The sequence below is a fragment of the Thalassolituus alkanivorans genome (genome assembly GCF_020447205.1).
In the GTDB taxonomy this organism is placed as follows: domain Bacteria; phylum Pseudomonadota; class Gammaproteobacteria; order Pseudomonadales; family Oceanobacteraceae; genus Venatoribacter; species Venatoribacter alkanivorans.
On the sequence record NZ_JAJAEL010000035.1, the window covers coordinates 1 to 57,671 of the forward strand.

The window sequence follows — 57,671 nt, forward strand, 5'->3', positions numbered from 1 at the left end:
GCAACAGAGCCTGCAACATCCACTGTTACTGCGCCATCCGCAGTTGGCGTAATTAACGCGGTATAAACCGATGCACTGGTCGCGCTGAACGCACTGACGGAGGCATTACCGGCAACAATATCGCCAACGGTAAAGCCGGTAACATCTTCACTAAAGGTGAAAGTTGCAGTAAAAGCCGCATTGATAGTGCCACTGGCCCCGGATATAGCAACGGAAGGAATTGTCTGATCATTATCAACAATGGTTATCGTCTGTTGCTGCGTGCCGGATTCAGTGCCATTACTGACCGTCGAAATATCGACAATAATTGTTTCGTTGACCTCTTCTGTTGCATCTTCGCTGATACTCAGCGCTGAGGTTTTCGTCGTATTTCCTGTGGTAATCACAAGACTGCTGATCTGGGTATAGTCAACACCACTGGTTGCTGTTCCTGAGTAACTCAGATTAACCGTAATATCCTGATTAAAAGCATGACTGGCGGTTGCAGTTAAATTAACACTGCCGGCAGATTCTGCGGGACTCGTACTGCTGGCTGATAAGGTGATGGATGGGTAGGCTGTTACTGTCAGCGTGGTTGTATAAGAACCCGCACTGTAGGCCGTACCATCATTAACATCAAAAGTGAAGCTGGAAGATGAACCTGTAGTGTTCAGATATTTAAGATAACCGGCATCAATACTGGCTTTACTGACCAGCGATCCATTACTCAGAGCGGATTCACCACCATTAATCGTATTGCTGCCATCACTGTCAAGCCAGAGACTTCCCTGTGCAGGAACAGTGACAATACGAATATGATTTAAAGGATCACCATCAGTGTCGGAATATGAAAAATCCGACGTTGAAAAAGCATAAGCTGTTCCCTGATAAACAGGGCTTGCAGTAAAGCTTGCAGCTGTTGGGGCATTATTGGTAGAAAATAACGAGCCGGTAAAAGTATCCGGAAGATTGCTGGGATAACTTGGGTTATCTGTAAATGACCAGTTCGAAGTATTATAAATCTGGGATAAACAATCTGACAGTGTTGAGTTACAAGATGTGGGGCCGGTGTAATAGCCCTCAGTTGTACTATCCAATGCCGTACTACCCAAAATCAAAGAGGTACCGGTGAAGTCATAACCAGAAGCACTTCCCCAGAAACCTAAAAATACACCTGGTGTTGCCCGATCACCAGTCATGGCAGTTAAATGATCGGTACTGGATAGAACAAATCCACCATAATCATCATCGTTCTCAATCACAGAACCAATATTTACCGATATAGGATAACCAGGTGCAATCAGTAGGTTGTCACTGGCATTCTGTATTTTAATGACAGTTCCACGGGGTATAGAGGAGCCTGTATTATTTGTCCAAACAACCTGCCCCTCACCAGCTGGAGTGGCGAAAGCAGTCCCCGCCCACTCATCATCAGTAAAATAAACCGACGCACCGGCAGGACAGTCATCCAGCAGTAAGAATGTCATTCCGGAATCCGGGACCGTTCCTGCGGCATTATATGCAAGAATCGCAATATCGCCCGGAGAGTTAATCACACCATCCTGGGTTGCGGCTGAAGCAACTAACGGCAAAAAAAACAGTAAAAATAAAAATTGCTTCATACCAATCTCCATTCGTTATTCAGATTTCCTTAAGTGCAAAAAAATACCGGACCGGTTTACCAGTCCGGTATTTATTAACTACGCGAAGGAAATATTCCTTGTGTACAGATAATGTAGCTGATTGCCAGCGATGGCTGCATATTATTGAACGACTGGTTGCCGCCCATTAAGCCTGTATCTACCTGCAGTCCTGCAACAGGCATCGGACTACCAGAGTACATAGCGTTGGCTGTCGGTGCACTGGCATAAACATCACCGCCACTATTGGTAAGAACACCCGCTCCCGGACTGGCCTCATCTGCTTCACCTGTCTCAGTATTAACAGGCACCGCAACATGACCGGCACTTTGCACAATCACCGCATGATTATGAGAAGGAAGATTCAGACTGGTAAGGGTTACTGTTTCAGTACCAAAGTGCTGCCCAGTCGCACGCGGCGTCAAACCAGGACCGACACCAGTACCCAGCGCACAACGACCACGTAAGTCGGGCAAAGCAAAAGTCGTCCGGCCATCGCCACCGTACATAGTGCCGATAATAGAGAACAGTGCAGTATTGCTTGAAATAGCAATCAACTGACCACCACAAAATGACCAGGCTCGCGGAGCCCAGTTAGCACCGAACTGGGTAACGGTTGCAATTGTTCCTTCCATTTTTATTCTCCTTGATTAGCTTCGGGATGGGTAAATACCAAACATGCAAATGATGGCGGGCAGTGCCAGAGAAGGTTGCATATTATTGAACTCCTTCCCTGCTCCGGTATTGGTCGCCACGGCTTCAAGACCATTAACCGCCAGCGGTTGACCGGAATACTGCGCTCCCATACTGGCCGAGCTTGCGTAACTATCCTCACCAGGATTCGTCAGAACACCACTGCCAGGACTGGCCGTATCAGCTTCTCCTGTAGATACATTAACCGGTATTGAAATATGCCCGGCGTGATCAATACGCACCGGATGATTGTGTGCCGGCATATGGGCAATGGTGAGAGTTACATCCTCACTCCCGACCCACTCTCCGATTCTGCGATCACTTAACCCCGGACCATGCCCGGTACCTATGGACGTCCGGCCCGACAGGTTTGGCAAAGCAAAACTTGTGCGCCCATCACCACCGAAATTCGTACCAAGCAATGAAAACAGAGCATCATACTGACTGATCGCCAGTAATTGCCCATGGCAATATGCCCAGTTTCTGGGGGCAAAATTACCGGCAAAGTTCGTTATATTGGCTATTGTTCCTTCCATACTGCTTCTCCCGTTTTGTTATTGGAAAACTATCAAAGCGTTGTCCGACCTGAAGCTGATAACGTTCAGCAAAACGCAGCCCGCTGAAAATACCAGCAGAAAGATAAATAATATCCAGACGCAGAACGCCGTCGCGGCAGGCAACCAGAAGTCCTTCCGGTTCACCAATATGCACAATGGTTCCGGGAGTCAGTCCGTAAGATGGATAACTGACCGGTGTTGCCTCCGGCAGATACAGCACATCCTGATTAAAACTGAAAGCCGCTCCACCCAGGTGAGGGTTACAGGCACGGGCAAGATTAAAAATATCCAGACACCCTGATTGCTGCCAGTTGATACCCGCCGAATTAATGTCAGGGCGTGTGGCAGGCTTATCGGTTTTTTGCACAACACGCTGCGGCTGCGGTTTAAGATCCATACCGCCTGATGACCACCATTGCGCTATAAATAATGGCATCTGCTGCGACAGATAAAGATTAAGCCCCTGATGGGTATCGTATGGGTGGATAGCAAATTCCTGCTGAAAAAGAATGTCACCACTATCAGCCTGCTCTGCAATCTGATGCAAAGTCAGACAACTGCTTTCAGCACCTGTTGAAATTTGCCAGAACAAAGGGTCTGCACCACGCCACTGTGGCAGATCGCTGGCGTGAATATTAAGGAGTTTACCCTGCAGAGCCTGCGCCATCGCCGGTGGAAATAAAAAGGATAAATAGCAGGAAACGATGGCATCAGCCTGAACATCACGCTGGTGTTCAATCAGGGCTTGCGGATTGTCCGGATGCATATACTGGACAGGAATCCCCAGCATCGTGCACTGTGCTGCCAGCTGCCGGCTGTCTTCCCCCGTTACATCGTAAAGCCATACAGCCGCCAGTTGCTGACGGGCATAGAGATCCTGAAGCAATGGCAGGGCAAGGCTGGTCTGAGTGGCAATAATCAGCTTCATACCGGCTCCACATACACCGGCAGAAAACCGGGTAATCCCTGCTTACGGTAATAAAAAAGAATACTGTCGCCAGGTTTTATCAGCAGGTCACCGGGCTGAGGATTGCGCGGTTCAAAACCAATACAGACACTTAAATCCGGCAGCGGATGAGTGATACCGGATGCATACTCAGGCAGTGATAAATGCTGATAAACCTGAATTTCAGTGGTCAGCAACAGAATATGTTCAACAGAGGTATCCAGATCTTCAGGGATCTTAACCTGAAGGCAGCGGATCAGCTCACTGCCATCATCCAGACGGAGCAGATCCAGCTGTCGCAGAGTGTCACGACTCAGCTCCAGCACAGGGCCGATATCAATCCGGCGTGTATTTTTTTCGCCCTCTGCTCTTGGCTCTGCCGGAAATTCATCTCCGGCCTGAGTAAGAACAGCACGGACACTGACTTTTTCCGGTAACAACAATGCGTCTTCGGCCAGCAGAGGGGCAAAATGCTGACATATATTCAGATGCCCTTCCCGGCTCAGACCATGCTGCATGGCCTCCACCAGCAAAATATCCACACTGCCATGTTCGGCGCGGTAGTCACAGGCATCCTGACATAATACCTGCACAACAGAATCAAGCTGAGTGGCTCCCACCAAAGCCTGCAAACTCTGAGCAGCAGCCGGATGAATATCAATCAGGGTAACTTCCAGCTTCTCCGGTAACCGTTGTTGTTCACGCAGAAAATGCAGTACTGGCAGAAGAAGTGGTGCAAAGGGGCCACAGGCAGGATAAACAAGATGACATTCGCGCTCTGCATACTGCGGCAGAATGTTACTGAGCGCCTGCCAGAAAGTACTGACACGGACACTGTCCAGTACTGTACGAATGGCATAATCCGGCGACATCACTAAGCCATTTTTATTAATAAATTGACGCTGACGTAAAGGAGCGGGAATATCCAGCGAGCAATAAAATCCCGTAAGCTCCTGAAAACATTGCTGAAATACCGGCAGAGCCGGAGAATCATTAATTACCTGACAGACACTTTCAGAAAATACATTTGTTATACGTTCAGGCCATTCTTCTGCAGAAATTTTTGCTGGCGTTTTTAATGACGTGCGTAATTGCTGATTAAGAGAAGCTAATAGCGAAGGGTGATATGAATATTGTTGCTCAGATGAATTGTCTTCCGGCATAAAAGTTATCTGAGCATTGGGGTGCAGCACTGCTGTATCCATAACCTGATTCTCGTTCAACATCCTTGACATAAAGCGCAGCATGATCTATCGCCCCACAAAAATCAACGGCACCAGAAATATCAGACGATATTAATATAAGTAATATTTTCTTGGATTGAAGTAACCTATTAAAAACTATACTTTTGGATATACACGATAAAATTTATTTGTGTTAACGCCCCACGTTCAAAATGGGGCGTTTAGTAAATCATCCTTTAATATTTACCTGTAATAAAAAGCATTTGTGAATTTAACTCCGGCTATATCTGTCATTACTCATCCTTTAGACGGTTGATACCCAGTGCTTTTAATGTGTATTTTTCATAAATCGGCTCACTCGAACCGGTTTTCATCTTGCGGATAAAGTATTTTTCGAAAGCAATTTTCGCCAGATGCACCCACTTACCTTTTTTGAACCAGGTGACATTGCGTGGCGGAATCTGCGGAATGGCAACAAAGGCCGCGCCAGTGTCTCCCATATCCGCCAGACAGATTGCATTCCAGGTCCCGCGGGCATTAGCTTCACCTTTACCATCCAGGTCAGCCGCCAGATTATGCGCAATCGCAGTCATCATGGATTCGATCATATAGCCGGTTTTCGGCGTACCGGTCGGAACCGGCGTTTCCTCTACAGGAGGAATGGCAACACACACACCCGCCGAGAAAATATTTTTAAAGGTAGGGTTACGCTGAAACTCATCGATAATGACAAAGCCTTTCGGATTCACCAGCCCCTCCACCGCAGCCACCGGGTCAACCCCGGCAAAGGACGGCAACATCATGGAGTGCTTAAACGGCAGCTCATGCTGTTTTTTCAGCGAACCATCGTCATTCATTTCATCGACATACATCATGCCGTCGGCCACGCGGGTGACCTTGGCGTTGGTAATCCATTTGATATGACGGTTACGCAACTCGCTTTCCAGCATCGATTTGGAATCCCCCACACCGCCTAACCCCAGATGACCAATGTAAGGCTCACTGGTCACATAGGTCATAGGAATACGGTCACGGACTTTTTTGTTGCGCAGTTCTTTATCAAGAATAAAGGCGTACTCATAAGCCGGCCCAAAACAGGAAGCGCCCGGCATGGCACCGACAATCGCCGGGCCCGGTTCGGCAATCATGGCTTTAACATTGTCATAACAGGTTTCAGCATGATCCAGCGAACACACCGACTGGGTAAAACCGCCATGTGGGCCAGCGCCCTCAACCGCGGCAAAATTCAGTTTCGGGCCAGTGCAGATCACCAGATAGTCATAGGCTTCAACATCACCATTGGCTAACGTCAGCTGGTTGGTTTTGGGATCGATGGTAACCACCGCCGAAGCGATGAATTCAATGCCTTTTTTCTCCAGATGAGGGCGGATAGGAAAACTGATTTCCGGGCGTTCGCGCCAGCCAACCGCAATCCAGGGGTTCGAAGGAACAAACTGAAAGTCTTCACGTTCGTTGATAACCGTAACCCGGTGTTCTTTATTCAGGATTTCGCGGATTTCATACGCGCCTGCCATACCACCGGTACCGGCGCCCAATACGATAACTCTGGCCATAGTCTGCCTCACGCTTGTTATTGTCGAAGTGACAGATAAGGAGCAAAACAGAGGCCAAATATTACTACATAAGCATAAAGTAGAATTAATAGTGCAAAGCGATTGAATTCACAGAGAATTTCAACCGCTGCTGCAGGTAGCGACCAGCACAGAAAGCAACACAAAAAACACAGGGTGACAGATTTGTCGGAAGGAAGCGTCAGTTCTGGCAGTCGGAACAGGAAGGATTTCGGCTGATGCCCCAGCGCCGCCACTCGCCCTGTAGAGCATCGAAGGTCAGCAAACGGCCACTCAGGCTTTCGCCTATGCCCGCCAACACTTTCACTGCTTCCAGTGCCTGCATGGCGCCAATAACCCCCACCAGCGGTGACAACACGCCACTTTCGGCACAGCTGAGCTGCTGATTATCCAGGCTGGGGTACAAACAGCGGTAACAGGGGGCATCCGCCTGACGCGGGTCAAACAGCGTGATCTGACCATTCAGCCCAACCGCCGCGCCCGAAACCCAGGGTACAGAGTGCGCGATACAGGCGCGATTCAACGCATAGCGCACCTTGCTGTTATCACTGCAGTCGATGACCAGATCCACGTTTACCCGGTCTTCCTGCGCGTCACCCGCGGCGGACAGTTGCGCCATCAGCCAGTTAGCATCAGCGCGCAGAGCGTGAGTTACCACCTGCACATCCGGGTTTAACCGCTGCACTTCGGCGGCTGCGGATTCCACTTTCAGCAGGCCAATATCAGCACTGCCATGGGCGGTCTGACGCTGCAGATTCGACAGTTCTACACGGTCATCATCGACCAGACTGAGGCGGCCAACACCGCTGGCCGCCAGATACTGCAGCACCGGGCAGCCAAGACCACCGAGACCGATAATCATCACATGGGCATCGAGCAGCGCCTGCTGCCCGTCAATATCCAGCTGCGGTAACAGAAGATGGCGCGAGTAACGCAGTAATTGCTGATCGTTCATCATTTACCCCAACATCTGCTGCGGCCAGCAGCCACCACTGATGCGTGGCTGACCACCGAGATCGCGGCGATTGCTTACCTCAACAAAACCACGGGCGCGCAATAACTCACACACCGCATCGGCCTGCTGATAACCGTGCTCCAGCAATAACCAGCCATTGGCGCGCAGAAAGTCCGGTGCACGGTCAATAATCAGCGCCAGATCACTCAGGCCATGGTTGTCGGCCACCAGTGCTGAGCGTGGTTCAAAGCGCACATCGCCCTGCGCCAGATGTTCATCCTGCTCATCGATATAGGGAGGATTGCTGACGATCAGATCGAAATCGCCACTGACCGCGCTGTACCAGTCCGACTGCATAAAACTAACGCGTGCAAGCTGATTGCGGACGGCGTTGCTCTGCGCCAGCGCCACCGCATCGGCATTAAAATCAACGCCGGACACCTGCCAGGAAGGTTGCTCCGACGCCAGCGCCAAAGCAATCGCGCCGGTGCCTGTGCCTAAATCGAGCACCCGGCTGTTGGCCGGCAAAGGTAATTCCAGCGCCCATTCCACCAGCGTTTCGGTGTCAGCGCGGGGAATTAAGGTTGAAGGGTTCACATTCAGATTAAGCGACCAGAAATCGCGCTCACCCAGCAGATAGGCCACCGGCTCTCCGGCCAGACGCCGCGCCAGCAAAGCCTCCGCCGCCTGCTGCTGTTCTGCGTTTAATAACCGGTCAGACCAGGTGTAAAGCCAGGTACGGCTCTGCTGCAGCACGTGGGCCAGCAGCAATTCGGCATCCAGCCGGGCGCTGTCGGAGCCGGCTTCCAGCTGCGTCCGCGCCTCGGCTAACCAGGCTTCAATGCTCAGCACGGATGCCGGATCAGAGATCATCAGCCGCCTGCCATCTCAGCCAGCAGATTGGCCTGATGCTCGCGGATTAACGGCTCAATCACCGGCGTCAGGTCGCCCTGCACAATTTCGTCGAGCTTATACAGCGTCAGGTTGATACGGTGATCGGTAACCCGGCCCTGCGGATAGTTATAGGTGCGGATACGCTCTGAGCGGTCGCCGGAGCCGACCAGACTTTTACGCGTCGCCGCCTGTTCAGCCTGCGCGGCCTGACGCTGAGCGTCGCGCAACCGGGTCGCCAGCACCGCCAGCGCCTTGGCGCGGTTTTTATGCTGCGAACGCTCATCCTGACATTCCACCACCAGCCCGGTTGGCAGGTGCGTAACGCGGATGGCCGAGTCGGTTTTGTTAATGTGCTGACCACCGGCACCGGAGGCGCGGAAGGTGTCGATACGCAGATCGTTCTTGTTGATGTCGATCTCTTCTTCGCTCTCAACTTCCGGCATCACCGCCACGGTACAGGCCGAGGTATGAATACGGCCCTGACTTTCGGTCTCAGGTACCCGCTGCACCCGGTGCGCGCCGGATTCAAACTTCAGCTGTGAATACACATCGGTACCGGAAATGCGGGTTATCACTTCTTTAAAGCCACCGTGCTCACCTTCGCTGGCACTCATCAGCTCAGTGCGCCAGCCGCGGGTTTCGGCATAACGGGTGTACATACGGTACAGATCGCCGGCAAAGATCGCGGCTTCGTCACCGCCGGTACCGGCACGGATTTCAACAATCACGTTGCGGCCATCGTCCGGATCTTTCGGCAACAGCAGAATTTCCAGCTCATGCGCCAGCTGCTGCAGACGCTCGCCGGCGGCCTGCTCTTCTTCCTCACCCATGGCGCGCATATCCGGATCAGGATCGGCGGCCAGGGCTTTGGCTTCTGCCAGATCGGCGCCGGCCTGCTCGTAATCGCTGTAGGTCTGGGCAATCACTTCAAGATCGGCATATTCCTTCGACAGCTTGCGGAAGCGATCCTGATCGTTGGCCGCATCCGGCTCAGACAGCAGATGTCCGACCTCTTCATAACGGTCGCGCAGGTGTTCGAGTTTATTCAGAATCGAGCTTTTCATGGTTTATTCGGTATCAGCAGAGGAGGATGGCGCCGCAGGGCTGTTCAGGCTGAACAGTTCGCGGGTCCAGTCGAGCACTTCCAGACGGCCTTCAGCACCGGCTTTGCGCAGCGCAGTGGTCGGTGCATGCAGCACCTTATTGCTGAAGGTATGGGCAAACTGGCGCAACACTTTTTCTGCATCGGCACCGTTTTCAAGTTGTTTCAGCGCTTTGCTGAGCTGTTCTTCACGCAGCGCATCAATACTGCTGCGCAGATCGGTCAGGGTCTGCACCGCATCCAGCGCTTTCAGCTCGCGCATAAAATGGTCGACGCCGGAGAGAATCAGCTCTTCGGCCTGACGCGCGGCGTCTTCGCGGGAGCGCACGTTTTCTTCGATGATGCTGCGCAGATCGTCTACCGAATACAGATAGACATCCGACAGCTCGCCGACTTCTTCTTCGATATCGCGCGGTACGGCGATATCGACCATAAACATCGGCTTATGACGGCGTTTTTTCAGCGCTTTTTCCACCATGCCCTTACCCAGAATCGGCAACGGACTGGCGGTGGATGAAATCACGATATCAGCACGCGGCAGAACATTGGGAATATCTTCCAGCAGCACCGCTTCGGCATGAAATTCCTGCGCCAGGTTCTGCGCCCGCGCCAGAGTGCGGTTGGCAACAATAATATCGCGCACGCCGGCCTGATACAGATGACGGGCCACCAGTTCGATGGTTTCGCCGGCACCAATCAGCAGCGCGCGGCTGTTGGCCATATCGGCAAAGATATGCTGTGCCATACGCACCGCAGCAAAGGCGACCGACACCGGGTTTTCACCGATGGCGGTATCGGTACGTACGCGTTTGGCAATGGAAAAGGTCTGGCGGAACAGGCGCCCTAACTCGGAGCCGACGGTGCCGGCTTCCTGCGCCACCGCAAAGGCCGATTTCATCTGGCCGAGAATCTGCGGCTCGCCCAGCACCAGCGAATCCAGACCGCTGGCAACACGCATGGTGTGCTGCACCGCCTGCTCGCTGGTCAGGCAATAGAGGGCCGAATCAAGATCGCGGCGGTCAATATGATGATGACGGACCAGCCAGTCGACGATCACCTCTTCGCGCAATTCATCAGCCGAGCAGTAAATTTCGGTACGGTTACAGGTCGACAGGATCACCACTTCAGACACAGGGTCCAGAGCCTGCACTTCGCCCAACACCGCCGGCATAGACGCCGGATCGAAGGCAACACGCTCACGCACAGCAACCGGTGCTGTTTTATGGTTAATCCCCAGTGCCCAAATACCCATGTCGACTGACGCTGCTCCCGCTTTCAAACTGCTCCGCTGACAATCATCAGCGGCGGAGTGCCTGACCTGCCCAAAAAACGCCAAGCGTACTGCAACTAAGCAGTCGCTTTGCACGTCACAGCAGGTGGCGGCTATGCAAAAGCGGGGATTATAAACATCTGGCCGCGGCTTTGCCGCTGAAATCTTTGACTTAAATCGCTATCTGACCCTAAATAGCATGCGCTATCTCATACTGGCATCCGAATCATCAGGTCTTCTCTTTATATGTTTTTTTACATCCGTGAGTCCCGCCGTACCTCTTCTGAGCGCCCGCCGCTGCCTGTTTTCTTACGTACAGGTCTTTGGCTGGCGCCGCTGTTTTCGGCGCTGATCGTCCTTCCGGGCTGCGCCAGTTTCGGCACCTCACCGGCAGCGGATCAGCAACAAAGCGTTCCGGCTGATAACACCCAGCCACAAAGTATTCACTATAAAACCACCCCGCCTACCGGTACCTCAGCCGAACCGGTCTACCGCCCGATTCCTGCAGCCACACTGTATTCCCTGCTGGTTGCAGAAATGGCCGGCCAGCGCCAGCGCTTTGATATTTCGCTCTACAACTATATGGATCAGGCCCGTACCACCCGTGATCCGGCCATTGCCGAACGTGCTGCCCGTATCGCCCAGTATGTTGGCAGCGACACCCACGCCATTGAAGCCGTTGCCATCTGGCTAGAAGAAGAGCCCGAAAACCCCGCTGCTCACCAGGCGGCAGCCCAGCTATTGATGGAACAGGGCCAGTTCAGCCAGGCACTGGAACATCTGGAGATATTGCAGGATCTTGCCGGCATCAGTCAGTTTGACTATCTGGCTGCGAATGCCGGACAGCTACCGGAGGAACAGCAACAGGCTCTGCTGGCGAAGTTTCAGCTTCTTTCCAACAAATACCCGGAAAATGCCTCTGTCTGGTACGCACGCGGCATAATGGAACAACACCTGCGCCTCTATCCGGAAGCATTGCTGCATATAGATGAAGCGCTGAAACGTAATCCGGCGTATCTGAGTGCCGCCCTGCAGAAAGCACGCATACTGGTGCTGCTGCAACGCTCTGACGACGCTATCGACTGGCTCGAAGATATTCACGATGACTACCCGGAGCATAAAGGTATCCAGGTTCTGCATGCCCGCATCCTGCTCGAGCAGCGTAAAATGGACAGTGCTCGCGATGCCTTTGCCAAGCTGCACAAAAATTTCCCCGAAGATTCTGCCATTCTGCTGTCACTGGCCCTGCTGGAAGAAGAACTGGGCCAGCGTGAACAGGCGCGGGAGCATCTGTATCAACTGCTGGCCAACCAGTCGCATACAGACGAAGCCCACTTTTATCTGGGTAAAATTGCCCAGGAAGAAGAAGACTACGACACCGCCATTGAGCAGTACGCTCAGGTCAGCAGTGGCCGTGAATTTCTTGCAGCGCACCTGAAAGCTTCTTATCTGCTGAATGATACCCAGGGGATTGATGCCGCCCGCAGTTATCTGAATGACCTGCGCGGAGATTTTCCACAACACTCAAGCGAACTGGTACGGATCGAGGTCGACCTGTTATCCGCTGCCGGTCAGCCGGAAGACGCCATGGAACTCATCAGCCAGGCACTGAGCGTTGCACCGGAAGACATCAATCTTCTTTATACCCGCGCTATGCTGGCTGAACGTCTGGGGGATCTGAATAAACTGGAGCAGGATCTGCGCACGGTTATCCGCCTCAGACCAGACCATGCCGAAGCCTTGAATGCACTGGGCTACACCCTCGCCGACCGTACCGACCGCTGGGCTGAAGCTTTGCCGTTAATTGAGCGTGCACTGGAACTGACACCGGAAAATCCGGCGGTTATCGACAGCCTGGGCTGGATCTACTTCCGCATGGGCAATATCGAACGCGCCCGTCCACTGCTGAAAAAAGCTTTCGACATGATGAAAGACCATGAAATTGCCGCCCACTACGGTGAACTGTTATGGCTCAGCGGTGATCAGAATGAAGCGCGCGACATATGGCTGCAGGGGCTGGAACAAACCCCTGACAGCGAGATTATTCTGCGTACCCTGCAACGCCTGGATATTGATCCGGAAAGCCTGAGCCAGAATTGATCAGACCTGCCATGACCATCAGAACCACGCTTACAACACTGCTCCTGCTGACGCTGCTCAGCGGCTGCAGCAGCCTGCTGCCGAAGCCAGAGGGCGGCAAACAGAACCTGCAAAGCAGCCTCAATCACCTGCAGCAGTGGCAGGTGCGCGGTAAATTATCGGTGACCTCACCCGATGACAGCGTTACCGGCTACCTGACCTGGGAACAGGATAAACAAAGCTATGACCTGTTTATTTCCGGCCCCTTCGGTTCCGGCGCTTCCCGTCTGCAGGGTAATGCCCGCCAGGCTGAGCTGACCTTACCCGGTTGGGACAAACCACAGCGCGCGCGCACTCCCGAGCAACTGATGCTGGCTCATATGGGCTGGAATTTTCCGGTGACCGACATCCGCTACTGGGTAAAAGGCCAGGCCAGCCCCAATGCGGCGGCAACCGGCAAGTACGATGAGCATGGCCTGCTTACGCATCTGCAACAGCATGGCTGGGATATCCGTTTCTCCCGCTACCAGCAGCATGGCGATTACTGGCTGCCCGGCCTGATTAAAATATCCGGCCACGATTTCCGTTTTGTATTTTCGATCAAAGAGTGGACTGTTAATGGCTGATCTGCCTGAAAACACTGGCTGGCTGAGCGTGCCAGCGCCGGCCAAACTGAACCTGATGCTGCACATCACCGGGCGCAGGGATGACGGCTACCATAACCTGCAGACCCTGTTTCAGTTCGTTGACCATGGTGATGAGCTGCACTTTAAATTACGCAACGATGGCGACCTGACACTGAGCCCGGCCATTGAAGGTGTCGACTTCGAAGACAATCTGATCATCCGCGCCGCGCGCCTGCTGCAAGAAAAATCTGAAAAAACATCCGGAAAAACACTGGGTGCCGATATCCGGCTGGATAAAAAACTGCCCATGGGTGGCGGTCTTGGCGGTGGAAGTTCTGATGCAGCAACGACCCTGCTGGCACTGAATCAGCTATGGAATCTGCAACTGTCTTTCGACGAACTGGCGTCACTCGGACTCACTCTCGGAGCCGACGTTCCAGTGTTTGTGCGGGGTGAAGCGGCCTTTGCCGAAGGCGTGGGGGAGATACTGACCCCGGTACCGGAGCTGGACGAACCCTGGTATCTGGTGGTGTGCCCGCAAGTCCATGTTAATACAGGAAAAATTTTTTCACATAAGGGTTTGACAAGGGATACGGACCCCATTAATATTCGCACCGCGCTGAGGCAAGGGGGCAGAAATGACTGCCAGGCAATAGTCTCAATGTTGTATCCAGAAGTTGGTAACACATTGAATTTGCTAAATAAATTTTCCTTTGCTAAGATGACGGGCACTGGAGCTTGTATATTCTCAAGCTTCGGCTCTGAAACAGAAGCCATCAGTGTTTCTGCGCAGTTACCGGCCGAATATAAAGTCTTTGTGGCTAAGGGTGTTAACCAATCACCTGCACATAAGGTATTATTCGGACCGTCTTAAAGTTGCTGGGGTGTCGCCAAGTGGTAAGGCAACGGGTTTTGATCCCGTCATTCGTAGGTTCGAGTCCTACCACCTCAGCCAATTCTCTTTCCTTCCATCATTGAACAATTACATCAAAGGGGACAACTGTGTCTAAGTTGATGGTTTTTACCGGTAACGCTAACCCGGAGCTCGCTAAGCTCGTTGTTGAGCGTCTCGATATTCCCCTTGGCGAAGCCACTGTTGGCAAGTTCAGTGATGGTGAAATAACCATCGAAATCAATGAGAACGTGCGTGGTAAGGATGTGTTTATCATCCAGCCTACCTGTGCACCGACTAACGATAACCTGATGGAAATCCTGCTGATGGCTGATGGCCTGCGCCGCGCATCAGCCAGCCGTATCACTGCGGTTGTTCCCTACTTCGGTTATGCCCGTCAGGATCGTCGTCCGCGTTCTGCCCGTGTACCTATCAGTGCCCGTGCAGTTGCCGACATGATGTCGACTGCCGGCATCGACCGCGTTCTGACCGTTGACCTGCACGCTGACCAGATCCAGGGCTTCTTCGATGTTCCTGTTGATAACGTCTACGGCTCTCCGGTACTGATTGATGACCTTGAGCGTCAGGCTTACGAAGACCTGATCGTTGTGTCTCCGGACATCGGCGGTGTTGTTCGTGCCCGCGCAATCGCTAAGCAGCTGAACGTTGACCTGGCGATCATCGACAAACGTCGTCCAAAAGCCAACGTTTCTGAAGTTATGCATATTATCGGTGATGTTTCCGGCCGTACCTGTGTACTGGTTGACGACATGGTCGATACCGCCGGCACCCTGTGCCACGCAGCCAAAGCTCTGAAAGAGTTCGGTGCGAAAAAAGTTGTCGCCTACTGTACACATCCTGTACTATCCGGCCCCGCTGTTGAGCGTCTGGCCAGTGCTGAACTGGATGAGCTGGTTGTTACCGACACCATCCCGCTGTCTGAAGCTGCTAAATCCATTGGCCGCATCCGCCAACTGACCATTGCTGGTCTGCTGGCTGAAGCTGTACGCCGGGTAAATAACGAAGAATCCATCAGTGCGATGTTTCGTTAAGCCATAACAGCATACAAAACGATTTTTCGGGCCGTTTGAGCTGGTCGCAAGCTCAAACGGCTTTTTATGTCAAAACCATGAGGAAATACCCATGTCAGAATTTAATCTGTCAGCTGAACTTCGCGAAGATGCGGGGAAAGGTGCGAGCCGCCGCCTGCGTCGCGAAAACGCCGTACCAGCCATCGTTTACGGTGGTAAAGCCGGTGGTAACGATCGCAAGCCACAAGCCATCGTTCTGAAAGCTAACGAGCTGAACAAAGTACTGGAAAACGAAGCGTTCTACAGCAGCGTGATCACCCTGACTATCGGTGAAAAAGCCGAGCAGGTTGTTCTGAAAGATCTGCAGCGTCACCCATCCAAAGCTCTGATCTGGCACGCTGACTTTCTGCGTGTAAGCAAAACCACCAAGATCAAAGCTCACGTACCTCTGCACTTCATCAATGAAGAAAGCTGTGTAGGCGTGAAAACCGGTGGTGGCAAAATCGCTCACCAGCTGACCAGCCTGGACATCATCTGTAACGCTGGCGACCTGCCTGAGTTCATCGAAGTAGATCTGGCCAACGTTGAAGCTGGCTCCGTGATCCACCTGTCTGATCTGAAACTGCCAAAAGGCGTTGAGTCTCTGGCTCTGTCTCACGGCCCAGAGCACGACACTTCTGTTGTTACTGTTATCGCTCCTAAAGGCGGCGACAGCGAAGAAGAAGCAGCTGCCGAGTAATTCCGGTTGCTGTAGCAAAAAAGCGGGGCTGGTCCCCGCTTTTTTATTGGTGATTCTTTATCATCGGATATCGACATCATGTCTGACCCTATTCAATTGATCGTAGGCCTGGGCAACCCCGGCGCCGAATACGAGCATACCCGTCACAATGCGGGCGCCTGGCTGGTTGAACGCCTGGCGCAGAACGAACGCATCAGTCTCAGCCCGGACAAAAAATTCTCCGGTCGCGCCGGTAAAGGCCGCCTCGGCGGGCAGGATTGCTGGTTACTGATTCCCACGACTTTTATGAACCTCAGCGGACAGGCCGTACAGGCGCTGGCCAACTTTTATAAGCTGAAACCGGAACAGATTCTGGTGGTTCATGACGAGCTGGACTTACCTCCCGGCACAGCCAAATTCAAATTTGGCGGCGGTCACGGTGGCCAGAATGGCCTGCGCGATATCATCAGCAAGCTTGGCAACAACCAGAATTTTCACCGCCTGCGTATCGGTATCGGCCATCCTGGTGACAAATCCCAGGTCACCGGCCATGTACTGGGCCGCGCCAGCAAGAGCGACCAGCAGGCCATTGATGCGGTGATCGATGAAGCCTTACGCGTTCTGCCCGATGCACTGGGCGGCGACCTGGCCAAAGCCATGAATCGACTTCATTCATTTAAAGGGTAAAATACCCGCCAAATTTTAACGCTGTTACGGCAGCAGTACGGATCACAGGATACTTTTATGGGCTTTAAATGCGGTATCGTTGGCTTACCCAACGTCGGCAAATCCACACTGTTCAATGCACTGACCAAATCCGGTATTGCCGCCGAGAACTTTCCGTTCTGTACCATTGAACCCAACTCCGGTGTGGTTGCCATGCCTGACAAGCGCCTGGATGAGCTGGCAACCATCGTAAAACCTGAGCGTGTTGTGCCAACCTCAATGGAGTTTGTGGACATTGCTGGTCTGGTTGCCGGCGCGTCCAAAGGTGAAGGCCTGGGCAACCAGTTCCTCGCCAATATCCGCGAAACCGACGCCATCGCTCACGTTGTGCGCTGCTTCGAAGACGACAACGTGATCCACGTTGCCAACCGCGTCAGCCCGGCCGACGACATCGACATCATCAATACCGAACTGGTACTGGCCGATCTGGAATCCTGTGAGAAGCAGCTGCAGCGCATTACCCGCGTTGCCAAAGGTGGTGACAAAGACGCCATTGCACAGAAAGCACTGCTGGAACGTCTGATTCCGCATTTCGAACAGGGCAAAACCGCCCGCATGCTGGAACTGAACGACGACGAGCGCAAGCTGGCGCGCACCTTCCACCTGCTGACCATCAAGCCAACCATGTACATCGCCAACGTGGCGGAAGACGGCTTTGAAAACAACCCGCACCTCGATGTGGTGCGTGGTATTGCCGAGTCGGAAGGCGCCTCCGTTGTGGTGGTCTGCAACAAGATCGAAGCCGAAATTTCCGAGCTGGACGATGAAGACAAACTCGAATTCCTGCAGGAAATGGGCATGGAAGAACCGGGGCTGGATCGTGTAATCCGTTCCGGTTACGAGTTGCTGGGTCTGCAGACTTACTTCACCGCCGGCGTGAAAGAAGTACGCGCCTGGACCATCAAAATCGGTGATACCGCACCACGCGCAGCCGCCGCGATTCACACCGACTTTGAACGTGGTTTTATCCGTGCCGAAGTGATTGGTTATAACGACTTTATCCAGTACAAAGGCGAAGCCGGTGCCAAAGAAGCCGGTAAATGGCGTCTGGAAGGTAAAGAGTACATCGTTAAAGACGGCGATGTAGTGCACTTCCGCTTTAATGTGTGAAGCCTGACAGGAAAAACTCCGCTACACATACCGCAAAGAATAAAAGCGCCTCAGGGCGCTTTTTTATTATCTGCAGCAATATAGGCCAACCTGAATCAACCATCTGGGCAATCCGGTGGATGACTGTCGCACTTTACCCAAATCCATCACTATACTCTTTCAACTGAAACTTAAGTCGACCCGGAGCCCTGCATGAAATTGCATCCCCTCGCATCGTCTATCTCTCTGTTGTTAGCAGCATCACTCGCCGCCTGTAGCGGCTCAAGTACCAGTTCCAGTGACGAACCCAGCGATAACGGTTCAGGTGGCGATGGCCAGGCCGGCGAAGCAGTGACTGTTGAACGTGTCAGCCTGACAGGCCTCGCCGTCAAAGGAACCGTCATAGGTGCCAAGGCGGAACTCTTCCGTCTGATCAATGGAAATATTGAAGAGACAGCATTCGCAACCGGCACAACCGATTTGGAAGGTCGCTACAATCTGACAGCAACCTCAGAAGAGGCTTATAACGGCCCTGCTCTGGTAAAAATAAGCTGGCAGGAAGGCGCTGAAATGATCTGCGATGCCAGCTCCGGTTGTGGTGATTACCCTGTTATTCCTGACGACCGCAATACGAATAATCCCGACTCTGCAGCCATCGACTTCGGTGAAACCTTCGATCTGGCTACCGACTTTGAAATGTCTGCTCTTCTGCCCTCGATCAGCACTTCATCACTGGAAGACAACAGCTATACCGCCAATATCACGTCACTGACACACATTGCAGCCCAATACAGTGCCGCTCAGAGTGGTGTTAACGCGGATCTGATACGCCGCCTGAATAACCGGGTACGGCAGCTGTTCGGACTGAGCGCAGATAAAGTCGGCGCCGTGGATCTTCTGCTGACCTCCCCTCTGGATCCGACCTCCGCACAGAACAGCGATGATCCATCCGGCATCGCCTATGGTCTGATAACCGCCGCCCTCGCCGAGCTGGCCGGGCAGCGTGGTGAAAGCATCCAGCAGGTGCTCAGCACTTTTGCCCAGAATTTTACCGCCAATGGTGGTCAGCTCTACTGGAACGGCACCGATACCGGTGAACTGAATATTGCCGCTATTCTCGCCGCTGCCAATGCCGTTGCTGCGGCTAACGGTAATGTTCCGGGGAGCATCACCACCGGCCTCAGCAACGAGAAAGACAGTGCCGATAACAACAGCGGTGTCAGTAATATTAATCCGCCGGAAATTGATGCCGGCGCAGACCTGAGCGCCACACCGAATCAGGCCGGCGTAACACTGACCGGCAACCTGATCAGCGGTACGAATCTGACCTACCAATGGACTCAGGTATCCGGCACTCCCGTCAGCCTGAATACTCCCACGGCCTTAACCACCAGCTTCACAGCCCCACAAGCCAGCGGCGATCTGGTTTTTGCTCTGCGCGCCAAGGATGCTGCAGGCTACGATGACATAGACAGGGTTACAGTAAAAATCCGGGCCGCCGCCGGGGCCGCCGCCGCTCTGGCTGGTAATTACCGGATTTATATTCCTAACCAGATGTTCAGCAGCAGCGCTTTCAGTAATCAGCAGACGGAGTTTGATTTTGATCTGAATCTGGTTTCCGGACTGAGTGTAACGGCATCGGCCAGCGATCCATCCGCCTTCAGCTTAAACATCAAAGGTTCGGCCGAAAGCTGGCGGCTGGAAAACCGTTATCCCTACGGCAGTTTCTTTAACGGCCCAGGCAGTGCAGCCCAGTCTGTTACGGACGGACAACTGGTACCACAAGTCGATAGTGAAAACTTTACCCTGAACGGCAAGGTCGATGCTCAGGGCGTGATTACTATCAACGATCCAACCTCGGTTGAACAGGATACGGATGGTCAGGGTAATGAAGTTGTCCGTTACGATTACTCCAACATCCTGACCTTTATGCCCGTCGATACCGGCAGCTACCTGGCGCTGAATATGAACCACAGCGAAGGCTTTGCTGCCAAGGCTGACGGCAGTGCTGATACCAGCCAGCTAAGGTACCGTGACTTTGATGTCGAAAACCTGCTGCTTGTTAAGAACAACGGCAACTTCAGCCAGGACAGTTTCCAGAACGATTATGGGGTGATTGTCCTGTCTCAGGCGACGGATGAAACCTTTGCACATGCGCTGGTCTCAGAGCTGCAGCGCTGGAACATCACGAAAGACAGTGGTACGCCGTCCGTCATCACCGCCACCATGGAGTCTGACCCCGGCCTCAGTGGTTCCGGCCGGGTTGGCAGTCGTTACAGTCATGACATAGAACTGTCTGGCGGCGTCTACTCTGAGAGTCTTGGCAGCTTTTCCGTTCTCTCAGGCGAAGAATCTCCCAGCAATGATCCGCAGACTCCTGCCAGTGAACGCCAGGCAATTTTTGCTATCGACGGCAGCAAGAGCGGACAATTCCGTATTCCAAGCAGCCTTGCAGCAGCCCTGTTGCCTGACGGTGGTAATGCCATTATGGAAGGGATAGCGACTCCCAATGGAGCGTTATTTATGTCGACATTAATGGGGACAACATCCAAAGGAAGCTATAACAGCACACCGGTAAAAACCCTGGTCAATGAGCGCTATATTGGTCTGGCCATCGACAACTCGACCCTCATAGCGGCTGACTTTACCGGTAAAACCTATGAACTGCGCGGCGTTGAATACGCTGTTGATGCCAATGACCGTGGTTCTTCCGCCAATCTGATCCGCGGTACCCTGAGCTTTGGCAGCACTCCGGCAGCGCCGGTGGTTACGGTCAATAACCAAGAGGTCAGACTACGTAATACCAACTTCACCGTTGTCCGCAGCAGCGAAGACTATAGCTCCAGTGATGACCCGCTGGCGGCTGAGTTCGGCTCGGCCTCCGCCATAAAACTGTACGACAACGAAACAACACTGGACGGTTATGTCAGTGCCAATGGCAAGCTGGTACTACTACGCCTGCTTAACACCACAGAAAGCGATCGTGGTGCACACGGTTTCCTGATCGGGCGCCTGATTGAATAATCGCAACACTCTGCAGTAAAGCCATATAAGGGCCTTCCACGGAAGGCCCTTGTTATGTCCACCGACAGATAACCTGAACAATCCGTTCCACCCCGCCTCTCACTGTAGCAAGGCATTAGGGCTAAAATACTCATTCTGCAGACCATGTCTGACATTATCTTCGCCGAGCAGCGCCCGGCAGCCTCTATCGGTAACACTATGCCCGCACTTACACTGCCACTTCCTCTGCTGTTGGCCTTGCTGACAGCACTTTCGCCTTTGGCCATTGATATGTATCTTCCGGCGATGGAGGCAATGGCCGGCGATCTGCAAACCAGCATCCACCTGGTGGAGTTATCCGTCAGCAGTTACCTGCTGGGCTTTGCACTTGGTCAGCTCGGTGGCGGACCTCTGTCTGACCGCTACGGCCGCCGTCCCCTGATCATCACCGGCCTGGTTCTGTTTGCCCTCAGCAGCGCTGCACTGATGCTGACAACTTCGCTTGAGGCACTGCTGGCACTGCGCTTCCTGCAGGCCATCGGCGGTGGGCTGGCAACGGTTAATTCCAGCGCCATCGTCCGTGACCGTTTTCAGGGAGCGGATGTCGCCAAAACCTTATCACTGGTGTCCATGATTATGATGCTGGCACCGCTGGTCGCGCCGATGCTCGGCGCCCTGACCTTATCCTTTGCCGGCTGGCGCACCATTTTTCAGACACTGACCATCTATGCGATGCTGGTACTGATCATTCTCGTCTGGCAGCTGGAAGAAAGTCATCCGCCACACAAACGTCAGCAACGTCTGCCGGTGCGTGACTACCTGCGGGTCATCAGACATGTCCGTGCTCGCCGCTTTATTCTGGCTCAGGCACTGGCATCCACTGGCATGTTTGTCTTTATTACCGCCTCGCCTTACCTGTATCTGGATTACTTTGAGCAGGATGCCGAACACTTCCCCTGGTTGTTTGGCGCCAACGTTCTGACCATGATGGCAATGAACCGCCTGAATATACTGCTGCTGCGCCGTTTCGACAGCCAGCAGATACTCAGGGCCGGACTCAGTCTGCAACTGAGTAGTGCGCTGCTGCTGGTTCTGCTGTTTAGCGCATATCCCCAGCAGGCCTCATTGTCCCTGACCTTGCCTTTAATGATGCTGTTTATTGGCTCACTCGGCCTGATTTCAGCCAATGCCACGGCAACCATCCTGCATTATTTCCGTGATATCAGTGCAACAGCCACTGCTCTGACCGGCGTCAGTGTTTTCTGCAGTGGCGCTTTGTTTGGCCTCATCTGGGGCCACCTGCATAACGGCACACCACTGCCGATGATGGCGGTCATGCTGTGCACGGCACTGCTGGCCAATCTGGCGCTGTGCCGCATTCCGGCAGAGCAGAGTGACGCGATTACAACATCCTGATTATGAGAACAACAGACTGGTGCATCAGTGGGACAAATCTGACTTGTCTGCGCGCCGGAAGAGGAACAGAATGAACGTTCAGTCCGAAACACGAAAGAACATGGATAAACGCCAGCAAATTCTGGAAGCCACCGCCGATCTGATTGCAGAGCAGGGATTACACTCCTGCCCTATGGCGATGGTCGCAAAGCATGCCTGTTGCGGTGCTGGTACCATCTACCGTTATTTCGAGACCAAAGAAGAATTAGTGCAGCAGTTGTTTCTGCATCTGACCGAAGTAATGGCGAGCCACTGCATGGCTGGCTATGACGAAAGTGCCTGTATCAAGAAAAGGTTTTACAGCTTCTGGGGAAATTTTTACCGTTACATGCGTGAGCATCCCAGAGACCGTGCACTGATGGAACAATTGTCAGCCTCACCAGCCATCAGTGAGCTGCAACGGGAAAAAGCACTGGAGCCGATGAACAAAGCGCTGACCCGGCTGCTGGCCGAGGGCAAAAGCCAGATGCTGATCAAAGACCTGCCGGATGAAATCATCACCACCATGACTTTCGGCAGTCTGACCATGATGGCCAAGAAACAACAGCTATCACCGCAGATGTTTCCACAGGCGGTGCAAGCCGAAGATTTGCTGAATCTGTGCTGGGACGCCATCAAAGCGTAACAGCCGGATGAACAAAACAGGCCCACAAGGCCTTTTTTTAAACGCCAGCCCCTGAATGAACGTTCACTCTCGTTGATTCAAATCTAACTAAGGAGACATACCATGTCGAACAGCTTACCTCAGGCGTCAGAATCAACCACCACGATGCCAGCCAGTGCCGCGATGACTCCGGCAGTACGTAACAGCGGCAGTGATTTTTATTCCATGCTGACTCAGCTGACTCTGACCCAGAAGCGCAACCGCGCCACGGCACGACAGAGCGCCTGAACCACCGTCATCCGGGCGAGCCATCAGTTAATGAATGATGGCATCCTCGCCCAGATCGGCCTCCGCAAATGACGCCGGCAACACACACAGACGGTTTACCATCAGCAGGCTGTGATCCGGAATCAGCAGCTGGTCGTTATCCATCAGCGCGTCCAGCAGCACACAGGTCGCATCGATCGAATCCAGTCCGACGATAATCGCCAGGGCAAAACCATATTTGGTATTGAGCGCCACCAGATCACCCACCTCCAGCTCTTCGCGCTCGGTAATAATATCGTCCCCTACCAGTTCGTCAGTCGGCCACGGCGTTTTGAAGCGCGCCAGCGCCACCAGCTGCACAATGCCCTGAATCACACCATCGCTGATATCCACCTCGATGTCGCCCTCCTCTTCTGGCTCCATCAGACGATCAAGCAAACTCATAAATAGATCGGAATCTTCTTCAGACCAGCGAAGGTCGACAGGATGATGGCTGCTGCGGTTGGAACGGAAACTGACTTCGGTGGGAAATTCTGCCGGATCTTCACCGGCGGTACCGGCAGGCATTAACAGGCTTACGGCTTCGAAACCGCTCTGGTCCTGATCACTGATACGCCAAAACAAGGGTTGCATCTCTGCATTCATAGGGATCACTCCGTATTCACCATGATTAAATGGAGCCTGCGTGGCAATGAGTCTGACGAACCTCCCTTATGCTTGGCTATATCCGTTATATAGCAGGGCTGCATGACAGTGACAAGACGCAGCCGCACAATAACGCCGGGCAGTGATGACAAATTCTGTATTTACCCTTTGGCACCGATTGCGCCGTAAACGTTCAGTCAGCGTGAAAAATGGTGTTAACATCAGGGTCTAATAACAAACACTGACAGAACTCCGGGGAATTACCATGCACTCACTCTTTACCCGCACCCTGATCACCGGCTGCGGTTTGTTACTGCTGTCCGGCTGCGCCACGCCAATCGCTAACTTTGATGCCATCAGCCTCGATGCCAAACGTGACGCCGCGATGGCGGACGAATCGGCCTCCCGCACCATCCAGCACGCACAATCCAAAATTGAGCTGGGTAAAAGCGAAAACCTGCGTTTTTACGCCCCACGCCACCTTGAGCTGGCACAGAAACAACTGCTGGAAGCACAGGAAATACTGACCAGCGGCGAGCCCGATGGCGTTGTAAAAACCGTTGCCATGACCTCGCTGAAAACCGTTGAGGCCGGCCTGAATGTAAAAAAAGACATTCTCAAACAGCTGAAGCCAACCCTGGATCACCGTCAGGTGCTGAAAGACATCAAGGCCGATCAGTACTTCCCGGCCGACTATCTGGCCATTGAAGAAGAACTGGTAAAACTGATTGATCTGATGGAAGACCACCAGACCATCAAAGCCGATGCCGGACAGAAACTGCTGTTAGCGGAGATGCACCGCGTTGAGGTTGCCACCATCGAGTACATCCAGCTGCAGCCGGTTAAAGATCACCTCGAACGTATCAAAAACAAAGGTGGCGCTTCTGTTGCCCCGATCAGCTGGGATACCGCGCAGAAATCCCTGCTGCAGGCTCAGGCGCTGATCAGCAAAACACCGCGTGCCAAGGGTGCCATCGCCAAGGCAACCGTAGCTGCCACAAAAGCCGCTCAGCATGCCGAAGTGATCACCAACCTGAGTAACGAAATCCTGGATGCCAGCAAAGATGACGCCGAAGCCATTGCCCTGCGCATGGAGCGCTGGTTGTACCGCATCAGCGTGGCACTCAAACATGAAGACATCCGTCATCAGCCACTGGACGAACAGGCTGGTGAATATGCGGCGTCGATTGAAGCCCTGATGCGTAACCGTTAATCCTGGCCGCTGAGCCACAAAAAAGCCCGGTAATCCGGGCTTTTTTGTGCTCTTTCGCCGCTCAGATTTTACTCGTCTTCGTCACGCGGTGGCAGAAAACGGGTCGGAAAGTGCGAAATATTCGAACCTTCGCCCTTACTGATTTTCGGGCTGCCTTCTTTTTCCACCTCATCAATGCGCACGATGCTGTGCATCGGAATAAAGGTACGCTTTACATCAGCAAAGGTGGCTTTCAGCTTCTCGGCATCCGGATCAACCACCAGAGAAGAACGCTCGCCAAAGAGCAGCTGCTCCACCTCAATAAAACCATGCAGATCGCTCTGATAGATGTAGCGGGCGTATATCTCGACCACATCGCCCTGCTGCTGATACACAATACGGTAAGTCGGTTCCTGCTTGTCTTTACTGCTCATGGTGCCTGCTTGTCGACCTTAAATGCCGGTTAAAGCACCGGACAAAGAAAAAGAGAGCAATTGTAACACGGGCGGGCAAGACAGGATGCAGACAGCCGACGGATACTGGTGACTAACTGAGCAGGGACAGTATAATGTTGCCCCTTTTGTATAAACCGCTGACGAGGCCGGAAACTCCCTCATGACTGACCAGGTGAAAAAGCTGTACATCAAGACCCACGGTTGCCAGATGAATGAGTACGATTCATCACGTATGGCCGACATGCTGGGCGAAAGTCATAAGATGGAGCTGACCGATAACCCGGAAGAAGCGGATGTTATTCTGCTCAATACCTGCTCGATCCGCGAAAAAGCCCAGGAAAAAGTGTTCCATGAACTGGGCCGCTGGAAAGGCCTGAAAACCAAGAATCCGGATCTGAAAATCGGCGTCGGCGGTTGCGTCGCCTCACAGGAAGGCGATGCCATCATCAAGCGCGCTCCGTTTGTGGATATGGTGTTCGGTCCGCAAACCCTGCACCGTCTGCCGGATATGGTGAACAAGGCCAGCAATGCCATTCAGGTGGTGGACGTTACCTTCCCTGAAATCGAAAAATTCGATCATCTGCCGACCCCGAAAGTAGAAGGCTGTTCTGCCTTTGTCTCCATCATGGAAGGCTGTTCCAAATACTGTACTTTCTGTGTCGTGCCTTACACCCGCGGCGAAGAAGTCAGCCGTCCGCTGGCCGATGTACTGAAAGAAGTTCAGGCGCTGGCCGATCAGGGCGTACGTGAAGTTAACCTGCTGGGTCAGAACGTTAACGCCTACCGCGGTGACACCAGCGATGGCGAAGTGGCCGATCTGGCGGAGCTGATTACTCTGGTGGCCGATATCGACGGCATCGACCGTATCCGTTTCACCACCTCGCACCCGCTGGAATTCAGTGACAGCCTGATCAACGTGTACGCCGAAGTGCCGGAACTGGTCAGCCACCTGCATCTGCCGGTACAGAGCGGCTCCAACCGCATTCTGGCGGCAATGAAACGTGGCCATGAAATCGATATGTACATCGATAAAATCGAACGCATCAAAGCACTGCGCCCGGACATTTCGATTTCTTCAGACTTTATCGTCGGCTTCCCGGGTGAAACCGCCGAAGATTTCGAAGACACCATGAACCTGATCAACCGTATCGGCTTCGACACCTCCTTCAGCTTCATTTACAGTGCGCGTCCGGGAACACCGGCCGCCAATCTGGAAGATGACACACCGGAAGAGCTGAAAAAGCAGCGTCTGCAGATTCTGCAGGCCCGCATCGTGCAGCATGCACAGCAGATCAGCCGCCGCATGGTAGGCCGTGAAGAAACCATTCTGGTTACCGGCGTATCACGTAAAGATCCGGGCGAATTACAGGGCCGTACCGAAAACAACCGGGTGGTGAACTTCAAGGCCGACGATCACAGCCTGATCGGCAAATTCGTTAAAGTCAGCATCGAGGATGCGTACCCGAACAGTTTGCGTGGCATCCTGCTTAATCCAGAGTTAGCCTACTAACCTCATTCGTGATTTATGTGGCCAGGCCAGAGCCGGGCCACATAAACAAAAGCCCACAGAGAGAGTTCTCATTGACCCGCAAAGATACTGAGCAACCAGAATCCACCGAGGCCCTTCAGCCTGCCGAGACTGAAAGCGCCAGCCCCAACCGCCACAGCACCAGCTTTGCTCTGGAACCGGATGACGCACAGCGTCTGGCCAATCTGTGCGGCCATTTTGACAGCCATATCGAGCAGATTGCCGACCACTTCGAGCTGGAAATCTATAACCGCGGTAATAAATTCACTATCGAAGGTAAGGTGAAGCTGGCACAGCGTGCCGCCCTGCTGATTCAGCGCCTGTACCGCGAAACCGCCAATGGCACGCCGATCACGCCGGATCTGATCCATCTGTTGTTGCAGGAAGACGGCAGCGAGCAGGCCGCCGGACGTAAAGCCAAATCCGATTACGACAGCCGCACCATTAAAACGCCACAGGCCATCATCAAGCCGCGCGGTCCGCACCAGCTTGACTACCTGCAGCGCGTGCGTGAGTTTGATATCAATTTCGGCGTAGGCCCGGCCGGTACCGGTAAAACCTTCCTCGCCGTTGCCGCCGCCGTCGAAGCACTGCAGCGTGACGAAGTAAAACGTATTCTGCTGGTACGTCCTGCGGTTGAAGCCGGTGAAAAACTGGGCTTCCTGCCCGGCGATCTGGCACAGAAAATCGACCCTTATCTGCGCCCGCTGTACGACGCGCTCTATGAAATGCTGGGTTTTGAACAGGTTGCCCGCCTGCTGGAACGCAATGTGATTGAAATTGCACCGCTGGCCTATATGCGTGGCCGTACCCTCAGCCACTCGTTTGTGATCCTCGACGAATCGCAGAACACCACCAAAGAACAGATGAAGATGTTCCTCACCCGTGTTGGCTTTGGCTCCAAAGCGGTGATCACCGGTGACGTTACTCAGGTCGACCTGCCACGTGGCGTCTACTCCGGCCTGAAACACGGTCTGGAAGTGCTCGATGGCGTTCCCGGTATTGGCATTACCCGCTTTACCAACGCCGACGTGGTTCGCCATCCGCTGGTACAGCGGATCGTTGATGCCTATGACCGCTTCGACGAAAAAGAAAAGCAGGCCGACGAAGAACGTAAGGCCGCCCGTCTGGCTGCACAGCAGAACGACGAGGATGCGGTATGAACCTGTTGCTTGATGTACAGCTTGCCGACGAACTGGAAGGCTATCAGGCCTGGCTGCCCGGCGAAGAACAGCTGCAACGGTGGGCAAGCGCCGCGCTGAGCGGCCGCACCGATTTCGCCGAGCCGGAACTGACGATTCGCCTGGTCGCAGAAGAAGAAAGCCAGGAACTGAACAACGAGTACCGTGGCAAAGACAAACCCACCAATGTGCTGTCTTTCCCTTTTGAAGCGCCACCGCAGGTGCCGATCGAACTGTTGGGCGATCTGATCATCTGCGCTCAGGTGGTACAGCAGGAAAGTGAAGAACAGCGTAAAGCCGCCGAAGCCCACTGGGCCCACATGGTCGTGCATGGCTGCTTGCATTTGCTGGGGTACGACCATATAAAGGACGACGAAGCAGAAGTTATGGAAGACCTGGAACGCCAGATTATGGCCGGACTGGGGTTCCCTGATCCTTATCCAGATGAGGCACCATGAGCGAAGACCGATCGGGCCAGCATCGTAGCTGGCTGGAAAGACTGACTGATTTATTCTCCGACGACCCGCAAAGCCGTCAGGACATCAAGGTTATTGTGCGCGAGGCTGCCGAGCGCAGCATTGTCGATAACGAAACCCTCAATATTCTCGAAGGCGCTCTGCAGGTATCTGAAATGCAGGTGCGGGACATTATGATTCCGCGCTCGCAGATGACTTCCATCAACGTCAACGATTCGCTCAAAGATTATCTGCCGCAGATCATCGAATCTGCGCATTCACGTTTCCCGGTGATGGGTGAAGGCCAGGACGAAGTGCTGGGCATTATGCTGGCCAAAGACCTGCTGCCATTAATCCTTAACGAAAATCGTGAAGAATTCCGCCTGAAAGAGGTGTTACGCCCAACAACCTTCGTTCCGGAAAGCAAACGCCTGAACGTGCTGCTGCGTGAATTCCGTGCAACCCGCAATCATATGGCGATTGTGGTCGATGAATTTGGCGGAGTTGCCGGTCTGGTTACCATCGAAGACGTGCTTGAACAAATTGTCGGTGACATTGAAGACGAACACGACTTCGATGAAGAAGACAGCATGATCAAAGAAGTGGAAGACGGCATCACCATGGTCAAAGCCCTGACCCCGGTGGACGACTTCAATGAACACTTCAGTGCACGTTTTCCGGACGATGAATTCGATACCATTGGCGGCATTGTGGTACATCACTTTGGCCGGGTGCCGGAATGCAATGAAAGCATCCGCATCGAACAATGGCAATTCAAGGTGGTCAACGGTACCAGCCGACAGATCAACCTGCTGGAAGTAACGCCCATCGACGCCGGCTGAGCCGGCGCATTAACCCTCACTCATCTCATAATCAGGTAAAGCTATGGCAGGCTGGGCTGCGCGGGCGTTGTTATTGTTGGCGGGTGCGCTGTTTCCACTCGCCCTGGCTCCCCTTTTCTGGTGGCCGGTTGGCCTGTTAAGTATTGCGGTGTTCGTGCATTTTCTGTTGCAGACGGACAATGCACGTTCTGCCTTTGCCACCGCCTGGTGGTTCAGTCTGGGCAAATTCTCGGTCGGCATTTCCTGGATTTACGTCAGCATGCATGACCATGGCGGAACGCCTGCACTGCTCGCCGTGCTGATGATCGGCCTGTTTGCCGCCTTTCTCGCCACCTTCCCCGGATTCTGGTTTGCCCTGCGCCAGCGCTTTCTCGGCCAGAGTCTGGCCTGGCTGACCATCCCGGTCTTCTGGTTTCTGCACGAATGGTTCCGCAGCTGGTTTATGACCGGTTTCCCATGGCTGTTTGCCGGCGATGCTCACCTCGGCACCTGGCTGTCCGGCTGGGCACCGGTATTCGGCAGCTACGGATTATCTTTTATCTGTGTACTGACCGTGACCGCACTCTACCGTTTCTGGCAGACACATCAGCCGGCTTTCCTGCTGGTGCTGCTGTTGTGGCCTGCCGGCCTGCTGTTACAGCAGCAGGACTGGACCCATAAAACCGGTGAGCTGAAAGTCAGCGCGGTACAGGGCAATATTCCTCAGGATCAGAAATGGCAGCGTGAGTGGATCAGCCCGACCATCAATGCCTATTTCCAGCAGACCAGCGAGCATTGGGACAGTGACCTGATTCTGTGGCCGGAAACCGCCATGACGCTGCTGCTCGATCAGTTTCAGCCCTACCTGGACGATATGGCGATTGAAGCACAGGAAACCGGCACTACAGTGATCACCGGCATTCCCTACCGCTATCCTCGCGGCCACGAACTGGCCGGACAGTTTCATAACAGCGTGATCGCCTTCGGCAACGGCGAAGGCATCTACCACAAGCAGAATCTGGTGCCGTTCGGTGAGTATGTTCCCCTGCAGGCGCTGATTCGCGGACTGATTCCGTTTTTTGATCTGGATATGTCCAGCTTCCTGCACGGGCCGGCGAATCAGCCACTGCTGAAAGTCGGTAAGCATTCAGAAAGCACAGAAGAGCTGTATCTGGTCGCACCTTATATCTGCTACGAAATTGCCTATCCACAGCTGGTCAGCCGTATGGCACAGGATGCCGATTTTCTGATTACGGTCAGCAACGATGCCTGGTTTGGCGATTCTCTGGGGCCGAAACAGCATATGGCGCTGGCGCAGATGCGCGCACTGGAAACCGGACGCTGGCTGCTGCGTTCGACCAATACCGGCATTACCGCTCTGGTGGATAACAAAGGCCGGATGATGTCACGTTTGCCTTATGAACAAAGGGCAACCCTGAGCGGAACTGCAGAAATGCGTCAGGGCAAAACGCCTTATATGATCTGGGAGTTGTGGCCGCTGTATGCCCTGAGCCTGCTGATTATCGGCGCGGCCTGGTGGCTGCGGCGTTCAGGAAGAGCCCGTGAGATGGCGCAGGCTGATAATATTGCGCCCATTGTGGAGCGGTGAACGCAATAAACGCGGCTGCTCCGGAATATTATTCAGATGCTCACGTAACGGTTTAGTCAGAGTATCGATGTACTGCTGGTATTGCTGAATCATCTCGTCCAACCGGTAATCCCCCTGCTGGGTGCGCATCAGCATCTGCACCTGATGATCCAGATGGGCACGTACATCAATCTGTTCGAACAATTTCTGAGTCAGCAAGCTGCGGATGCGGCGGGAGCTAGTCGATGAAGCCTGCAGCACCAGATTGCCGGTCGCGGTCATGATGGTGTCAATCATCTCCACCTCCAGATCAGCCAGATCACTCATCGGCATTCCCTCGTTCAGCCCCTGATACATACGCTGCACCAGCTGCGGAATAACCGCATCTTCCGGGCTCCCTCCGGAGCGCTCACGTTTCTCCAGAGCCAGACGGATAGCCGTCGGAATCGCGCGGTTGAATAATTCCAGTCCGGCCAGCAACAGTTCACCGCCCAGTTCCAGCTCCGGTATGCGGTACAGATTATCAAGGAAATCCAGGCCCATATCACGGCGCACATCACCGACCCGGATACCTGAACCCTGCACACTGCGTACAGCGTTCATACGCCCTAAGGTACGTAGTGCCATGCGTAAGGAAGTACGATCAACGTCAAGGAACTCTGCCAGCTGACGTTCAGGTGGCAACTTCTCACCGGCCCGCAGATCGCCGGTAAAAATAAGGGAAATCAACAGATCAGCAATCTGATCCGGTAGGGTTTTGCTCATTATTATTATACTTATCTATTAGTGAGTCATTCATACGCCAGCTTCAGCTGGATGACCCAGTCTGGCGAAAATCCGGCAACGGTGCAATAGCCTGTATCCCATGTAACTGACCAGATCTTTACTTGCGCATTTGCAGATCCTGAACTAGCATTGGATTATCCAATTTGAGAAGTGCACACTCTCAGAGCTTCAGCCGCCACCCACGGGTCTGGCGGCTTTTTTATGCCCGCCATTCGCGGCCGGATTTAGCCGGAAGTTATGCCATCATTTTGGGTACAATAAGCACAAATTTCTGAACTGAAGATCACTATGGCCAAGCTGCTGTTCCGCCTCAATGGCGTTAATGAAGATGAAGCAGAAGATGTCCGCACCCTGCTGCAGGATGCCGGTATAGAATTTTACGAAACCGACGAAGGCCGCTGGCGTATTTCTGTGGCCGCCATCTGGCTTCGCCACAATAACGACTATGAACAGGCGCGCGGTTTACTTGATCAGTATCAGCAGGAACGTCTGCAGCGTATACGCAGCGAATATGAACAGCAACAACAGAAAGGCAACACCCAGAGCATGCTGCAGCGCTGGCTGGAGCAACCCGCTGAGCTGATCATGACGCTGATTGCGGTACTTCTGGTTCTGGGCCTGACCCTGTGGCCATTTCTGTCACTGGGTCAGTAAGAGGAAAACGTCAGCCCAGACGGGCGCAAACAGCATCGAGAATTGGCTGATTAGCCGCCGGAAAGTCAAACTCTGCCAGGCGGGTGAAAGGCAGCCAGCGAACTTCCTGGCCTTCTGCACCGTGAGCCAGCAAAGCGGAATTCATATCCGCCTCGACCCAGTACACATCCAGCAGCACGCTTTTATCCGGATAATCAAAAGGGATCTGCAGTAAAGGTGACATAGACTGCTCCGTCACACTCAGTGCAACTTCTTCATCCAGCTCACGCACCAGAGCCGCCGTGACACTTTCACCGGCTTCTACTTTTCCGCCGGGAAACTCCCACAACCCGCCCTGATGTTTGTCATCCGGGCGACGGGCAATCAGGATGTCGTGGTCATTAACGACCACGACAGCTACAGCAACATGCACCGTCTTCATCAGGAGCGGTAGTTGGCGTTGATGGTTACGTACTCGTGCGAGAAGTCACAGGTCCACAGCTCTTCGCGGAAGTCTCCGCGCGCAAGCTCAATACGGACACGGAACTCAGTCAGGGCAAAAACAGCAGCGCCGGCTTCTTCGGTATAAGACTCACAGCGGCCACCGTTTTCCACGATCTGCACGTCATCGATAAAGATCTGTACTTTCTCCAGATCAAAATCCTGTACACCGGAACGACCGACCGCAGCCAGAATACGCCCCCAGTTCGCATCGGATGCAAACATCGCGGTTTTAACCAGCGGTGAGTGCGCCACGGTATAAGCCACGTCCAGCGCTTCTTTCTGGCTGACTGCACCACCGACTTCGATGGTCACAAACTTGGTGGCCCCTTCACCGTCACGAACAATCGCCTGAGCCAGAATCTGGAAGGCTTCTTTCAGTTTGGCAAAAACCAGTTGAGCTTCCGGGCTGGCAACATCATTGATCTGCACACCGGAACGGCCGGTGGCCATCAGCATGCAGGAATCGTTGGTTGAGGTATCGCCATCAATGGTCACACGGTTAAACGAGCAATCGGCCAGCTCTTTACACCAGGACTGCAACAGCGCCTGAGAGATACCGGCATCGGTAGCGATATAACCGAGCATAGTCGCCATGTTCGGCATGATCATACCGGCGCCTTTGGACATACCAGTGATGGTGACGGTTTTACCGTTAACCTCAAACTGGGTGCTGTAACCTTTTGGCAGGGTGTCAGTGGTCATGATGCCCTTGGCAGCACGGGCCCAGTTATCGGCACTGAGATTATCCAGTGCTGCCGGGATACCACGTTCAAACGCCGCCATGTTCAGTGGCTCACCAATCACGCCGGTCGAAAACGGCAGAATCTGAGCCGGCTGTACAGCAGTTGCTGCCGCCAGCATTTCGCAACTGCGGACCGCATTAGCATAGCCCTGCGGACCCGTACCGGCGTTGGCATTACCGGTATTGATCAGCAGGTAACGCGGAGCAGTATCTGCCAGATGCACTTTGCTGATCTGCACCGGCGCTGCACAGAATGCGTTGGTGGTAAATACGCCGGCAACGGTTGTTCCCTCGGCCAGCTCAATCACCACCATGTCGTCACGGTTGGCATAGCGCACATGCGCCTGTGCCACACCAAGACGAACGCCATCTACCGCTTTAAAATCTTCAAAAACCGTGAAATTAACTGCCATTTTTTGCTTACGCCTTCCGACTTTTGCTTACGACAAAGTGCCGTGACAATGTTTGTATTTTTTACCTGAACCGCACGGGCATGGCTCGTTGCGGCCGACTTTCTTTTCATCACGCACAAAAGGTTGTGCCTGATCGTCGCCACCATCAACCTCTGGCTGACCACCTGACAGAGACTCAGCAGCTTCATGCTGATACTGCGCACGTTGTGCCTGGGCTTCCACCGCCGCACGGCGCTGTTCTTCCATAGCCCGGACTTCTTCTTCCTGACGCACTTTTACGTGGGACAGAATACGGATGGTTTCGTGCTTGATATTACGCAGCAGTTCCTGGAACAGGCCAAAGGATTCACGCTTATATTCCTGCTTTGGATTTTTCTGGCCGTAGCCACGCAGGTGAATACCTTGACGCAGGTGATCCATGGTCGCCAAGTGCTCTTTCCACAGGTTATCAAGAATCTGCAGCATCACCTGCTTCTCGAACATGCGGATTGGCTCGGCACCTACGGTCGCTTCTTTTTCGTCATAGGCTTTTTGTACTGCTTCCAGAATACGCTCGCGCAGAGTTTCTTCGTACAATTTATCTTCGTTATCCAGCCACTGCTGCACCGGCAGCTCAACATCGAACTCAGCTTTCAGGTGGCTTTCAAGGCCGGCAATATCCCACTGCTCTTCCAGACTTTGTGGTGCGATATAACCATCGATGGCTTCATTAACAACGTCTTTACGGATATTGGTGATGATTTCAGAAATATCTTCCATCGCCATAATATCGTTACGCTGGTTGTAGACCACGCGACGCTGGTCATTAGCCACATCATCGTATTCAAGCAGCTGTTTACGGATATCGAAGTTACGGCCTTCTACTTTGCGCTGAGCTTTCTCAACGGCATTGGTCACCATCTTATGCTCGATGGATTCACCGTCTTTCATACCCAGCGCCTGCATCATGCTGCGCATACGCTCAGACATGAAAATACGCATCAGGTTATCTTCCAGCGACAGGAAGAAACGGGTGGAACCTGCATCCCCCTGACGACCAGCACGACCACGCAGCTGGTTATCAATACGGCGGGATTCATGACGCTCGGTACCGATGATATGCAGGCCACCGGCTTCCAGAACAGCATCGTGGCGCTTCTGCCAGTCGGCTTTAATCGCTGCAATCTGACTGTCGGTCGGATTCTCCAGCGCCGCTGCTTCAGCTTCCCAGTTACCGCCCAGCATAATGTCGGTACCACGACCGGCCATGTTGGTAGCGATCGTCACCGCTCCCGGACTACCGGCTTCAGCAATAATCTGTGCTTCGCGCGCGTTTTCTTTGGCGTTCAGAACATTGTGAGCAACTTTCGCCTGCGTCAGCAGATGAGAAATATATTCTGATGATTCAATAGATGCAGTACCCACCAGAACCGGACGGCCCTGTGCGGTTACTTCACGGATTTCTTCAATAACGGCATCAAATTTTTCTTTCTGAGTGGCGTAAATAACGTCGTTATAGTCGATCCGGCGAACGGCTTTATTGGTTGGAATAACCACCACATCCAGACCGTAAATCTGGTGAAATTCGAAGGCTTCAGTATCTGCAGTACCGGTCATACCAGCCAGTTTTTCGTACAGTCGGAAGTAGTTCTGGAAAGTGGTCGAAGCCAGGGTCTGACTTTCGTTCTGAATATTCACACCTTCTTTCGCTTCAACTGCCTGATGCAGACCTTCACTCCAGCGGCGGCCTGGCATGGTACGGCCGGTGTGCTCATCAACGATGACCACCTGACCGCCCTGTACGATATAGTCGACATTTTTCTGATAAACCGCATGAGCTTTCAGCGCAGAATGCACATGGTGCAGGAGATTGAGATTGCCGGCGGCGTAAAGGCTTTCACCTTCTTTCAGAATGCCTTCGTTGGTTAACAGCTCTTCAACAAACTCATGACCTTCTTCAGTCATCTCAATAGAGCGCTGTTTTTCATCCACGAAGTAATGACCGGAAGCCGCCTCATTGCCTTCATCGGCAGCCTGGCCACGCTCCAGCTTAGGAATCAGCTTATTGATTTTACGGTACAGTTCAGAGCTGTCTTCCGCCGGACCAGAAATGATCAGCGGCGTACGGGCCTCATCGATCAGGATCGAATCCACCTCATCGACAATGGCAAAATACAGTTCACGCTGCGCTTTATCGGCCAGAGAGAAAGCCATGTTATCGCGCAGATAATCGAAGCCAAACTCGTTGTTAGTACCGTAAACGATATCAGCCTTGTACTGTTCGCGTTTTTCCAGCGGATTCTGCCCGGGAACAACAATACCCACACTCATACCCAGAAATTCGTACAGCGGACGCATCCACTCAGCGTCGCGACGGGCCAGATAGTCGTTCACGGTTACAACATGAACGCTTTTGCCGGTCAGGGCATTCAGGTAAGTCGGCAGGGTTGCCACCAGGGTTTTACCTTCACCGGTACGCATCTCAGCAATCCGGCCTTCATGCAGGGTGATACCACCGATCAGCTGAACGTCGAAATGGCGCATTCCCATAACCCGGCTGCCGGCTTCACGACACACGGCAAAAGCTTCGGGTAGCAGGGAATCCAGTGACGCACCATCGCTCAAGCGCTGGCGGAATTCCGCTGTTTTTGCTTTAAGCTGCTCATCAGAGAGGGATTTTACAGATTCTTCAAAGGCATTGATCTGGGATACCAGTTTGCCCATGCGCTTGAGTTCGCGGCTGTTTTTACTGCCAAAGACTTTACGAAAAAGGTTACCAATCATGGAATTATCATTATCCGGGAAACAAAATAAGGCGCTGGGCCAAAGTGCTAAAGGCTACTTATAACCCAGAATGATGACAAGCGTGTTGAAACAGAAAGATTACTGAGGAGTGCGGTGAATGTACGCCGCCGGGTCGACTGTGCGACCGTTTTTATACACTTCGAAGTGAACATGAGGGCCAGTTGAACGTCCGGTACTTCCCATTAATGCAACGACATCACCTTTGCGGACAATATCGCCAAGAGCAACTTTCAGCTCTTTGCAGTGTGCGTAACGGGTTTTATAGCCATTGCCGTGGTTAACTTCGACCAGATTGCCATAGCCGTAACGCGGGCCGGACCAGGTAACAACACCTGAGGCAACGGCAACGATGTCAGCGCCCATTTTTCCGGCAAAATCGACTCCGCCATGCCAGGCAAGACGGCCTGTAAACGGATCCGTACGTTTACCATAACGGGATGACATCCAGCCTTTGGTAATCGGACGCCCGGCTACAAAGGTATCGGCACTGAGCTTGTTGGCCGACATCAGATCATCCAGTACTTCGAGCTGCTGCTCACGGCTGTCGATACGTTCAGCGAGCTCGTTCAGCACTTCATTGATTTCAGGAACCTGATAGGCTTCACCAAGCGTGCCCGGGCCGCCAACGGCCGGTTGCATACTGAAATCAAATTCTTCGGAATTAAGATCGGAAACATCCACAAGACGCTCACCAAGAGCATCCAGACGAAGTAACTTGGCCTGCAGCTCAGCCAGACGCAGAGTCAGCGCTTCCAGCTCCTGATCGGTCTGTTTGCGGATTTGCTGCAGCTCCTGACGCTGCATATTGAGGTCACGCTCCCAGGCTTTGGCAGCGTTAAGATCAAGAATACCTTCATCAGCCAGACGTTCAGCCAGCCAGTAGCCCGCGACTCCCATCGCAAAAGGCAAAGCGAACAGGAACCCAAACATCACTGTGCGTGCAGAAGCACTCAGTGTGTAGGTTCTAGATTCACCATGGCGGCGGCCAACAATAATGATATTCATAGTTAAGCTATTTACTTCCTAATCGGCTGTGCAATCTCTCTGGCACTGACTTCCTGCCTGCCTGACCCGTATAAACGAATCACCAGCCACCCACAAAACAAAGGCCATAAATCAATTATGGCCTTTGTATGAGGATACTCAAACGTATTACTGTTTCAATAAGTTAACCAGCAGCGGCCGGACGCATGTAGGAGATTGGCGAGCTTTCTTCAGCAAATTCGACAAATTCCCAGGCATCTTCCTGCAACAACAGCTCACGCAGCAGCTTATTATTAAGGCCATGACCCGACTTATAGCCGATGAATTCACCAATCAGACTGTGACCGAGCAGGTATAAGTCACCTACCGCATCCAGTATTTTATGTTTCACGAATTCATCATCGTAGCGCAGACCGTCTTCATTCAGCACACGATACTCATCAACCACAATGGCGTTCTTAACGCTGCCACCCAGTGCCAGATTTTTGGAGCGCATGTATTCCAGATCTTTGGTAAAGCCAAAGGTACGGGCACGGCTGACTTCTTTTACATAAGAAGTGGATGAAAAATCCAGGCTTGCCTTCTGTACGCTCTGTTTAAATACCGGATGATCGAAATCGATCTCAAAGCTGACTTTAAAGCCATCGTAGGGAACAAAAGAGGCAACTTTATCGCCTTCACGCACTTCAACACGACGTTTGATACGGATAAAGCGCTTAGCAACATTCTGCTCAGCAATACCTGCGGACTGTACCAGGAACACAAACGGACCAGAACTGCCGTCCATGATCGGCACTTCCTGCGCGCTGAGTTCAACAATCGCATTATCGATACCCAAGCCCGCCATCGCTGACAACAGGTGTTCAACGGTGTCTACGCGTGCATGATCTTTGACCAGCGTTGTGGACAACGTTGTCTCGCCAACATTCAGCGCGTGAGCAGGGATATCCACAACCGGATCAAGATCGATACGTCGGAACACGATACCGGTATCAACAGGTGCCGGTTTCAGCGTGAGATACACCTTCTCACCTGAATGAAGGCCAACCCCAGTCGCCCGGATAGCGTTTTTTAACGTTCGTTGTGGAATCATCTGAACAATCCTGCCATTACTGAGCAAATTTCATACAAAAAGACTAGTCCGGCATTATAGCAATAAATAAAGAATGCGCTAGTGCGCATTCTTTAATCAGCCTGACGGCGCAAAAAGGCCGGAATGTCGAGATAGTCCATATCCGGACGAGCTGCGACATCCAACTGCTTCGCGGCGTTACCTGCCTGACGTTTTACGGTCGGCTGATCCAGCTGGCTGTAATCTGTCGTGCCATCAGCCTTACGTGCATTGACCGTGTTATCGACCACCTTGGTCGGCTTTGGTTCCTCAACCGCGTCGCGGCGTCCCAAACCGGTAGCAACAACAGTTACACGCAGCTCATCCGACAGATCCGGATCAATTACAGTACCAACAACAACGGTCGCATGCTCAGAGGCAAACTCTTCGATCACGCTGCCGACTTCGCTGAACTCACCCAGAGACAGATCAAAACCTGCAGTTACGTTAACCAGAATGCCACGGGCCCCCTGCAGATCAACATCTTCCAGCAGCGGACTGCCAATTGCACGTTCTGCAGCTTCACGGGCACGGTTTTCACCACTGGCAACACCCGTTCCCATCATCGCCTGACCCATTTCGGACATCACTGTACGCACGTCAGCAAAGTCGACGTTGATCATACCCGGGCGGGTAATCAGATCGGCAATCCCCTGAACAGCTCCCTGCAGAACATTGTTTGCTTCTTTAAAAGCATCCAGCAGGGAAGTATTTTTCCCCAAGACAGAGAGCAGCTTCTCATTTGGAATAGTAATCAGGGAGTCGACATGCTCGGCCAGTTGCTTAAGACCCTGGTCAGCAATCAACATCCGTTTTTTACCTTCAAACGGGAACGGCTTGGTAACCACAGCAACAGTAAGAATACCTAATTCTTTCGCCACCTCAGCAACAACCGGAGCACCACCGGTACCTGTACCACCACCCATACCGGCAGTGATAAATACCATATCAGCACCTTTCAGTGCTTCGGCGATACGTTCACGATCTTCCAGAGCAGCCTGACGGCCCACTTCCGGATTCGCGCCTGCACCCAATCCTTTGGTCAGACCGTTACCCAGTTGAATAATGGAGCGGGAACTCACATTACGCAGTGCCTGTGAATCGGTGTTAGCACAAATAAAATCAACACCTTCAATGTTGCCAGCCACCATGTGCTGAACAGCATTGCCACCACCACCACCAACGCCGACGACTTTAATGACCGCCGATTGTTGTAAATCATCTGCCAGTTCGAACATATCCCCTTCTCTTTGCTGAGACATAGCGTTATCTCCTTAGCGCGCTGAATAATATTTAATCTTAAAAGTTGACTTTAATCCAATCTTTTATTTTGGAATAAAAGCCATCCGGACGATCTTCATTGCGGGTATTATTTGTTTTATTCCTGTGCTGTTTTGCCGCATACAACAACAAGCCCACAGACGTCGAATAAATCGGGTTATTAATCACATCGGTCAACCCTGACACACCATATGGTTTTGCCAGCCGAACCGGCATATGGAAAATTTCCTCAGCCAGATCCACTACGCCTTCCATCTTTGCGGTACCACCGGTCAGAACAATGCCTGCAGCAACCATATCTTCAAAACCACTGCGACGAAGTTCTGCCTGAATCAGGGTAAACAATTCGTCATAGCGTGGCTCAACCACTTCTGCCAGTGCCTGACGGGAAAGGTCGCGTGGAGGGCGTTCGCCAACACTAGGAACCTTAATTGTCTCGTCGGCTTTAGCTAACTGAGTTAAAGCACAGGCATATTTAATTTTGATTTTTTCTGCGTGTTGAGTCGGAGTACGCAGCGCCATCGCAATATCATTGGTGACCTGATCACCGGCAATCGGAATCACCGCAGTATGACGGATTGCACCTTCAGTGAAAATTGCGATATCCGTTGTACCGCCACCAATATCCACCAGGCAGACACCCAATTCGCGTTCATCGTCTGTTAATACGGCATAACTGGAAGCCAGCTGCTCAAGAATAATGGCATCGGTCTGCAGACCGCAGCGCTGAACGCAACGCTCTATATTCTGTGCTGCATTAACGGCGCCGGTAACCAAATGCACTTTCGCCTCAAGACGGACACCGGACATTCCCACCGGTTCTTTAATACCTTCCTGATTGTCGACTACATATTCCTGCGGCAAAACATGCAGAATACGCTGATCCTGAGGAATGGCCACCGCCTGAGCCGCGTCAATAACGCGGTCGACATCCATAGGCGTTACTTCACGATCCCGAACAGCAACAATCCCATGAGAGTTCATTGAGTGAATATGACTGCCGGCAATACCGGCATAAACTGAATGGATCGTGCAGCCCGCCATTAATTCGGCTTCTTCCACAGCACGCCGGATGGACTGCACCGTGGATTCAATATTGACCACCACGCCTTTTTTTAGCCCACGACTCGGATGAGAACCCAGACCAACCACCTCGATAGTGCCGTCCGCCCCCAACTCGCCAACAATGGCCACAATTTTAGAGGTGCCAATATCCAGGCCAACCAGCATATTTTTTTGTTGTACCTGACTCATCATCCCATCTCCTGCACTGTGCGCCAGCCAATGGCGGCACCTTTTCCGTAGCGTAAATCAACACTCACAACCGCAGCTTCCGGCAGTTGCGCGATCAATAATTCCAGACGCTGAACGCGTTCTTCAAAATACTGGCGACCAAAACGAACCTGCCAGCCATTACTTAATTCCACATCAACCGCACCGACAGAAGAAACCGTCAACCGGCTGATTCCAACATTCAAATGCCCCAGAGATTGCTGGATACGGCGAAAATGTCGTACTGCCGCTTCAGCGTAATTACGGTCACCATCAATTCGCGCCAGATTCCCGGCGTTCAGGTGTGCCGGAATTTCGCTTAAACGTCCATTTCCGCTCAGCAGCTGATCCCCATTCCAGATTGCCATCGGCACATCTTCATAAAGATTTACCTCTAACGTGTTCGGCCAGCGTTTACGCACAGTCACCTGCATAATTAATGGCAACCCGGTAAGCTGCTGATAAACACGCTGCAGATCCAGCGAGAAAAAACTCTCGTCTTTTACCCAGACAATTTTTCCTGCGATATCCTCTGCATTCCAGACCGACAAACGCCCTTTAACATCAACACTGGTAATAGGCCAGCTGTGATACGCCCAGCGGACTCCAGCTGTCAAAGCAACCACGATTAATGGCAACAACAGCCACTGCCAGGCAATATCCGGCATCGTTATCCGCCACTGTATAGGCTCTTTAACCACCAAAGGGGTTGCGCCGCGTGGAGCTGCTTTTTTAGCCACGAATTCTTTCCCTGGCTTCCGTTAATAAATGCACAACCAGTTCAGAAAAACTCATACCAACCGCAGCCGCTGCCATCGGTACCAGACTGTGATCGGTCATTCCCGGACTGGTATTTGCTTCCAGCAACCAGAACTGTTCGTTCTGATCCTGCATCACATCGATACGCCCCCAACCCTGACCGCCAATAACATCAAACGCTTTCAGAGCCAGTTGCTGTAATTCCTGCTCCTTTTCCGCTGACAGACCGCAAGGCAACAAATACTGAGTGTCATTTGCCTGGTATTTGGCATCGTAATCATAAAAAGCATGACTGGTTTTTAACTGAATAGCCGGCAACGCCTTGCCATCCACAATAGCAACCGTGAACTCTGCGCCTTTCACCCAGGACTCAGCCAAAACCAGTCCATCGTATTCACGGGCAAAGTCAAAGCTGTTTTGCAGTTCTTCTGCAGTGTGAACTTTACGCATACCGATACTGGAACCTTCACGTGCTGGTTTCACAATGGCATCGGCGTTCAGTTCTGCAATCAGCTGACTCCAGTCACTGTTCTCATTCAGCAAAAACGCTTTTGGCGTCGGCAAACCTGCTGCCTGCCAGATGAGTTTGGTACGCCATTTATCCATTGCCAGGGCAGATGCCATTACACCACTGCCGGTATAAGGTTTATTCAGCCACTCCAGCACACCCTGAATAGTACCGTCTTCACCACCACGGCCATGCAGTGCAATAAACGCCACATCAAAATCAACATTGGTTAATTGCTCAATCGCATGCGCCTGAACATCAATAGCAATAACGTCAGCACCACTTTGCTGCAGGGCCGTATAAACAGCCTGGCCACTTTTCAGTGACACCGCACGCTCCGCCGATGTTCCGCCCATTAAAACCGCGATTTTTCCTAATGCGGCAACGTTCATACTTTTACCTCTGCCAACCATACCGGTAATTGCTGGGTTAATGTCACGGCCAGATTGCCGATATCACCGGCTCCCTGAGTCAGTAACAGGTCACCTGGTTTCAATACGCTTTTAAGCGGTGCTTCCAGAGACTCATCACGCTCAATAAAAATAGGATCTACCATGCCACGCTGGCGAATGCTGCCGCACAGCGAACGTCCATCAGCACCGGCAATGGGTTTCTCTCCCGCCGGATATACATCCATTAACAGCAGGACATCGGCACCGGATAGTACCCGGGTAAAGTCTTCATACAGATCGCGGGTCCGGCTGTAACGATGTGGCTGAAATACCATTACCAGCCGGCGTTCAGGAAATCCTTTGCGAATGGCATCAAGCGTAACTTCAAGTTCACGTGGGTGATGACCATAATCATCAACCAGCATCACATCACCATCACCCAATGGAAATTCACCGCAGACTGTAAAGCGACGGCCCACACCGGCAAATTTTTCCAGTGATGTAACAATTGCGTTATCTGCTACACCTTCGTCATCCGCTACCGCAATAGCCGCCATGGCATTCAGCACATTATGTTTACCAGGCATACGCAGACTGATATTCAGCGGCGCACGGCCTGCCGGGCGCTGTACGGTAAAGTGCGTGAACAATCCATCCTGGCGCAATTCGGTGGCACGATAATCAGCATCCTCCGAAAAACCATAAGTGACGGTTTGACGACTGATCCGCGGCAATAATTCACGCACAACATCGTCATCAATACAGACCACCGCCAGCCCATAAAAAGGCAGATTATGCAGAAATTCGATAAAGGTATTTTTCAGCTGTTCAAAGTCACCGCCATAAGTCGCCATATGGTCAGCATCAATATTGGTAACAATAGAAACCATCGGCTGCAGGTGCAGGAAAGAAGCATCGCTCTCATCAGCCTCAGCGACTAAATAACGACTGGCTCCCAAGCGGGCATTAGTACCGGCACTGTTTAATTTGCCACCGATAACAAAGGTCGGGTCCAGACCGGCTTCAGCCAGTACCGATGTCACCATACTGGTGGTTGTGGTTTTACCATGGGTTCCGGCCACCGCAATTCCATGACGAAAGCGCATCAGCTCCGCCAGCATTTCCGCACGACGGACAACAGGAATACGCGCCTCAACCGCGGCACGGATTTCCGGATTTTCATGATCAATCGCTGTCGACACCACCAGTACATCAGCGTGTGTCACATTGCTTTCCTGATGACCAATATAAATAGTGGCCCCCAGAGCCTGCAGCCGCTCAGTAACCGCCGACTGACGTAAATCTGAACCGGAAATCTGATAGCCCTGATTCAGTAATACTTCAGCAATACCACACATACCGGCACCGCCAATACCAACAAAATGCATGCAGCGGATGCGGCGCATTTCCGGTATCAGATGATTCAGCGGTGTATTGGATTTATCTGTCACGGGCAAACCTCTTAATCTGTTCAGCAACCTGTGCGGTTGCATTGGTGATGGCCTGGCTACGCGCCTTCTCAGCCATTTCCAGTAATAATGTTCTGTGCTCAGAAAAGTGCTGCCACTGAGCTGCAAGCCATTCCGCGGTTAATTCATTCTGCTGACAGATCAGACCCGCACCGGCTTTCGTCAGGTACTCTGCGTTTGCAGTCTGATGGTCATCCACCGCAAAAGGGAAAGGTACAAAAATCGCTGCACAGCCTGCGGCTGCAACTTCAGATACAGTCAGTGCACCGGCACGGCAAATCAGTAAATCGGCATTACCATAAGCGGCCGCCATATCATCAATAAAAGCAATAACCTCAGCCTGCACTCCGGCTTGCTCATAAGCAGACTGCATTTCTGCCAGATTACTTTTACCCACCTGATGACGTAACTGCGGGCGCTGATTTTCAGACAGCAATTGCATCGCCGCAAGCACCGTACGATTCAACGCAGCAGCACCAAGACTGCCACCAACGACCAGCACTTTAAGAGGCTCATCGGCTTTCATCCGCTGCGATGGCGCGGGCAGATTCAGAACACTTTCACGCACCGGATTTCCGGTAACCTGCGCACCTTCCAGAGCTCCCGGAAATGCCTGCATTACATGCTGACTGATGCGGCTTAATAAACGATTGGTCATACCAGCAAAAGCATTCTGCTCATGAATCAGCAGAGGCACAGCACTCAGGCGGGCAGCCACACCGCCCGGGCCTGTGGCATAACCACCAAAGCCTAAAGCCGCGACAGGTTTTATCTGTTTAATAATTTTCCGCGCCTGAAGAATTGCCTTAGCAATACGCAGCGGCGCAGTTAACAAACCCAGTTTTCCCTTACCACGCAGGCCACTGATATTAATGCAATGCAGCGGATAACCGTTGGCAGGCACCAGGTCTTTTTCAATACCGGATGCTGTGCCCAGCCAGTGAATGGTAAAACCTTCCTGTTTAAGTTGTTCAGCAACGGCCAGTGCCGGGAAAACATGCCCGCCAGTACCGCCTGCCATTAATAAAACATTACGCGAAGATGCCTGACTCATGCAGCACCTCCCGCAGCAGCGTTTTCACTCTGATTAACCTGATCATTTTCATGAGCAATACGCATCACAATACCAACCATAACGCAGCACACCAGCAAGCTGCTGCCACCATAACTGAAGAAAGGCAATGTCAGTCCTTTCGTTGGTAAAAGGCCAATATTCACACCCAGATTAATCACCACCTGCAGCCCTAACAACGAAGCAATACCAATGGCAACATAAGCACCATATAACTGCCCCTGCAGCTGGGCTTTCCATGACACCCGCCAGATCTGGGCAATAACAACAGCCAATAATGTCAAAGCAGCTACACCACCAATCAGACCGGTTTCTTCCGCCCAGATGGCAAAAACAAAGTCCGTATGAGCTTCCGGCAGATAAAATAATTTCTGCACACTTTCACCCAGACCTACGCCAAACCAGTCTCCACGGCCAAAAGCAATCAGCGATTGGGTCAGTTGATAACCGGTGCCGTACACATGCTCTGGCGCCCAGGGGTCGAGATAAGCCATCAAACGTTCAACGCGGTAACTTTCGGAGGTCAGCACCACGACACTGATAATTAAGGTGGCGATTAACAGCAGGAAAAACTGCCCGGCTTTTACACCACCTAAAAATAACTGAATCAGCACGGCCCCCATCAACACAACAACGGCGCCAAAATCCGGCTCCAGCAACAACAGGAAAACCATTCCGGCCAGAATACCCAGCGGTTTGAGGAAGCCAGACCACTGCTGCTGAACTTCATCCTGACGGCGAACCAGATAACCAGACACATAAAAAACCGCCGCTAATTTCGCCAGTTCTGATGCCTGAATTTTAATAATCCCCAGGTTCAGCCAGCGCTGACTGCCGTTAACCTCGTGGCCGATTCCGGGCACAAACACCAGAATCAGACCCGCTACCGCCAACAGCAGAAAAATCACATCAACCTTGCTCCACCAGCTCAGTGGAATCTGGCTGATGGTATAAACCACGGCAACGCCTAACAGCAGGTAAACAGCATGACGCACAGCAAAATACGCAGCATTACCGGTATAAAACTCTGCGATTCCGGTTGAAGCCGATGCCACCATCAGCCAACCCAGGCACATCAGCGCCAGCCAGGGATAAAACATGCTCTGCCGGCTCTGCCAGAGGAAGCGTTCAGCATTCATGACGCGACCTCAGTGCTGATTTCCGTTTTTACCAGCTGCGCAAAATATTCTCCGCGGGCAACATAGTTTTTAAACTGATCAAAACTGGCGCAAGCCGGAGACAACAAAATGACATCACCTGCAGCTGCTACAGAACAGGCACGGGTAAAAGCTTCGGCTAAAGTCACCTGCTGTGATACCGGACAAACGTTAGCAACAGCAGCCGCAATGGTTTCCGCATCAGCACCAAAAGTAAGAACTTCCGCGGCGTATTGCTCACAGGCAGAAGCCAGTGGGCTGAAATCCTGGCCTTTACCCTCACCACCGGCCAGCAGCCAGATTTTTCCGTCAATTTCCGGCCCCAGACCATAAAGCGCTGCCAGAGTAGAACCGACGTTGGTTCCTTTGGAATCGTTGTAAAAATCAACACCGGCCTTATTACCCAGCCACTGACAACGATGATCCAGACCGGCAAATTCACGCAGCGCCGGTAATACGGCAGTAATATCTACCGACAGCAGTTTGATCAGTGCCAGCGCCGCCATTACGTTTGCCAGATTATGCTGACCTTTAATTTTCAGCTCGCTGGCAGCGATAATTTTTTCAGTACCGAACATGATCCAGCTTTCGCCGTCGATTCGCTCAAGGCCAAACTGACCGATGTCCGCTTTATTTACACCAAAACTCAGACGCGGCATTTTATCGGAAACCAGCGGCTGACTGAGCGTATCGTCACGATTCACCACAACGCCACGACACTGCTGATAAATACGGTGCTTGGCCCGATGATAATCAGCCATGCCCTGATAACGGTCCATATGGTCTTCGCTCATATTGAGCACCACCGCAGCCGAGGCGGCCAGGTTTTCGGTGGTTTCCAGCTGAAAGCTCGACAGCTCCAAGACATAGATATCGGTTTCAGCATCGTTACGCAGCAGATCCAGCGCAGGAATACCAATATTACCGCCAACCGCAACACGCTTGCCGGCCGCTGCCAGTAATTCTCCCACCAGAGTAGTGACCGTGCTTTTACCATTGGAGCCGGTAATGGCAATTAATGGCTTGCTGCAGACATCGGCAAATAACTGAATATCACCGGCAATCCGTGCACCGGCCTGACGGGCTGCAGCAATGGCCGGATGAGAAACCGCAATGCCGGGGCTGACGATTAATTCGTCGTACTGACTGAGAATATCGCCCTGCAATTCACCGCTATAAATAGCCGACTGTGGAAACTCGCTGCGTACCGCATCAAGTCCCGGTGGCACATCGCGGCTGTCGCACAAATCAAACGCCCAACCGCGGCTCTGGCAATAACGGGCAGCAGAGAGCCCGGTCATGCCAAGACCGACGATCAGTCGTTTGTAATCTGTGGAAATCAACTGCGACATAAATTCAGATTCCTCAGCGAATCTTCAGTGTGGCTAAACCGATCAGCACCAGAATAATGGTGATGATCCAGAAACGGACAATAACGCGCGGCTCCGGCCAGCCTTTTAATTCATAGTGATGATGCAACGGTGCCATGCGGAAAATACGCTTGCCGGTCATTTTGAATGAGGCAACCTGCAGGATCACCGATACGGTTTCCGCCACAAAAATACCGCCCATAATAAACAACACAATTTCCTGACGAACGATCACCGCGACCACACCCAATGCTGCGCCCAGTGCCAGAGAGCCCACGTCGCCCATAAAAACCTGAGCCGGATAGGTGTTGAACCACAGAAAGCCAATACCGGCGCCGACAATAGCGGCACAGAAAATCACCAGTTCACCGGCACCAGCGATATAAGGAATGTGCAGATAATTAGCAAAATTCACGTTACCGGCCAGATAAGCACAGATACCCAGAGCCCCCCCCACCATCACGGTTGGCATAATCGCCAGACCATCCAGACCATCGGTCAGGTTGACGGCATTACTGGAGCCAACAATTACAAAGTAGGTCAACAGAATAAACAGCAGGCCTAACTGCGGCATAACATCTTTCAGGAAAGGAACCACCAACTGAGTTTCCTGCGGACTTTGCGCACTGTAGAAAAGATAAGCGGCAGCAATTAAGGCGAACACCGACTGCCAGAAATATTTCCAGCGCCCCGGTAAACCACGGGAGTTTTTCTCAACCACCTTACGGTAATCATCCACCCAGCCGATCGCACCAAAGACCAGGGTTACCAGCAGTACAACCCAGACGAAACGATTTTCCAGATTGCCCCACAGCAAAGTACTGACGGCAATCGACAGCAGAATCAGCACGCCGCCCATGGTCGGAGTACCGGCTTTGCTTAAATGGGATTTAGGACCTAATTCACGGATCGCCTGACCAATCTGGTATTCACGCAATTTGCGGATAACCACAGGCCCAAGGAGTAATGACACCATCAGGGCAGTAATCACCGCCAGAATAGCGCGCAGCGTTAAATAGTTAACGACCCCGAATCCGGAGTGGTACTGCGCTAACCAGTCTCCCAGCCATAGCAACATGATCAGTTTTCCTCTGTATTTTTCTGCAGCGCCTGAACCACCTGATCCATACCAGCGCTACGTGACCCTTTAACAAGAATGACATCCTGTTTAGTGGTCTGTTGTTGTAAATACCGCACCAATTCTTCTTTGGTTGCGAACCAGTGCGCTCCGGCGCCAAATGCCTCAACCGTTTTCCGGCTGCGCTCGCCCGTCGCCAATAAATGCTGAATTCCCTGCGTTTTGGCGTACAGACCAATATCCGCATGGGCAGCCAATTCGCCTTCACCAAGTTCGGCCATATCGCCCAATACCAGCCAGCTCTGTGCCGCGTGTTTTAACACGTCGATAGCTGCTTTGACTGACGCAGGGTTGGCGTTATAAGCGTCATTTAAAATCCGCTGACCGGCTTGCCCATCCAGCCAGTGCAAACGACCGGAAACCGTGGTTGCCTGTTGCAGACCCTGAATAATTTCCGCAGCACTCAGCCCAAGCGCATAAGCCGCGGCACTCACAGCCAGCGCATTACGCACATTGTGTTCACCCAGCAATGGCAGGCGAACTGCATATTCTTCACCGTCCAGATGCAGCACAAAATGACTGCCCTGAAGATCACAGCGCAAAGCACTGGCACGTACGTCCGCTGAGGCAGAAAATCCAAAACTGAGCAATTTAACCGCCGCTGCGCGCTCTGCCCATTCGGCATAAAACGCATCATCGGCATTTAATATGGCGCAGCCGCCTGGCTGAATAAAATCGAGCAACTCACCTTTGGTCTGCACAATTCCCTGCAGACTGCCAAAACCTTCAAGATGAGCTTCTGCTGCATTGGTAATAATGCCAACCTGAGGTTTAACCCACTGTGCGGTGTAAGCAATTTCACCGGCACCACTGGCACCCAGTTCAATGACGGCCGCCTCATGCTCAGGTTGTAATGCCAGCAGCGTCAGCGGCGCACCGATATGGTTATTCAGATTGCCCTGTGTCATCCATGTGCGGTAGCGCTGTGCCAGCACACTACTCATTAATTGTTTCACACTGGTTTTACCGGCACTGCCGGTCACGGCAACCAACGGCCCGTGAAACTGACTGCGGTTCCAGCCGGCAATCTGACCCAGCGCGATCAGGCAATCCGTTACCCGGATTAACGGCAGGCGCTGTGCCAGATCAGCATCAACATCCTGATCAATCAGCGCAGCAACCGCGCCCTGCTCTGCGGCCTGAGCAATAAAATGATGACCATTAAAACGTTCACCGCTTAATGGTACGTACAGATCACCGGCTTTAATGTTACGGCTGTCGGTGCTCACACCCTGAATCAGGTCAGCATCGGATGCTGCATCATTCAGCAACTGTCCGTGCACGATTTTAACTAACTGTGACAGCGACAAGTTACTCAGCATAATGATCTCCGCTCAGTAACCGTCCGGCCTTGCGATAACCTGCCTGAGTTAATACTAAGGCATCGCTGTAGGGTAATTTCACGCCCTGAACTTCCTGATAATTTTCATGACCTTTGCCGGCAATAAGTACAATACCGGCAGCAGTTGTCATATCCAGTGCCTGTGTGATGGCACGGCTGCGATCATGTTCACAATAAAAATCGCTGGTATTCTCTGCGCTGAGTGCATCGGCAAAAATCTGCTGCGGATCTTCACTGCGCGGATTGTCGTCTGTCAGCCAGACTACGTCCGCATGCGCGGCAGCTACCTGAGCCATCAGCGCGCGCTTACTGCGGTCACGATCACCACCACAGCCAAATACCGCAGTAATTTTTTTATTCCAGGGCTTAAGTGCCTGCAATACATTCAGCAAAGCATCCGGCGTATGGGCAAAATCGATAACCGCCAGCGGCGCATCATCTTTTACATACAACTCCATACGTCCGGCCACCGGCTCCAGTTTTTGTGCAGCCGCGAGCAGCTGCTTAAAATCAAATCCTTGCAAGGCCAGTGCAGCAATCGCAGCCGTTGCATTGGCCAGATTAAATTCACCGATTAATGGCAGGACCAATAAACCATTGCCCCACGGGGTATCCAGCCAGGCCTGCATTCCACGGGCCTGCATCTGCACAGCGGAATACCGCACTGCAGCCTGCTCGCTTTGGCCATAGGTAATGACATTGGTATTTACTGCTGAATCAGCGGCCAGTCGGCGGCCATAATCGTCATCAATATTAATTAATGCCGCTTCAATATCATGACCAACGAATAACTGACGCTTTGCCGCAAAGTAATCGGCCATACTGCCGTGATAATCCAGGTGATCCTGGGTGAGGTTGGTCAGCACGGCTACCCGAAAGTTCAATCCGGCCACACGCTGCTGCGCCAGACCATGGGATGAGACTTCCAGTGCGGCAAAATCAACACCGTTTTCCTGCATATTGTTCAGGTGACGTAAGATTACGGATAAATCGGCGGTTGTATTACGACTGGTCTGAAGGTCTGGCCATACACCATTACCTAAAGTCCCCAATACGCCGCAAGGTACTGAACAAAAACCAGCCAGCTGTGCCATATATTGCGTCACAGAACTTTTGCCGTTAGTACCGGTTACCGCTGTCAGTTTCATATCCGCAACGGATGCATAACGGCGATGAAGCCAGGTGGTTAACGAGGCTGGAATTTCATTATTAAAGAAGACAGGGACGGCAGGAAAATGTGGGCTCTGTTCACAACGGAAGCCCAACTCACCTTCTGCCAGCACCGCAACCGCACCCTGCTCAATAGCGGTAGCAATATGTTCTTCGCCATGACTCTTCAAACCGCGACGGGCAATAAATACATCGCCAGGCTGTACATCGCGGCTATCGACAGCAACCTGTGCGAATTCACGATCCCACTCCGGCGGAATAAATAATTCAGGAGTAACCATCTGACTTAATTTCATGCCGGACCTCCTGCCATCTGTAACGCCGGTACACTGCCGTCATCCGGAGCAACCTGACGCAGACGCAACGCCTGTTGCATAATGCGTGAGAATACCGGCGCTGCTACTTCACCACCGTAATATTCTTTGCCCTGAGGTGAGTCGATCACAACAACCAGCACCAGATCCGGGGAGGAAATCGGCGCTATTCCGGAAAATACCGCGGTGTATTCTGAATCTTCATAACCTTGCTGACCCACTTTATGCGCAGTACCGGTTTTACCGCCAACGCGGTAACCGGCAACCCGGGCACGACTGCCGGTTCCCTGTTTTGAGGTAACAGTTTCCAGCATATCCAGAACCTGACGGGCAACTTTCGCTGGCATTACCCGCTGACATTCCGTCTGTGGTTGATTATTCATTAATAAACGCACCGGATTACGGCAACCACCCTGAGTAAAACTGGTGTAAGCATGCGCCAGCTGCAAAGGCGAAACCGATAAACCATAGCCGTAAGAAACCGTCGCCAGACGCAGAGCATCCATTTGCTCCGGATAAGGCAGGCTGCCTACCGCTTCTCCGGGAAAACCCAGCACTGTTGCCTGGCCAATACCGGCTTTGCTGAAAAAACTCCAGATATTCTCTGCCCCCAGCTGGTGAGCCAGATAGGTAACTCCAACGTTGCTGGATTTGGTAATAACACCGGTAATATCCAGCACACCGTAATTGCGGTGATCGCGAATGGTTTTATTTTTTACCCGCACATAACCCGGCGCTGTATTAATTTCGGAACCTGGGAAATAACGTCCGGAGCTTAAAGCCGCAGCCACCGTAAAAGGTTTAATCGTAGAACCCGGCTCAATAAGATCGGCGATAGCCCGGTTACGCATGTTTTCCGCACGCAGGCTGGCGCGGTTATTCGGGTTATAAGACGGCTGATTAACCAGAGCCAGTACATCCCCGCTGCGCGCATCCACCAACACTGCACTGCCGGACTTAGCATTATGCTGGGAAACGGCTGCTTTTAATTCGCGGTACGCCAGATACTGCAGGCGCAGATCCAGCGTTAACGCCAAGTCACCGCCTGGCTTTGGCACCGCATTGACTTTTAATTGTTTAATCACATTGCCATACAGGTCTTTAACCACCTGGCGCGAACCTTCGCTGCCTTGCAGAAATTCATCAAAAGCCAGCTCCAGACCTTCCTGCCCATTACCGTCCACATCAACGATACCCACCGTATGTGCGGTCACTTCTGCTGCCGGATAGAAACGGCGGAAATCATCATCACCATAAATACCGGCGATACGGCGTTTTAATACCTGCTGTGCCAGCTCCGGCTGAACCTGACGCTTAATGTATAAAAAAGAGCGACCCTGAGAGGCCGCCCGTTCAACTTTGCGCACCAGTTCTCTGGTGCTCAGACCAAGATCCGTGGCGACAGCCGGTAATTGCTGAACATTAACCTGCTGCGGATTCAGCCACAGCGTTACCACCGGTGTACTGACTGCAAGTGGTTTGCCATAACGGTCGGTTATCATGCCGCGCATTGCCGGCTGAACTTCTTCACGCACCGTACGCTTTTCACCCTGCTCAAACAGGAAAGGCTGATCCACGGTATGCAGCATAACCAGACGCACCAGAACCGCAGCCAGCAGACAGCCAAACACCACCAGCACCAGCGTAAAACGCCAGCGGGTGATGCCGCTTAATGTTGTCTCTTGGTTCGGTTGCGCATTCATTGTGAAAGCACCTGCACCTTGCCTGGTTCTGTCATGTTTAATTGTTTACGCGCCTGCTGGTCGATCCGGCCATGCGCAGTTAATGTGCTTTTTTCCAGCAGCAAACGGGTATGTTCCTGCAGCAGCTGAGCCCGTAATGCATCTTCCTGTTGCCACACCTGCAGCAGTACGCGGTGCCAGTGCACAACCCCGACCTGAGCCAGAGCAGACATAAGCACCACAACCCACAACACGGCAACTCCTGCTTTCACGCCAACCGCTCAGCAATGCGTAATACCGCACTGCGGGCGCGGGCATTAATCCGTATTTCATCGTTACCGGGCATAATCGCCTTACCCATTTTTTTCATGGTGCGGCCGAGCATGTCATCCGGCACCGGAATACCCGGAGGTAAATCACGGCCCTTTTCCTGTGCACGGATAAAGCGCTTCACCATACGGTCTTCCAGCGAATGGAAACTGATGACTGCCAGGCGGCCATGTGGCAGCAGCAGATCAACGCTGTCAGCCAGAATTTTTTCCAGATCACCCAGCTCATTATTCACTGCAATACGGATTGCCTGAAAAGCACGGGTCGCCGGATGCTTATGTTTTTCCCAGGCCGGATTGGCTTCTTTAATTAACTCAGCCAGCTCGCGGGTACGGGTAATAGGCGCTTCAGCACGGGCCTTGATAATCGCGCGCGCCATACGTTTGGCGAAGCGCTCTTCTCCGTATTCTTTTAATACGCGGGCGATTTCTTCTTCGGAAGTCTGGGCACACCACTCAGCAGCGCTCAGACCAGCATCCGGATTCATACGCATATCCAGCGGGCCATCTTTCATAAAGCTGAAGCCGCGTTCGGCATCATCCAGCTGTGGCGAGGACACCCCCAGATCCAGCAGAATGCCGTTGATCTGGCCGATCCCCAGAGCATTAAGCTCGGCTTTCATATCAGCAAAACTGGCCTGCACAATCTGAAAGCGACTGTCTTCCTGCTCCAGCTCTTTACCGGTCTGAATGGCCAGCGGGTCTTTATCAAAACCAATCAGGCGACCTTCAGGTGCCAACTTACTCAGCAGCAGACGACTGTGACCGCCACGGCCAAAAGTTCCGTCCACATAAATACCCGCCGGATCATTCAGGCAGCCGTCGACCGTCTCCTGCAGCAGTACGGTGGTGTGAGCAAACTCACTCAGATTCATAACGACAGACTCTGTAGTTCTTCGGGTAATTGTTCGGGCTGACTGACCATATCCAGATACTCATCGCGGCGGTCTTCCCACAGCGACTTACTCCACAACTCCAGCTTCTTTCCCTGCCCCATCAGCACGCTTTCCTTTTCCAGCGAGGCATATTCGCGCAGCGGTTGCGGCAAAAGGATACGACCGGCGCTGTCCAGCTCCAGATCAGTCGCATGACCAATCAATAAGCGCTGAATGCGGCGGGCAACCGGGTTAAAGCTGGGCAGAGCCTCGATTTTGGCCTGGATCAGTTCCCATTCGTTTACGGGGTAAATCAGGAGGCAGCGTTCTTCAGTATCAATGGTGGCCACCAAACGGGCGCCACAGAGCTCCGCCAGCGTTTCCCGATATTTAGTCGGGATCGCCAGACGCCCTTTGGCATCCAGATTGATCGTGTGCAGCCCCCGGAACATACGTCCTTCCTGTTGGTTTGGGTGTGAATCCTCTGTCGGTGTAAGTAGTTACCAACCTCGTCAAAGTCCCACTATTACCCACTATTTTCCACTTTACGACACTATAGGAAGGCAAATAGCCTTTTGCAAGCCACTTCGGGGTGTGGATATCTGCATTTTTGCTTTATCTCACAAGGACTTAGAAAGCCTTAACGGCAAGGTGGGAAAATGTGGAGAGCAAATCTTAAACAGGACTGTGAGCCTGCATCACGAAGTTAAAGTAACTTCTGAGGTTAGTACTCACTGACATGAGGGTTTATATAATTTAGCTATAAGAAGTGACCACTAACTAATCATTAAAGACAGGCTCTGTGCAGCTGGGCCAATGATGGCGAAATCTGCGACGGGAAACCAGTGCAGAATTCTGCAGCCGTTGTGCAAAAAAAATCTTCAGCCGGAATAATCAAGGCGGTAACATCGGCTCCCTTTACATCATCCTGCAAGCACTGCCACAAGGACCCCTTGCATGCCAAGAGCCAACGAACTGAAGAAAGGCGGCGTCGTCGAATTCAAGAATCAGACCTGCCTGATCAAAAACATCGAAGTGCAGAACCCGCATTCGCGCGGTGGTGCCACCCTGTACAAAATCCGCTTCCAGACCGTTCCCGGCCGGCAGAAGCTGGAAGAAAGTTTTAAAGGTGACGATCAGCTACAGGCCATTGAACTGCTGCGTCGCCAGATCGTGTTCTCTTACCGTGAAGAAGACACCTACTACTTTATGGATGAAGAAAGCTTCGACCAGTATCCGATCGATGCCGAAACCCTGGACACCGATGCGCTCTATATCAGCGAATCCCTGAAAGGCACCATGGGTCTGCTGGTCGATGGTCAGCTGATTGCCATTGAGCTGCCATCATCGGTAGAAATGACCGTAATCGAAACCAGCCCAGGCATTAAAGGCGGCAGCGCCAGTGCCCGTACCAAACCGGCCCGTTTTGCCACTGGTCTGGTTATTCAGGTGCCGGAATATCTGGAACAGGGTGAAACCGTCAAGATCAACACCGCTGAGAACCGTTTTATCTCCCGCGCCTGATTGATCTGGCAAATCTGAGGCTGGCGCAATGTATAGTTGCGTCAGCCTGTCTTGGCGAAGTCCGGCGGCTGTGACAGACTTCGCGTCGTCCTATCACCAGCCGTCATCCGACTTCAATCCAGACCATGAATATTCAGCAATTACAGGCCGCTTCGCAGGCCGTTCGTGATAACAAAGCCTTCGAACTCTTTGTTGTAGCCATCATTATTTTTTCTGCCCTTCTGATCGGTGCCAAAACCTACAGCATTCCCGACCCTTTGATGGTGGTGCTGAACTGGCTGGATACCGGCATTACGGTTATTTTCCTGATCGAAATCGTTATCCGCTTTCTCGCGGCACCGGATAAGAAACGCTTCTTCCATAATGGCTGGAACCTGTTTGATACCCTGGTCGTGGTTGTCAGTCTGATTCCGGTCGATCACAGCGATATGGCTCTTATTGGTCGTCTGGTGCGTATTTTCCGCGTGCTGCGGATGGTATCTATCATCCCGGAATTGCGTATGCTGCTGAACTCGCTGCTGCGCGCGTTGCCACAGCTGGGCTATGTCCTGCTGCTGATGTTTATTATTTATTATATTTACGCTGCTATCGGCACCACCTTTTTTGAACCCATCAATGATGTGTTGTGGGGGGATATTTCCATCTCCATGCTGACCCTGTTCCGGGTGATGACCTTTGAAGACTGGACCGATGTTATGTACGAAACCATGGCGGTCTACCCGCTGTCGTGGATTTTTTATCTGAGCTTTATTTTCCTCACCACCTTTGCCTTTCTTAATATGGTCATCGGTATTGTGGTAAACGTACTTGAAGATGAACATGCACAGGAAAAAGCCGAGCAGGATGCCGCCGACGGCAAAGCAACTCTTGACGATCTGGCGGCAGAAATCCGC

At 52.5% G+C, this 57,671-nt stretch carries 53 protein-coding genes and 1 tRNA gene (1 of these 54 running past the window's edge); 21 read left to right on the top strand and 33 right to left on the bottom strand.

The genetic code is table 11. The annotated features are described in order from the left end of the window. The 10 genes from LGT44_RS10415 to hemA form a co-directional block, all read right to left on the bottom strand. On the bottom strand, positions 1-1,601 hold a 1,601-nt coding region (locus LGT44_RS10415), incomplete at its 3' end, for an Ig-like domain-containing protein (RefSeq protein WP_230333595.1). A gap of 74 nt (positions 1,602-1,675) precedes the next feature. Next, complete coding sequence (locus LGT44_RS10420; RefSeq protein ID WP_230331883.1) at positions 1,676-2,254, bottom strand: phage tail protein; 579 nt, start codon at positions 2,252-2,254, stop codon at positions 1,676-1,678. A 15-nt stretch (positions 2,255-2,269) separates the two neighbouring features. Further along, positions 2,270-2,848, bottom strand: a complete 579-nt coding sequence (locus tag LGT44_RS10425) for a phage tail protein (RefSeq protein WP_230331884.1) — start codon at positions 2,846-2,848, stop codon at positions 2,270-2,272. Beyond that, a complete protein-coding gene (locus tag LGT44_RS10430) occupies positions 2,808-3,797 on the bottom strand; it encodes a methionyl-tRNA formyltransferase (protein WP_230331885.1) in 990 nt (329 codons plus the stop codon). The genes LGT44_RS10425 and LGT44_RS10430 overlap by 41 nt, the downstream gene beginning before the upstream one ends. Next, positions 3,794-5,020, bottom strand: coding sequence for an SAM-dependent methyltransferase (locus tag LGT44_RS10435; RefSeq protein WP_230331886.1), 1,227 nt, complete (start codon positions 5,018-5,020; stop codon positions 3,794-3,796). The genes LGT44_RS10430 and LGT44_RS10435 overlap by 4 nt, the downstream gene beginning before the upstream one ends. A gap of 272 nt (positions 5,021-5,292) precedes the next feature. Continuing rightward, entirely contained in the window at positions 5,293-6,573 is a 1,281-nt protein-coding gene (locus LGT44_RS10440) for an NAD(P)/FAD-dependent oxidoreductase (protein WP_230331887.1), read from the bottom strand. Positions 6,574-6,772: 199 nt separating this feature from the next. Then, positions 6,773-7,549, bottom strand: a complete 777-nt coding sequence (locus tag LGT44_RS10445) for a HesA/MoeB/ThiF family protein (protein WP_230331888.1) — start codon at positions 7,547-7,549, stop codon at positions 6,773-6,775. After that, complete coding sequence (prmC, locus tag LGT44_RS10450) at positions 7,550-8,419, bottom strand: peptide chain release factor N(5)-glutamine methyltransferase (RefSeq protein ID WP_328296347.1); 870 nt, start codon at positions 8,417-8,419, stop codon at positions 7,550-7,552. Further along, positions 8,419-9,504, bottom strand: a complete 1,086-nt coding sequence (gene prfA, locus LGT44_RS10455; RefSeq protein WP_145469545.1) for a peptide chain release factor 1 — start codon at positions 9,502-9,504, stop codon at positions 8,419-8,421. Before prfA ends, prmC begins: the two co-directional genes overlap by 1 nt. Before the next feature lie 3 nt (positions 9,505-9,507). Then, entirely contained in the window at positions 9,508-10,794 is a 1,287-nt protein-coding gene (gene hemA, locus LGT44_RS10460; RefSeq protein ID WP_230333596.1) for a glutamyl-tRNA reductase, read from the bottom strand. Between the two features lie 264 nt (positions 10,795-11,058). On the opposite strand from hemA, the gene LGT44_RS10465 reads away from it, so the two are divergent. The 12 genes from LGT44_RS10465 to LGT44_RS10520 all read left to right on the top strand — a co-directional run bounded on the left by LGT44_RS10465 (position 11,059) and on the right by LGT44_RS10520 (position 23,323). After that, positions 11,059-12,912 (top strand): tetratricopeptide repeat protein, encoded by a 1,854-nt coding sequence (locus LGT44_RS10465; protein WP_230331655.1) that lies wholly within the window; start codon positions 11,059-11,061, stop codon positions 12,910-12,912. A gap of 11 nt (positions 12,913-12,923) precedes the next feature. Further along, positions 12,924-13,517 carry a lipoprotein insertase outer membrane protein LolB gene (gene lolB / locus LGT44_RS10470; RefSeq protein WP_145469548.1) on the top strand — a complete coding sequence of 198 codons (594 nt, stop codon included), beginning with the start codon at positions 12,924-12,926 and terminating at the stop codon, positions 13,515-13,517. Then, on the top strand, positions 13,510-14,391 hold the full coding sequence (gene ispE, locus LGT44_RS10475) for a 4-(cytidine 5'-diphospho)-2-C-methyl-D-erythritol kinase (RefSeq protein ID WP_230331654.1): 882 nt from the start codon (positions 13,510-13,512) through the stop codon (positions 14,389-14,391). Before lolB ends, ispE begins: the two co-directional genes overlap by 8 nt. A gap of 6 nt (positions 14,392-14,397) precedes the next feature. Further along, a tRNA-Gln gene (locus LGT44_RS10480) sits at positions 14,398-14,472 on the top strand. Between the two features lie 47 nt (positions 14,473-14,519). Further along, a complete protein-coding gene (locus LGT44_RS10485) occupies positions 14,520-15,461 on the top strand; it encodes a ribose-phosphate pyrophosphokinase (protein WP_145469550.1) in 942 nt (313 codons plus the stop codon). Between the two features lie 91 nt (positions 15,462-15,552). Further along, a complete protein-coding gene (locus LGT44_RS10490) occupies positions 15,553-16,179 on the top strand; it encodes a 50S ribosomal protein L25/general stress protein Ctc (protein ID WP_186435951.1) in 627 nt (208 codons plus the stop codon). A 78-nt stretch (positions 16,180-16,257) separates the two neighbouring features. After that, positions 16,258-16,845, top strand: coding sequence for an aminoacyl-tRNA hydrolase (gene pth, locus LGT44_RS10495; protein ID WP_225692334.1), 588 nt, complete (start codon positions 16,258-16,260; stop codon positions 16,843-16,845). Between the two features lie 57 nt (positions 16,846-16,902). Continuing rightward, complete coding sequence (gene ychF, locus LGT44_RS10500) at positions 16,903-17,994, top strand: redox-regulated ATPase YchF (RefSeq protein WP_145469553.1); 1,092 nt, start codon at positions 16,903-16,905, stop codon at positions 17,992-17,994. A gap of 192 nt (positions 17,995-18,186) precedes the next feature. Next, positions 18,187-20,997, top strand: a complete 2,811-nt coding sequence (locus tag LGT44_RS10505; protein ID WP_230331653.1) for a PKD domain-containing protein — start codon at positions 18,187-18,189, stop codon at positions 20,995-20,997. A 144-nt stretch (positions 20,998-21,141) separates the two neighbouring features. Continuing rightward, positions 21,142-22,392: a multidrug effflux MFS transporter gene (locus LGT44_RS10510; RefSeq protein ID WP_230331652.1), complete on the top strand. Its 1,251-nt coding sequence runs from the start codon at positions 21,142-21,144 to the stop codon at positions 22,390-22,392. A 70-nt stretch (positions 22,393-22,462) separates the two neighbouring features. After that, positions 22,463-23,056, top strand: coding sequence for a TetR/AcrR family transcriptional regulator (locus LGT44_RS10515; protein ID WP_145469556.1), 594 nt, complete (start codon positions 22,463-22,465; stop codon positions 23,054-23,056). A gap of 102 nt (positions 23,057-23,158) precedes the next feature. Then, positions 23,159-23,323 (top strand): hypothetical protein, encoded by a 165-nt coding sequence (locus LGT44_RS10520; protein WP_186435952.1) that lies wholly within the window; start codon positions 23,159-23,161, stop codon positions 23,321-23,323. 27 nt (positions 23,324-23,350) lie between these two features. Here the strand turns inward: LGT44_RS10520 and LGT44_RS10525 are convergent, their stop codons facing one another. Beyond that, entirely contained in the window at positions 23,351-23,947 is a 597-nt protein-coding gene (locus LGT44_RS10525) for a hypothetical protein (RefSeq protein ID WP_145469557.1), read from the bottom strand. 265 nt (positions 23,948-24,212) lie between these two features. On the opposite strand from LGT44_RS10525, the gene LGT44_RS10530 reads away from it, so the two are divergent. Continuing rightward, positions 24,213-25,160, top strand: coding sequence for a hypothetical protein (locus LGT44_RS10530; protein ID WP_230331651.1), 948 nt, complete (start codon positions 24,213-24,215; stop codon positions 25,158-25,160). Between the two features lie 68 nt (positions 25,161-25,228). Here LGT44_RS10530 and LGT44_RS10535 read toward each other — a convergent pair whose 3' ends face one another. Continuing rightward, positions 25,229-25,573, bottom strand: a complete 345-nt coding sequence (locus LGT44_RS10535; RefSeq protein WP_145469559.1) for a DUF1820 family protein — start codon at positions 25,571-25,573, stop codon at positions 25,229-25,231. A gap of 181 nt (positions 25,574-25,754) precedes the next feature. Between LGT44_RS10535 and miaB the strand changes: the two genes are divergently transcribed. From miaB to lnt, 5 genes are all read left to right on the top strand, one after another. Further along, entirely contained in the window at positions 25,755-27,104 is a 1,350-nt protein-coding gene (gene miaB / locus LGT44_RS10540; protein ID WP_145469560.1) for a tRNA (N6-isopentenyl adenosine(37)-C2)-methylthiotransferase MiaB, read from the top strand. Positions 27,105-27,175: 71 nt separating this feature from the next. Further along, a complete protein-coding gene (locus tag LGT44_RS10545; protein WP_145469561.1) occupies positions 27,176-28,285 on the top strand; it encodes a PhoH family protein in 1,110 nt (369 codons plus the stop codon). Continuing rightward, positions 28,282-28,761, top strand: a complete 480-nt coding sequence (gene ybeY / locus LGT44_RS10550) for an rRNA maturation RNase YbeY (RefSeq protein WP_230331650.1) — start codon at positions 28,282-28,284, stop codon at positions 28,759-28,761. Before LGT44_RS10545 ends, ybeY begins: the two co-directional genes overlap by 4 nt. After that, positions 28,758-29,600, top strand: coding sequence for an HlyC/CorC family transporter (locus tag LGT44_RS10555; protein WP_145469563.1), 843 nt, complete (start codon positions 28,758-28,760; stop codon positions 29,598-29,600). Before ybeY ends, LGT44_RS10555 begins: the two co-directional genes overlap by 4 nt. Before the next feature lie 43 nt (positions 29,601-29,643). After that, positions 29,644-31,188 (top strand): apolipoprotein N-acyltransferase, encoded by a 1,545-nt coding sequence (gene lnt, locus LGT44_RS10560; RefSeq protein ID WP_230331649.1) that lies wholly within the window; start codon positions 29,644-29,646, stop codon positions 31,186-31,188. Here the strand turns inward: lnt and LGT44_RS10565 are convergent. Next, positions 31,129-31,932: a FadR/GntR family transcriptional regulator gene (locus LGT44_RS10565; RefSeq protein ID WP_145469565.1), complete on the bottom strand. Its 804-nt coding sequence runs from the start codon at positions 31,930-31,932 to the stop codon at positions 31,129-31,131. The genes lnt and LGT44_RS10565 overlap by 60 nt on opposite strands. 309 nt (positions 31,933-32,241) lie before the next feature. Here LGT44_RS10565 and LGT44_RS10570 point away from each other — a divergent pair, with 309 nt between their 5' ends. Continuing rightward, a complete protein-coding gene (locus tag LGT44_RS10570; RefSeq protein ID WP_230331648.1) occupies positions 32,242-32,607 on the top strand; it encodes a DUF6164 family protein in 366 nt (121 codons plus the stop codon). A gap of 10 nt (positions 32,608-32,617) precedes the next feature. On the opposite strand, the gene mutT is transcribed toward LGT44_RS10570, so the two are convergent. The 20 genes from mutT to mraZ all read right to left on the bottom strand — a co-directional run bounded on the left by mutT (position 32,618) and on the right by mraZ (position 55,706). Beyond that, entirely contained in the window at positions 32,618-33,028 is a 411-nt protein-coding gene (gene mutT, locus LGT44_RS10575) for an 8-oxo-dGTP diphosphatase MutT (protein WP_230331647.1), read from the bottom strand. Next, positions 33,028-34,245 carry a bifunctional glutamate N-acetyltransferase/amino-acid acetyltransferase ArgJ gene (gene argJ / locus LGT44_RS10580; protein WP_230331646.1) on the bottom strand — a complete coding sequence of 406 codons (1,218 nt, stop codon included), beginning with the start codon at positions 34,243-34,245 and terminating at the stop codon, positions 33,028-33,030. Before argJ ends, mutT begins: the two co-directional genes overlap by 1 nt. Before the next feature lie 27 nt (positions 34,246-34,272). Next, positions 34,273-37,008, bottom strand: a complete 2,736-nt coding sequence (secA, locus tag LGT44_RS10585; RefSeq protein WP_230331645.1) for a preprotein translocase subunit SecA — start codon at positions 37,006-37,008, stop codon at positions 34,273-34,275. A gap of 99 nt (positions 37,009-37,107) precedes the next feature. Further along, the gene (locus LGT44_RS10590; protein WP_145469570.1) at positions 37,108-38,034 is read right to left on the bottom strand and encodes a M23 family metallopeptidase; all 927 of its coding nucleotides are present in this window, start codon (positions 38,032-38,034) and stop codon (positions 37,108-37,110) included. Between the two features lie 163 nt (positions 38,035-38,197). Beyond that, positions 38,198-39,106 carry a UDP-3-O-acyl-N-acetylglucosamine deacetylase gene (gene lpxC / locus LGT44_RS10595; RefSeq protein ID WP_145469571.1) on the bottom strand — a complete coding sequence of 303 codons (909 nt, stop codon included), beginning with the start codon at positions 39,104-39,106 and terminating at the stop codon, positions 38,198-38,200. A 92-nt stretch (positions 39,107-39,198) separates the two neighbouring features. After that, positions 39,199-40,362, bottom strand: coding sequence for a cell division protein FtsZ (gene ftsZ / locus LGT44_RS10600; protein ID WP_225692350.1), 1,164 nt, complete (start codon positions 40,360-40,362; stop codon positions 39,199-39,201). A 61-nt stretch (positions 40,363-40,423) separates the two neighbouring features. Continuing rightward, positions 40,424-41,659 (bottom strand): cell division protein FtsA, encoded by a 1,236-nt coding sequence (gene ftsA / locus LGT44_RS10605; protein WP_225692349.1) that lies wholly within the window; start codon positions 41,657-41,659, stop codon positions 40,424-40,426. Further along, complete coding sequence (locus LGT44_RS10610; RefSeq protein WP_230331644.1) at positions 41,659-42,417, bottom strand: cell division protein FtsQ/DivIB; 759 nt, start codon at positions 42,415-42,417, stop codon at positions 41,659-41,661. The genes ftsA and LGT44_RS10610 overlap by 1 nt, the downstream gene beginning before the upstream one ends. After that, positions 42,410-43,336 carry a D-alanine--D-alanine ligase gene (locus LGT44_RS10615; protein WP_230331643.1) on the bottom strand — a complete coding sequence of 309 codons (927 nt, stop codon included), beginning with the start codon at positions 43,334-43,336 and terminating at the stop codon, positions 42,410-42,412. Before LGT44_RS10615 ends, LGT44_RS10610 begins: the two co-directional genes overlap by 8 nt. Further along, positions 43,333-44,742, bottom strand: coding sequence for a UDP-N-acetylmuramate--L-alanine ligase (gene murC, locus LGT44_RS10620; RefSeq protein ID WP_225692348.1), 1,410 nt, complete (start codon positions 44,740-44,742; stop codon positions 43,333-43,335). Before murC ends, LGT44_RS10615 begins: the two co-directional genes overlap by 4 nt. A gap of 34 nt (positions 44,743-44,776) precedes the next feature. Continuing rightward, positions 44,777-45,859, bottom strand: a complete 1,083-nt coding sequence (gene murG, locus LGT44_RS10625) for an undecaprenyldiphospho-muramoylpentapeptide beta-N-acetylglucosaminyltransferase (RefSeq protein ID WP_230331642.1) — start codon at positions 45,857-45,859, stop codon at positions 44,777-44,779. Further along, positions 45,856-47,016, bottom strand: coding sequence for a putative lipid II flippase FtsW (gene ftsW / locus LGT44_RS10630; RefSeq protein ID WP_230331641.1), 1,161 nt, complete (start codon positions 47,014-47,016; stop codon positions 45,856-45,858). Before ftsW ends, murG begins: the two co-directional genes overlap by 4 nt. Continuing rightward, entirely contained in the window at positions 47,013-48,386 is a 1,374-nt protein-coding gene (murD, locus tag LGT44_RS10635) for a UDP-N-acetylmuramoyl-L-alanine--D-glutamate ligase (protein ID WP_230331640.1), read from the bottom strand. The genes ftsW and murD overlap by 4 nt, the downstream gene beginning before the upstream one ends. 13 nt (positions 48,387-48,399) lie before the next feature. Next, complete coding sequence (gene mraY, locus LGT44_RS10640) at positions 48,400-49,482, bottom strand: phospho-N-acetylmuramoyl-pentapeptide-transferase (protein WP_230331639.1); 1,083 nt, start codon at positions 49,480-49,482, stop codon at positions 48,400-48,402. Between the two features lie 2 nt (positions 49,483-49,484). Beyond that, on the bottom strand, positions 49,485-50,864 hold the full coding sequence (locus LGT44_RS10645) for a UDP-N-acetylmuramoyl-tripeptide--D-alanyl-D-alanine ligase (protein WP_230331638.1): 1,380 nt from the start codon (positions 50,862-50,864) through the stop codon (positions 49,485-49,487). Further along, positions 50,854-52,350, bottom strand: a complete 1,497-nt coding sequence (locus tag LGT44_RS10650) for a UDP-N-acetylmuramoyl-L-alanyl-D-glutamate--2,6-diaminopimelate ligase (protein WP_230331637.1) — start codon at positions 52,348-52,350, stop codon at positions 50,854-50,856. The genes LGT44_RS10645 and LGT44_RS10650 overlap by 11 nt, the downstream gene beginning before the upstream one ends. Then, positions 52,347-54,071: a peptidoglycan D,D-transpeptidase FtsI family protein gene (locus LGT44_RS10655; protein WP_225692314.1), complete on the bottom strand. Its 1,725-nt coding sequence runs from the start codon at positions 54,069-54,071 to the stop codon at positions 52,347-52,349. Before LGT44_RS10655 ends, LGT44_RS10650 begins: the two co-directional genes overlap by 4 nt. Further along, the gene (gene ftsL / locus LGT44_RS10660; protein WP_230331636.1) at positions 54,068-54,304 is read right to left on the bottom strand and encodes a cell division protein FtsL; all 237 of its coding nucleotides are present in this window, start codon (positions 54,302-54,304) and stop codon (positions 54,068-54,070) included. The genes LGT44_RS10655 and ftsL overlap by 4 nt, the downstream gene beginning before the upstream one ends. Before the next feature lie 14 nt (positions 54,305-54,318). Then, a complete protein-coding gene (rsmH, locus tag LGT44_RS10665) occupies positions 54,319-55,254 on the bottom strand; it encodes a 16S rRNA (cytosine(1402)-N(4))-methyltransferase RsmH (RefSeq protein WP_230331635.1) in 936 nt (311 codons plus the stop codon). Beyond that, positions 55,251-55,706, bottom strand: a complete 456-nt coding sequence (mraZ, locus tag LGT44_RS10670) for a division/cell wall cluster transcriptional repressor MraZ (RefSeq protein ID WP_145469584.1) — start codon at positions 55,704-55,706, stop codon at positions 55,251-55,253. Before mraZ ends, rsmH begins: the two co-directional genes overlap by 4 nt. A 505-nt stretch (positions 55,707-56,211) precedes the next feature. Between mraZ and efpL the strand changes: the two genes are divergently transcribed. Beyond that, complete coding sequence (gene efpL / locus LGT44_RS10675) at positions 56,212-56,778, top strand: elongation factor P-like protein EfpL (RefSeq protein WP_145469585.1); 567 nt, start codon at positions 56,212-56,214, stop codon at positions 56,776-56,778. 125 nt (positions 56,779-56,903) lie between these two features. After that, positions 56,904-57,671 carry the 5' portion of an ion transporter gene (locus tag LGT44_RS10680; protein ID WP_225692312.1) on the top strand. Its footprint extends 45 nt past the window's final position, so the window shows 768 of its 813 coding nt (coding positions 1-768); its start codon is at positions 56,904-56,906; the stop codon falls past the right edge of the window.

Excerpts from the sequence above, each read along its gene's own strand:
- LGT44_RS10510 (WP_230331652.1), top strand. The coding sequence starts at position 21,142 with ATGTCTGACATTATCTTCGCCGAGCAGCGCCCGGCAGCCTCTATCGGT.
- ftsZ (WP_225692350.1), bottom strand. The coding sequence starts at position 40,362 with ATGTTCGAACTGGCAGATGATTTACAACAATCGGCGGTCATTAAAGTC.
- secA (WP_230331645.1), bottom strand. The coding sequence starts at position 37,008 with ATGATTGGTAACCTTTTTCGTAAAGTCTTTGGCAGTAAAAACAGCCGC.
- LGT44_RS10590 (WP_145469570.1), bottom strand. The coding sequence starts at position 38,034 with ATGAATATCATTATTGTTGGCCGCCGCCATGGTGAATCTAGAACCTAC.
- LGT44_RS10445 (WP_230331888.1), bottom strand. The coding sequence starts at position 7,549 with ATGATGAACGATCAGCAATTACTGCGTTACTCGCGCCATCTTCTGTTA.
- LGT44_RS10570 (WP_230331648.1), top strand. The coding sequence starts at position 32,242 with ATGGCCAAGCTGCTGTTCCGCCTCAATGGCGTTAATGAAGATGAAGCA.
- lolB (WP_145469548.1), top strand. The coding sequence starts at position 12,924 with ATGACCATCAGAACCACGCTTACAACACTGCTCCTGCTGACGCTGCTC.
- LGT44_RS10430 (WP_230331885.1), bottom strand. The coding sequence starts at position 3,797 with ATGAAGCTGATTATTGCCACTCAGACCAGCCTTGCCCTGCCATTGCTT.
- mraZ (WP_145469584.1), bottom strand. The coding sequence starts at position 55,706 with ATGTTCCGGGGGCTGCACACGATCAATCTGGATGCCAAAGGGCGTCTG.
- mutT (WP_230331647.1), bottom strand. The coding sequence starts at position 33,028 with ATGAAGACGGTGCATGTTGCTGTAGCTGTCGTGGTCGTTAATGACCAC.
- prmC (WP_328296347.1), bottom strand. The coding sequence starts at position 8,419 with ATGATCTCTGATCCGGCATCCGTGCTGAGCATTGAAGCCTGGTTAGCC.
- lpxC (WP_145469571.1), bottom strand. The coding sequence starts at position 39,106 with ATGATTCCACAACGAACGTTAAAAAACGCTATCCGGGCGACTGGGGTT.
- LGT44_RS10425 (WP_230331884.1), bottom strand. The coding sequence starts at position 2,848 with ATGGAAGGAACAATAGCCAATATAACGAACTTTGCCGGTAATTTTGCC.
- LGT44_RS10435 (WP_230331886.1), bottom strand. The coding sequence starts at position 5,020 with ATGGATACAGCAGTGCTGCACCCCAATGCTCAGATAACTTTTATGCCG.
- rsmH (WP_230331635.1), bottom strand. The coding sequence starts at position 55,254 with ATGAATCTGAGTGAGTTTGCTCACACCACCGTACTGCTGCAGGAGACG.
- LGT44_RS10515 (WP_145469556.1), top strand. The coding sequence starts at position 22,463 with ATGAACGTTCAGTCCGAAACACGAAAGAACATGGATAAACGCCAGCAA.
- LGT44_RS10650 (WP_230331637.1), bottom strand. The coding sequence starts at position 52,350 with ATGAAATTAAGTCAGATGGTTACTCCTGAATTATTTATTCCGCCGGAG.
- argJ (WP_230331646.1), bottom strand. The coding sequence starts at position 34,245 with ATGGCAGTTAATTTCACGGTTTTTGAAGATTTTAAAGCGGTAGATGGC.
- murG (WP_230331642.1), bottom strand. The coding sequence starts at position 45,859 with ATGAGTCAGGCATCTTCGCGTAATGTTTTATTAATGGCAGGCGGTACT.
- LGT44_RS10645 (WP_230331638.1), bottom strand. The coding sequence starts at position 50,864 with ATGCTGAGTAACTTGTCGCTGTCACAGTTAGTTAAAATCGTGCACGGA.
- ychF (WP_145469553.1), top strand. The coding sequence starts at position 16,903 with ATGGGCTTTAAATGCGGTATCGTTGGCTTACCCAACGTCGGCAAATCC.
- prfA (WP_145469545.1), bottom strand. The coding sequence starts at position 9,504 with ATGAAAAGCTCGATTCTGAATAAACTCGAACACCTGCGCGACCGTTAT.
- mraY (WP_230331639.1), bottom strand. The coding sequence starts at position 49,482 with ATGTTGCTATGGCTGGGAGACTGGTTAGCGCAGTACCACTCCGGATTC.
- ftsA (WP_225692349.1), bottom strand. The coding sequence starts at position 41,659 with ATGAGTCAGGTACAACAAAAAAATATGCTGGTTGGCCTGGATATTGGC.
- LGT44_RS10525 (WP_145469557.1), bottom strand. The coding sequence starts at position 23,947 with ATGAATGCAGAGATGCAACCCTTGTTTTGGCGTATCAGTGATCAGGAC.
- LGT44_RS10535 (WP_145469559.1), bottom strand. The coding sequence starts at position 25,573 with ATGAGCAGTAAAGACAAGCAGGAACCGACTTACCGTATTGTGTATCAG.
- lnt (WP_230331649.1), top strand. The coding sequence starts at position 29,644 with ATGGCAGGCTGGGCTGCGCGGGCGTTGTTATTGTTGGCGGGTGCGCTG.
- LGT44_RS10555 (WP_145469563.1), top strand. The coding sequence starts at position 28,758 with ATGAGCGAAGACCGATCGGGCCAGCATCGTAGCTGGCTGGAAAGACTG.
- ybeY (WP_230331650.1), top strand. The coding sequence starts at position 28,282 with ATGAACCTGTTGCTTGATGTACAGCTTGCCGACGAACTGGAAGGCTAT.
- LGT44_RS10530 (WP_230331651.1), top strand. The coding sequence starts at position 24,213 with ATGCACTCACTCTTTACCCGCACCCTGATCACCGGCTGCGGTTTGTTA.
- murC (WP_225692348.1), bottom strand. The coding sequence starts at position 44,742 with ATGCGCCGCATCCGCTGCATGCATTTTGTTGGTATTGGCGGTGCCGGT.
- pth (WP_225692334.1), top strand. The coding sequence starts at position 16,258 with ATGTCTGACCCTATTCAATTGATCGTAGGCCTGGGCAACCCCGGCGCC.
- LGT44_RS10440 (WP_230331887.1), bottom strand. The coding sequence starts at position 6,573 with ATGGCCAGAGTTATCGTATTGGGCGCCGGTACCGGTGGTATGGCAGGC.
- ispE (WP_230331654.1), top strand. The coding sequence starts at position 13,510 with ATGGCTGATCTGCCTGAAAACACTGGCTGGCTGAGCGTGCCAGCGCCG.
- LGT44_RS10565 (WP_145469565.1), bottom strand. The coding sequence starts at position 31,932 with ATGAGCAAAACCCTACCGGATCAGATTGCTGATCTGTTGATTTCCCTT.
- LGT44_RS10505 (WP_230331653.1), top strand. The coding sequence starts at position 18,187 with ATGAAATTGCATCCCCTCGCATCGTCTATCTCTCTGTTGTTAGCAGCA.
- LGT44_RS10520 (WP_186435952.1), top strand. The coding sequence starts at position 23,159 with ATGTCGAACAGCTTACCTCAGGCGTCAGAATCAACCACCACGATGCCA.
- LGT44_RS10615 (WP_230331643.1), bottom strand. The coding sequence starts at position 43,336 with ATGAACGTTGCCGCATTAGGAAAAATCGCGGTTTTAATGGGCGGAACA.
- hemA (WP_230333596.1), bottom strand. The coding sequence starts at position 10,794 with ATGGGTATTTGGGCACTGGGGATTAACCATAAAACAGCACCGGTTGCT.
- efpL (WP_145469585.1), top strand. The coding sequence starts at position 56,212 with ATGCCAAGAGCCAACGAACTGAAGAAAGGCGGCGTCGTCGAATTCAAG.
- LGT44_RS10490 (WP_186435951.1), top strand. The coding sequence starts at position 15,553 with ATGTCAGAATTTAATCTGTCAGCTGAACTTCGCGAAGATGCGGGGAAA.
- miaB (WP_145469560.1), top strand. The coding sequence starts at position 25,755 with ATGACTGACCAGGTGAAAAAGCTGTACATCAAGACCCACGGTTGCCAG.
- LGT44_RS10465 (WP_230331655.1), top strand. The coding sequence starts at position 11,059 with ATGTTTTTTTACATCCGTGAGTCCCGCCGTACCTCTTCTGAGCGCCCG.
- ftsW (WP_230331641.1), bottom strand. The coding sequence starts at position 47,016 with ATGAATGCTGAACGCTTCCTCTGGCAGAGCCGGCAGAGCATGTTTTAT.
- murD (WP_230331640.1), bottom strand. The coding sequence starts at position 48,386 with ATGTCGCAGTTGATTTCCACAGATTACAAACGACTGATCGTCGGTCTT.
- LGT44_RS10420 (WP_230331883.1), bottom strand. The coding sequence starts at position 2,254 with ATGGAAGGAACAATTGCAACCGTTACCCAGTTCGGTGCTAACTGGGCT.
- LGT44_RS10655 (WP_225692314.1), bottom strand. The coding sequence starts at position 54,071 with ATGAATGCGCAACCGAACCAAGAGACAACATTAAGCGGCATCACCCGC.